Source organism: Micromonospora sp. DT15 (assembly GCF_049841475.1).
Taxonomy (GTDB): domain Bacteria; phylum Actinomycetota; class Actinomycetes; order Mycobacteriales; family Micromonosporaceae; genus Micromonospora.
In genome coordinates this window covers 85,915-129,109 of sequence record NZ_JBNCKJ010000018.1, presented here as the reverse complement: position 1 = coordinate 129,109, position 43,195 = coordinate 85,915, and the positions used below count along the sequence as shown (strand labels likewise).

Annotated in this window: 36 protein-coding genes, 1 pseudogene and 2 riboswitches (1 of these 39 cut by a window edge); of the genes and pseudogenes, 20 read left to right on the top strand and 17 right to left on the bottom strand. The window is 70.6% G+C overall.

Going from position 1 to position 43,195, the window contains the following annotated elements:
• Window positions 1-78 precede the first annotated feature (78 nt).
• Complete coding sequence (locus ACLQ3F_RS30595) at window positions 79-474, bottom strand: winged helix-turn-helix transcriptional regulator (RefSeq protein ID WP_238659412.1); 396 nt, start codon at window positions 472-474, stop codon at window positions 79-81.
• Between the two features lie 95 nt (window positions 475-569).
• Here ACLQ3F_RS30595 and ACLQ3F_RS30590 point away from each other — a divergent pair, with 95 nt between their 5' ends.
• Both ACLQ3F_RS30590 and ACLQ3F_RS30585 read left to right on the top strand, forming a co-directional pair.
• Window positions 570-1,427 (top strand): SDR family oxidoreductase, encoded by an 858-nt coding sequence (locus ACLQ3F_RS30590; protein WP_425853086.1) that lies wholly within the window; start codon window positions 570-572, stop codon window positions 1,425-1,427.
• 170 nt (window positions 1,428-1,597) lie between these two features.
• Window positions 1,598-2,059: a GNAT family N-acetyltransferase gene (locus tag ACLQ3F_RS30585; RefSeq protein ID WP_425853084.1), complete on the top strand. Its 462-nt coding sequence runs from the start codon at window positions 1,598-1,600 to the stop codon at window positions 2,057-2,059.
• A gap of 27 nt (window positions 2,060-2,086) precedes the next feature.
• On the opposite strand, the gene ACLQ3F_RS30580 is transcribed toward ACLQ3F_RS30585, so the two are convergent.
• Together ACLQ3F_RS30580 and ACLQ3F_RS30575 are read right to left on the bottom strand one after the other, a co-directional pair.
• Window positions 2,087-2,446 carry a hypothetical protein gene (locus ACLQ3F_RS30580; protein WP_357201381.1) on the bottom strand — a complete coding sequence of 120 codons (360 nt, stop codon included), beginning with the start codon at window positions 2,444-2,446 and terminating at the stop codon, window positions 2,087-2,089.
• Between the two features lie 102 nt (window positions 2,447-2,548).
• Window positions 2,549-3,247 carry a TetR/AcrR family transcriptional regulator gene (locus tag ACLQ3F_RS30575; RefSeq protein WP_425853082.1) on the bottom strand — a complete coding sequence of 233 codons (699 nt, stop codon included), beginning with the start codon at window positions 3,245-3,247 and terminating at the stop codon, window positions 2,549-2,551.
• 65 nt (window positions 3,248-3,312) lie between these two features.
• Here ACLQ3F_RS30575 and ACLQ3F_RS30570 point away from each other — a divergent pair, with 65 nt between their 5' ends.
• The 5 genes from ACLQ3F_RS30570 to ACLQ3F_RS30550 all read left to right on the top strand — a co-directional run bounded on the left by ACLQ3F_RS30570 (window position 3,313) and on the right by ACLQ3F_RS30550 (window position 8,491).
• A complete protein-coding gene (locus ACLQ3F_RS30570; protein WP_425853080.1) occupies window positions 3,313-4,149 on the top strand; it encodes an alpha/beta fold hydrolase in 837 nt (278 codons plus the stop codon).
• 94 nt (window positions 4,150-4,243) lie between these two features.
• Window positions 4,244-5,188, top strand: coding sequence for an ion transporter (locus tag ACLQ3F_RS30565; protein ID WP_425853079.1), 945 nt, complete (start codon window positions 4,244-4,246; stop codon window positions 5,186-5,188).
• A gap of 77 nt (window positions 5,189-5,265) precedes the next feature.
• Window positions 5,266-6,438, top strand: a complete 1,173-nt coding sequence (locus ACLQ3F_RS30560) for an acyl-CoA dehydrogenase family protein (RefSeq protein WP_425853077.1) — start codon at window positions 5,266-5,268, stop codon at window positions 6,436-6,438.
• Window positions 6,438-7,283 carry a phosphate/phosphite/phosphonate ABC transporter substrate-binding protein gene (locus tag ACLQ3F_RS30555; protein ID WP_425853076.1) on the top strand — a complete coding sequence of 282 codons (846 nt, stop codon included), beginning with the start codon at window positions 6,438-6,440 and terminating at the stop codon, window positions 7,281-7,283. The genes ACLQ3F_RS30560 and ACLQ3F_RS30555 overlap by 1 nt, the downstream gene beginning before the upstream one ends.
• On the top strand, window positions 7,280-8,491 hold the full coding sequence (locus tag ACLQ3F_RS30550) for a ferritin-like domain-containing protein (protein WP_425853074.1): 1,212 nt from the start codon (window positions 7,280-7,282) through the stop codon (window positions 8,489-8,491). The genes ACLQ3F_RS30555 and ACLQ3F_RS30550 overlap by 4 nt, the downstream gene beginning before the upstream one ends.
• A gap of 63 nt (window positions 8,492-8,554) precedes the next feature.
• Here the strand turns inward: ACLQ3F_RS30550 and ACLQ3F_RS30545 are convergent, their stop codons facing one another.
• Window positions 8,555-8,905, bottom strand: coding sequence for a DUF1330 domain-containing protein (locus ACLQ3F_RS30545; RefSeq protein ID WP_425853072.1), 351 nt, complete (start codon window positions 8,903-8,905; stop codon window positions 8,555-8,557).
• Window positions 8,906-9,025: 120 nt separating this feature from the next.
• Window positions 9,026-9,616 carry a TetR/AcrR family transcriptional regulator gene (locus ACLQ3F_RS30540; protein WP_357201405.1) on the bottom strand — a complete coding sequence of 197 codons (591 nt, stop codon included), beginning with the start codon at window positions 9,614-9,616 and terminating at the stop codon, window positions 9,026-9,028.
• Window positions 9,617-9,733: 117 nt separating this feature from the next.
• On the opposite strand from ACLQ3F_RS30540, the gene ACLQ3F_RS30535 reads away from it, so the two are divergent.
• A complete protein-coding gene (locus ACLQ3F_RS30535; protein ID WP_425853070.1) occupies window positions 9,734-10,087 on the top strand; it encodes a TraR/DksA family transcriptional regulator in 354 nt (117 codons plus the stop codon).
• A 25-nt stretch (window positions 10,088-10,112) separates the two neighbouring features.
• Here the strand turns inward: ACLQ3F_RS30535 and ACLQ3F_RS30530 are convergent, their stop codons facing one another.
• The 3 genes from ACLQ3F_RS30530 to ACLQ3F_RS30520 all read right to left on the bottom strand — a co-directional run bounded on the left by ACLQ3F_RS30530 (window position 10,113) and on the right by ACLQ3F_RS30520 (window position 14,182).
• Window positions 10,113-10,610, bottom strand: a complete 498-nt coding sequence (locus ACLQ3F_RS30530) for a GNAT family N-acetyltransferase (RefSeq protein ID WP_425853068.1) — start codon at window positions 10,608-10,610, stop codon at window positions 10,113-10,115.
• A gap of 177 nt (window positions 10,611-10,787) precedes the next feature.
• Window positions 10,788-11,783: a ribonucleotide-diphosphate reductase subunit beta gene (locus ACLQ3F_RS30525; protein ID WP_357201421.1), complete on the bottom strand. Its 996-nt coding sequence runs from the start codon at window positions 11,781-11,783 to the stop codon at window positions 10,788-10,790.
• A 56-nt stretch (window positions 11,784-11,839) separates the two neighbouring features.
• Window positions 11,840-14,182: a ribonucleoside-diphosphate reductase subunit alpha gene (locus ACLQ3F_RS30520; protein WP_425853092.1), complete on the bottom strand. Its 2,343-nt coding sequence runs from the start codon at window positions 14,180-14,182 to the stop codon at window positions 11,840-11,842.
• A 193-nt stretch (window positions 14,183-14,375) separates the two neighbouring features.
• Window positions 14,376-14,591, bottom strand: a riboswitch (cobalamin riboswitch).
• Window positions 14,592-15,023: 432 nt separating this feature from the next.
• Here ACLQ3F_RS30520 and ACLQ3F_RS30515 point away from each other — a divergent pair.
• Both ACLQ3F_RS30515 and ACLQ3F_RS30510 read left to right on the top strand, forming a co-directional pair.
• A complete protein-coding gene (locus ACLQ3F_RS30515) occupies window positions 15,024-16,421 on the top strand; it encodes an enolase C-terminal domain-like protein (RefSeq protein WP_355010111.1) in 1,398 nt (465 codons plus the stop codon).
• Between the two features lie 7 nt (window positions 16,422-16,428).
• The gene (locus ACLQ3F_RS30510) at window positions 16,429-17,151 is read left to right on the top strand and encodes a FadR/GntR family transcriptional regulator (RefSeq protein WP_357201415.1); all 723 of its coding nucleotides are present in this window, start codon (window positions 16,429-16,431) and stop codon (window positions 17,149-17,151) included.
• A gap of 7 nt (window positions 17,152-17,158) precedes the next feature.
• On the opposite strand, the gene ACLQ3F_RS30505 is transcribed toward ACLQ3F_RS30510, so the two are convergent.
• The 5 genes from ACLQ3F_RS30505 to ACLQ3F_RS30485 all read right to left on the bottom strand — a co-directional run bounded on the left by ACLQ3F_RS30505 (window position 17,159) and on the right by ACLQ3F_RS30485 (window position 22,292).
• Window positions 17,159-18,178 (bottom strand): aldo/keto reductase, encoded by a 1,020-nt coding sequence (locus tag ACLQ3F_RS30505; protein WP_425853066.1) that lies wholly within the window; start codon window positions 18,176-18,178, stop codon window positions 17,159-17,161.
• Window positions 18,175-18,993 (bottom strand): ATP-binding cassette domain-containing protein, encoded by an 819-nt coding sequence (locus ACLQ3F_RS30500; RefSeq protein WP_425853064.1) that lies wholly within the window; start codon window positions 18,991-18,993, stop codon window positions 18,175-18,177. Before ACLQ3F_RS30500 ends, ACLQ3F_RS30505 begins: the two co-directional genes overlap by 4 nt.
• Window positions 18,993-20,045 carry an ABC transporter substrate-binding protein gene (locus ACLQ3F_RS30495; protein WP_357208000.1) on the bottom strand — a complete coding sequence of 351 codons (1,053 nt, stop codon included), beginning with the start codon at window positions 20,043-20,045 and terminating at the stop codon, window positions 18,993-18,995. Before ACLQ3F_RS30495 ends, ACLQ3F_RS30500 begins: the two co-directional genes overlap by 1 nt.
• 40 nt (window positions 20,046-20,085) lie before the next feature.
• Entirely contained in the window at window positions 20,086-21,093 is a 1,008-nt protein-coding gene (locus ACLQ3F_RS30490; protein ID WP_357228841.1) for an ABC transporter permease, read from the bottom strand.
• A gap of 320 nt (window positions 21,094-21,413) precedes the next feature.
• On the bottom strand, window positions 21,414-22,292 hold the full coding sequence (locus ACLQ3F_RS30485) for an amidohydrolase family protein (protein ID WP_425853061.1): 879 nt from the start codon (window positions 22,290-22,292) through the stop codon (window positions 21,414-21,416).
• Window positions 22,293-22,554: 262 nt separating this feature from the next.
• Window positions 22,555-22,711, top strand: a riboswitch (cobalamin riboswitch).
• Window positions 22,712-22,746: 35 nt separating this feature from the next.
• Here ACLQ3F_RS30485 and ACLQ3F_RS30480 point away from each other — a divergent pair.
• From ACLQ3F_RS30480 to ACLQ3F_RS30470, 3 genes are read left to right on the top strand one after another with little or no spacing between them, the layout of a single operon-like run.
• The gene (locus ACLQ3F_RS30480; RefSeq protein ID WP_355010105.1) at window positions 22,747-22,950 is read left to right on the top strand and encodes a CbtB domain-containing protein; all 204 of its coding nucleotides are present in this window, start codon (window positions 22,747-22,749) and stop codon (window positions 22,948-22,950) included.
• Complete coding sequence (locus ACLQ3F_RS30475; protein ID WP_425853059.1) at window positions 22,941-23,711, top strand: CbtA family protein; 771 nt, start codon at window positions 22,941-22,943, stop codon at window positions 23,709-23,711. The genes ACLQ3F_RS30480 and ACLQ3F_RS30475 overlap by 10 nt, the downstream gene beginning before the upstream one ends.
• Complete coding sequence (locus ACLQ3F_RS30470) at window positions 23,708-24,292, top strand: histidine phosphatase family protein (protein WP_425853058.1); 585 nt, start codon at window positions 23,708-23,710, stop codon at window positions 24,290-24,292. Before ACLQ3F_RS30475 ends, ACLQ3F_RS30470 begins: the two co-directional genes overlap by 4 nt.
• A gap of 80 nt (window positions 24,293-24,372) precedes the next feature.
• Here ACLQ3F_RS30470 and ACLQ3F_RS30465 read toward each other — a convergent pair whose 3' ends face one another.
• On the bottom strand, window positions 24,373-25,875 hold the full coding sequence (locus ACLQ3F_RS30465; RefSeq protein ID WP_425853056.1) for an MFS transporter: 1,503 nt from the start codon (window positions 25,873-25,875) through the stop codon (window positions 24,373-24,375).
• A 211-nt stretch (window positions 25,876-26,086) separates the two neighbouring features.
• Here ACLQ3F_RS30465 and ACLQ3F_RS30460 point away from each other — a divergent pair, with 211 nt between their 5' ends.
• A complete protein-coding gene (locus tag ACLQ3F_RS30460) occupies window positions 26,087-26,719 on the top strand; it encodes a TetR family transcriptional regulator (RefSeq protein WP_425853054.1) in 633 nt (210 codons plus the stop codon).
• A gap of 287 nt (window positions 26,720-27,006) precedes the next feature.
• Here the strand turns inward: ACLQ3F_RS30460 and ACLQ3F_RS30455 are convergent.
• The 3 genes and pseudogenes from ACLQ3F_RS30455 to ACLQ3F_RS30445 all read right to left on the bottom strand — a co-directional run.
• Window positions 27,007-27,456, bottom strand: a pseudogene (locus tag ACLQ3F_RS30455) (phosphotransferase); the annotation flags it as partial.
• Window positions 27,457-27,548: 92 nt separating this feature from the next.
• Window positions 27,549-33,170 (bottom strand): GH92 family glycosyl hydrolase, encoded by a 5,622-nt coding sequence (locus ACLQ3F_RS30450; RefSeq protein WP_425853052.1) that lies wholly within the window; start codon window positions 33,168-33,170, stop codon window positions 27,549-27,551.
• Between the two features lie 273 nt (window positions 33,171-33,443).
• Window positions 33,444-34,523, bottom strand: a complete 1,080-nt coding sequence (locus tag ACLQ3F_RS30445; RefSeq protein ID WP_425853050.1) for a glycoside hydrolase family 19 protein — start codon at window positions 34,521-34,523, stop codon at window positions 33,444-33,446.
• Window positions 34,524-34,950: 427 nt separating this feature from the next.
• Here ACLQ3F_RS30445 and ACLQ3F_RS30440 point away from each other — a divergent pair, with 427 nt between their 5' ends.
• From ACLQ3F_RS30440 to ACLQ3F_RS30415, 6 genes are all read left to right on the top strand, one after another.
• Window positions 34,951-35,982: a polysaccharide deacetylase family protein gene (locus tag ACLQ3F_RS30440; protein ID WP_425853048.1), complete on the top strand. Its 1,032-nt coding sequence runs from the start codon at window positions 34,951-34,953 to the stop codon at window positions 35,980-35,982.
• A gap of 96 nt (window positions 35,983-36,078) precedes the next feature.
• Window positions 36,079-37,038, top strand: coding sequence for an acetamidase/formamidase family protein (locus ACLQ3F_RS30435; RefSeq protein ID WP_425853046.1), 960 nt, complete (start codon window positions 36,079-36,081; stop codon window positions 37,036-37,038).
• 62 nt (window positions 37,039-37,100) lie between these two features.
• Window positions 37,101-38,519 (top strand): PQQ-binding-like beta-propeller repeat protein, encoded by a 1,419-nt coding sequence (locus ACLQ3F_RS30430; RefSeq protein ID WP_357208433.1) that lies wholly within the window; start codon window positions 37,101-37,103, stop codon window positions 38,517-38,519.
• A 74-nt stretch (window positions 38,520-38,593) separates the two neighbouring features.
• A complete protein-coding gene (locus tag ACLQ3F_RS30425) occupies window positions 38,594-39,697 on the top strand; it encodes an endonuclease domain-containing protein (RefSeq protein ID WP_425853044.1) in 1,104 nt (367 codons plus the stop codon).
• Window positions 39,694-40,407: a hypothetical protein gene (locus tag ACLQ3F_RS30420; RefSeq protein WP_425853042.1), complete on the top strand. Its 714-nt coding sequence runs from the start codon at window positions 39,694-39,696 to the stop codon at window positions 40,405-40,407. Before ACLQ3F_RS30425 ends, ACLQ3F_RS30420 begins: the two co-directional genes overlap by 4 nt.
• Window positions 40,404-43,195, top strand: partial view of an ATP-binding protein gene (locus tag ACLQ3F_RS30415; protein WP_425853040.1) — the 5' portion only. Its footprint extends 454 nt past the window's final position; only the first 2,792 of its 3,246 coding nucleotides appear in the window; the start codon lies at window positions 40,404-40,406; its stop codon lies beyond the right edge, outside the window. Before ACLQ3F_RS30420 ends, ACLQ3F_RS30415 begins: the two co-directional genes overlap by 4 nt.

The following is a 43,195-nucleotide window of genomic DNA, read 5'->3' as shown; positions in this document are numbered from 1 at the left end:
CAACCATCACAGGCCCCACACCGCCACCGGCAAACGCCCACCCATCAGCCGCTTAACCAACCTCCCTGGGCAGTACACCTAGCCCCGGTCGCGCTCGTGGCTGTCGCGGGCGGTCTGCACCTCGGGCACCGAGGCCTCCAGCAGATCGGCGAGGCCACGCAGTTGCTCGGCGACCCGGGCGCCGAGGGGGGTCAGCGAGTATTCGACGCGCGGTGGGATCGCGGTGAGCACCTCGCGGGTGAGCATCCCGTCGCGTTCGAGGGTCTGCAGGGTCTGGGAGAGCATCCGCTCGCTGACCCCGTCGATGCGCCGACGCAGCGCGTTGAAGCGGTAGCGGCCCTCTCCGAGCGCCAAGAGGGCCAGCGAGGCCCACTTCGAGGTGACGTCCTCGAAGGCCGCGCGGGAGGTGCAACCCCGGGCGAAGACATCGCTGACGAATTCCTGGGTAGGCCCCGCCGGGTCCTGGGCCGGCATGTCGCTCACCTCACCAGCCTAACCCACGCCACCCGTCGGTTAGTGCTGTAGATTCGTAAGTGCCTGCTGATCTGTCACTACATCCGGAGGTTTCCATGCCCACCTATGCCGTCACCGGCGCCACCGGCCGGCTGGGCCGCCTGGTGATCGGGCAACTGCTCGACAACGGGGTGCCCGCCAGCGACATCGCCGCCATCGTCCGCAGCCCGGAGAAGGCCGCCGACCTGGCCACGCGCGGCGTCGAGATCCGCAAGGCCAACTACGACGACCCGTCGACGCTGCCCGGAGCCGTGGCCGGCGTACGCCGCCTGCTGCTCATCTCCGGCGACACTCCCGGTCAGCGCGTCGCGCAGCACACCGCGGTCATCGACGCCGCCAAGCTCGCCGGCGTCGAGCGTCTCGTCTACACGAGCATCCTGAAGGCCGACACCACCGGGAACCCGCTCGCCCCCGAGCACAAGGCCACCGAGGAGGTACTCGCAGCGTCCGGCCTGGCCTACACCGTGCTGCGCAACGGTTGGTACACCGAGAACTACACCGACCAGCTACCGCAGTACCTGGGGTCCGGCACGATCCTCGGCGCCACCGGCGGCAGCAAGATCTCCGCCGCGCCCCGGGCCGACTACGCGGGGGCGGCCGTGGCCGCGCTGACCCGGGATGAGGACGGCAACGCCGTCTACGAACTGGGCGGCACGGCGTTCACCTTCGACGAGCTTGCCGAAGCCGTCACCGAGGTGACCGGCACCACTGTCGTTCACCAGGACATGTCCGCCGCCGAGCTGGCCTCGGCCCTGGAGAACGTCGGCCTGGACGCGGGCACCGCCGGTTTCGTCGCCGCGCTCGACCAGTCCATCGCCGACGGCGAGCTGGCGACCGACAGCGACGACCTGAGCCGGCTGATCGGCCGACCGAGCACCCCACTGCGCGACGCCGTGCGGGCGGCGCGGGCCTGACCGGGGTCATCGCCGAAGCGGGCGGCGGTGGCAGGTCGCCGTCGCCCGCCACCGGGTGACCGTATTCTCGGCGTCATGGTGAGGCACATCGACAGCCGGCTCTCCCGGCACGCCGGGCAACGACGTCGGCATTCCGCGCCGTCCGATCTGGGCAGTCTGGCGTCGACCCGGTGAGCGGCGACGTCGTCATCCGCGCCGCCGTGGCGCAGGACGACCCCGAACTGGTCTTCGACGTGCTGTGGCAGCTAGCTCCGGACGACGCACGGCCGCACGCCGACCGGCTCGCCACCGCCTGGCGTGACCTGCACGCCCAAGCTGGCCGCCGCCTCCTGCTGGCAGTCGCCGGGGCCACCTTCGTGGGCACCCTGGACACCGTCGTCGTCCCCAACCTCACCCACGGGGCGCGACCGTACATGGTGGTGGAGAACGTGGTGGTCACGTCCGACTGGCGTCGTCGTGGAGTCGCCCGGGCCCTCATGCTGGCGGCGCTCGACGAGGCGACGGCGGCCGGCTGCTACAAGGTCCAACTGGTGTCGAACGCCGCGCGTACCGACGCCCACCGGTTCTACGCGTCCCTCGGGTTCGCGCAGTCCGCCCTCGGCTACCGCCGATACCTCACCACCACGACCTGACGCCGACCGCTGCCGCGTCCCGCCCGACTACTCCGCCTCGTCCTGCTCCTCGGTGAGCTCGGCCAGGACGTCGGCCGCGTCCCGGTTCCCGCCGTCGGCGAGCCGGCGAAGTTCACCGACGTCGGCCCGCTCCGCGGCCAACTCGACGAGCTGGTCAGCGGCGTCCTTGTCGCCCCGGTCGGCGAGACGCCGCAACTCGCCCATGTCCCCGAGTTCGGTGGCGAGTTCGACAAGCTGGGCCGCCGCGTCGGCGTTGCCGTCCTCGGCCAGCTGACGCAGTTCGGTGAGGTCACCCCGCTCCCCCGCGAGCTCGACGAGCTGGTCGACGGCGTCGCGGTCACCGTCAGTGGCCCGTCGGCGCAGGTCGGCAAGATCAGGGTCGGACATCGCGCACCTCTTCGCAGCTGGTCCCGCTCACCATCGAGAACCTAGACCAGCGGGCGTCGCGGTGGCGGACGAACGACGGACACCGCCCGTACGCCGATCCGCTCAGCCCGACTCGGTCGACTCCACGACCAGCAGGCCGGTGAGCAGACCGCGCAGGGTCCGCTCGACGAGGTCCGCCCGGGGCGGTGGTCCGACGGGCTGGCTGAACGCCGCGACGAGGTGCGGGTACGTCGTGAGGTCCACCCCGGCGAAGCTGAACGCCCCGGCCGCGGATTCGCGGTGGGCGAAGAGGCTCACCACGCCTGTCATCATCGCGATGGCCTCGAACTTGGCGGTGACCGGGCAGCGCACGGGCTCCAGGACCCTGATGCAGTTGTCGAACCAGGCCAGGCTCTCCGGGCCGGCGCCCGAGGGCCGATGGATCACGTCGGGCAACCACGGGTGGGCACCGAACAGCGCCAACTGCCGTCGCCCCAGCAGCACCATCGTTTCCAGCCAGTCGCCTTCCACCTGCGGGTACGGGCGCAGCTCCCCCACCGCCCGATCGGTCATCAGGTCCAACAGGTCGTCGCGGGACGACAGGTAGCGGTAGAGGGATCCGGCACCGGTGCCGAGCGAGGCGGCCACCGCGCGCATCGACACCGCAGCCAGCCCTTCGGCGTCGGCCAGGGCGAGGGCGGCCTCCACGATGACGTCCCGACTGTGTGCCGGGGCGGGGCCGCGACTGCCGCGTTCGGGTCTGCTCCAGATCGACTGCCGCTCGGGGCGGCCGTCGCCGGTACTCGCGGGTGCGTCGCTCACTGACCTACTGTAAACTGCGAACGTCGTTTGCAGTTGTTTGTCGGCGGGAGAAGGGTGGACCAGACATGGAGCAGGTCACAGCACGGGACGGCGCGACGATCGTGCTGCACTCAACCGGGACGGGGCCGGGGATCGTCGTGGTGCACGGCGGCGGCGTGACGATCGACGTCTACCGGCGGCTGGCCGCGGCACTCGCCGACCGGTTCAGCGTTCACCTCTACAACCGACGGGGACGGGCCGACGCGCCACCGAGGTCGATGCCCTACACCGCGGATCAGGAGGTCGACGACCTCGCCGCCGTGCTGGAGCACACCGGGTCCGGCAACGTCATCGGCCACAGCGGCGGCGGTTTCCTGGCGCTCGAAGCCGCGCTCCGACTGCCGATCGGCCGGCTCGCCCTCTACGACGCCGCCGTCTCGATCGACGGCAGCTTCCCGTCGGGCTGGCTCGCGCCGGCCCGGGCGGCGGCACAGGCCGGCGACACCGCCCGCAGCCTCGCCATCACGACCGCCGGGATCAACTCGCAGATGGCGGGGGCGAAACTCCCCCTCGGCATTCGGACCGCGATCATCCGTGCGTTCCTGCGTACGCCGATCGGCCGGACCATGGGCGAACTGCTGCCGACGACGCTGGACGAGGCGGCGCTGATCCTGGCGCACGACGGCCCGGCCACCCGGTGGGCCGGGGTGCGCGCCGAGGTGCTGCTGGCCTGCGGGGCCGACGGCCCGCCCTACTACGTGCACCAGAACGAGGCGCTGGCCCGCGCGCTGCCGCACGCCCGGACCCTGACCATCCCGCGCAGTGGTCACGACGCCATCAACCGGGCGCACCCGAGAACCGTCGAACCACTCGCCGCCTTCTTCGCCGCGCCCGTGACGACAGAGCGGATGCCCCGCTCCTGAGTGGTCGCGCGACCTCCACTGTCTTGATCTTGGCTAGGCTGGTGGGCATGCCCGCACACCATTCGCACCGTCACACGATCGAGCCGGCCGACTGGTGAGTGACGCACCCGTGCCCGCCCCCCGGGGTGGGCCGTCCACACCGGGCCCGCGCTCGGGATGGGCCGACCGGTGCGACCAGCTCGCCCGGTCCCGCCCCTTCGAGATCGCCATCGTCGTGGTCATCCTCGCCAACGGCATCGTTCTCGGCCTGGAAACGTACGACGACCTGAGCCCGGCGGGCACCGTGCTGCACGGGCTGGAGCTGTTCTTCCGAGCCGTCTTCGTCGTCGAGATCGCCATCCGGTTGGCGGCGTACGGCAGACGCCCGCAGGACTTCTTCCGGCACGGCTGGAACGTCTTCGACTTCGTGGTGATCGCGGCGATCTTCATTCCGGGCCTGCACGGCGACCCGGCGCTGCTACGGGTCGTCCGGGTCGTCCGCATGGTCCGCCTGGTGCGGTTCTCGCCAGGTCTGCGGACCATCGTCTCCGCGCTGTGGCGCAGCCTGCCGGGCGTGACCGGGTTCTTCGCCCTGGCCGTGGTGACGCTCTACGTCTACGGGATGGCTGGCTGGCTCATCTTCGGCAACAGGTATCCGGAGGAGTACGGCGACATCGGCCGGTCACTGCTGACGTTGTTCGTGCTGTTGTCTCTGGAGACGCTGCCTGACCTCATCGAGCAGGGCATGGCGATCTCACCGTGGACACTGCTCTACTACGTCAGCTACGTGGTCATCACCGTCAACCTGCTGCTCAACATCCTCATCGCGGTCATCGTGAACTCCATGGAGGAGGCCCGCCGGCTGGAGATGACCGAGCGACTGGCCCCCGGATACGACGAGGACGGCGACGGCGTACCGGACGAGGTGGACCGGATCGCGCTCACCCAACGACTGGACGATCTGCGGGCGGTCATCACCGAGTTGGAACGCGAGTTGCGCATCGACCGCGACGACGGGCACGGCCGATCCCACCGGGACAACGCCCGCGCCAGACGGTGATCCGACGCTCGCGCTGCGTTCTCGCGTTCGGATAGGGTCGGCGGACGTCCCATCGGCCCTCCTGAAGGAGTACCGGCATGACGGCCAGCGTCGACAATGCCCAGACCGCCACCGATTCCACGGACACGCTCGGCACGGTGATCGACGACGTGATCCGCCCGCAGGCGCCGATCGTCGACCGGGACGGGGCCTTCCCCCGTCCGGGTGTCGATGCTCTCGCCGCAGCCGGCCTCCTCGGCCTGGCCTCCTCGCCCGAGGTCGGCGGCGCCGGCCACGGCATGCGGGCGGTCGCCGAGGTGATCGAGCGGCTGGCCGCCGAGTGCGGATCCACCGCGATGGTGGTGCTCATGCACTACGCGGCGACCGCCGTCATCGAGGCGCACGGTCCACGAGACGTCCGCGCGGCCATCGCCGCCGGCGATCACCTCACCACGCTGGCGTTCTCCGAGTACGGCTCGCGCAGCCACTTCTGGTCGCCGACCGGCACCGCTACCGCGGCCGACGACGATGGCACGGTCCGCCTCGATGCCCGGAAGAGCTGGGTCACCGCGGCCGGCGAGGCCAACAGTTACGTCTGGTCGAGCCTTCCGCTGACCCCCGACGCCGGCCCGATGACGCTGTGGCTGGTGCCTTCCGACAGCGCCGGCCTCAGCGTGGCAGGCGACTTCGACGGGCTGGGCCTGCGGGGCAACGGCTCCCGCCCGATGACCGCCGACGGGTTGCGGGTTCCGTCAACGGCGAGGATGGCGGCCGACGGGGCCGGGCTCGACACCGCGCTCGGCGCGGTCCTGCCCTGGTTCCTGGTGCTCAACGCCGCCTTCTGTCTCGGTCTCGCCGACAGCGCGGTGGCCGAGGCCGGCCGACATCTCACCAGGACCACGCTCGCGCACACCGGGGCCGCCCTGCGCGACGCGCCCGTCACCCGACGCGACCTCGCCCGGCTGATGATCCGCACCGACGCGCTGCGGGCCTTCCTGGGTGACACGCTCACCGCCCTGGAGACCGGCCGCGACGACGCGATGCTGCGGGTGCTCCAGGTCAAGGCGCTCGCCGGCGAGACCGTCGCCGACGTGACCGACGGCGCGTTGCAGCTCTGCGGCGGCAGCGCATTCCGCAAGGAGTTGGGCCTCGAGCGCCGTTTCCGGGACGCCCGCGCGGCCCGGGTGATGGCACCGACCACCGACGCGCTGCACGATTTCGTCGGTCGGGTCGCCACCGGGCTGCCACTGCTCGACGAGGCCAACCGCTGATGCCCGCGCCAACCGTTCTGCTGGGCGCTGTCGCGTACGACCCGAAGGTGGTGACCATCTGGGAGGGCTTCCGCACCTGGCTGCGCGGGCGGGGCCTGGACTTCGACTTCGTCCTCTACTCGCACTATGAGCGACAGGTCGAGGATCTCATCGCCGGGCGGATCGACGCGGCCTGGAACTCTCCCCTGGCCTACCTGCGGGCCGAGCGGCTGGCGTCCGCCAACGGCACTGCCGTACGCGCGCTCACCATGCGCGACACCGACCAGGACCTCACCTCGGTCGTGGTGGTCCGCGCGGACTCGCCGGTGCGCCAACTCGCGGACCTCGCCGAACGCGTGGTCGCCGTCGGGGCGGTCGACAGTCCACAGGCGACGCTGATCCCGTTGCATCACCTCGCCGCGCGCGGGGTCACTGTCGACGTACGCCGCTTCGACGTGGGTGTCGGCCTGCACGGCGACCACATCGGCGGTGAGCGCGACGCGGCCCGCGCCCTGGTGGCCGGGGAGGTCGACGCCGCCTGCATGATCGACGCCAACCATCTGGCGTTCGTCCAGGAGGGCACGTTACCGCCCGAGGGCACCCGGATCGTGGCGCAGACGGCACGCTACGACCACTGCAACATGACGGTCCGCTCACCGGAGTCCGACGGGGTCCGGCTCTTCGGCACGCTCCTGCTCGGCATGTCGTACGCCGATCCGCAGGTGCGTCCGCTGCTGGACCTGGAGGGGTTGACGGCCTGGCGGGAGGGACGCATCACGGGGTACGACGTCCTCGCCGACGCCGTCGACACCAGCGGTTTCTACTCCCAAGACGGGCGGGTGACGGCCACGGACTACCGGCCGTGAGCGCGACACCTGTCGCCGCGCTCGACCTGGGTGCGCTGGGTTTCGGCCGGGGCGCACACGTGCTGGTGCAGCGCGCCCTGGCCGGGATGCCGCCGGGAGGCCGGTTGGCGGTCTCCGGTCGCGACCCGGCGCTGCGCGTACACCTGCCCGCCTGGTGTCGTGGCCGGGGCCACCGGGTCGAGTGGCCGGATCGGGGTGACCGGAGCGACCTGGTCGCCGTCGTCATCCGGGGGTCGGTGGACGACGACCGCTGGTTCGGCGCGGAGCGGGCCGGGCCGGCCCTGCCGTCGGCGCTCAGCAGCCGGCCACCCGCACGATGGGGGCTCGGTGCCCGTGGCGCGCTCCTTGAGGCCGGTGGTCCCGAAGCCCGGTTCGACCTGGATGACCGCGACCTGGTCTGGGCCGACATCGCCCCCCACCTGTACGCGCAGGCCGCCGCGCGACAGTGGGACCCGCAGACCGCGGTGCCGTGGGACGACCCGTTCGCGTTGCCGGCCGACGTCGAGGCCGCGGTGGTGCAGGTGATGACGTACCTGGTCGAGAACGAGCAGGCAGCGCTCGTCGTGCCGGCCCGGTTCCTGGGGCGCATCCACCCGCACTTCCGGGAGGTCGTGCAGCTTCTCGCCGTGCAGGTGGCCGACGAGGCCCGACACATGGAGGTCTTCAGCCGGCGGGCACTGCTACGGGGCACCGAGATGGGCACGTCGTCCGCCGGCGGTCGGCAGTCGCTGTTCACCCTCGTCGCGGAGTCGGACTTCGCGCTGGCGTCGTTCCTTCTCTCCGTGCTCGGCGAGGGCAGCTTCGTCGATCTGCTGTCCTTCCTGCACGAGTTCGCCCCGGACCCGGTGACACGCCGGATCTGTTGGCTCGCCATGCAGGACGAGCGCCGGCACGTGGTGTTCGGCATGGCCCACCTGGAGCATCAGGCGCAGTCGGATCCACTGCTGCGCGACCGGCTGCGGGCGGCCATCCACCGCCGTCACGACGCGCTCGTCGACACGGCGGGCCTCAACGCTGACGTCTTCGACGCGTTGGTGGTGCTCGCGGCGGGTGGGTGGCACCCGGACGACGTGTCCGCCGGCTTCGACCGGGTGCGGGCTCTGCAACACGCCATGGATCAGGGCCGTCAGCGCCGGCTGGTCCGCCTGGGTTTCCGGCCCGACGAGGCGGCCGCGCTGTCCGCCCTGCACACCCGCAACTTCATGTAGCCGATTCCCGCGCACGACGTGCGGTGCGCGGGGATCGGCGTACGGCAGGTCAGCGAGAACTGGTCACTGGCCGAGCAGGGTGCGGATCTGACGCGCGTAGCCGGCCACCGTGAAGTCCGGGCCGACGGAGTCCACAAGGACCAGGTCGTTGATGGTGTGATCGACGCGTAGCGCCAGGATCGCCTGGTACTCGGGCGAGTTGTACCAGGTCCTGGCGGTCTCCGCGTCGGGGAACTCGATCAGCACGACCGACCCGGGCCAACTGCCCTCAAGGACCTCCACCTGGGCATCGAGGACGAGCCACTGGGCGCCGTACGCCTCGGTGGTGGCCTGCACCTGCTCCAGGTACCGCAGGGACTCCTCGGTCGGCACTCCGCCCGGGATACGCAGGTGATTGATCAGGTACGTGCTCATGTCTCACTCCTCAATTCAGGTGCTGGCCCCGGCCGAAGGCGTACGACCGGTCGTCTTGGATTCGGTACACTCGCGCCGGATGGAAAGACCCGGACTGTTACCGACGGGAACGGACGCGGATCAGGTGAGGATCCGGGCCGTGGTGATCGTGAAGAACTCCCGGAGGGCGGCCGGATCACCGGATGCCTTCGCCCGGGCTGCCGCGCCCTCGTAGCTGGAGACGACGAAGCCGGCGAGATCGGTGGCAGGTTCGTCGCCGTGCAGTTCACCGGCAGACCGCGCCTGCTCGATCGCCATGGCGAGCGCGGCGACCCAGCGGCCGAAGCCGGCGTCGACGGCGTTGCGCAGGGCATCGCTGTGCGCCGGGATCTCGGTGGCGAAGTTGCCGAGCAGGCATCCGCGATCACCCATGGTGTCGCCGAGGCCGGTGACGTATCTCAGATGATCGGTGATCCGCTCAAGCGGTGTGCCGCCCTGCTTCTCGTCGAGCATCTCCAGCCCCATCGCCGCGGAGTATCTCGCCACCGAGTCCAGGGCGAGGTCCTCCTTGCTGGCGAAGTGGTTGTAGAAGGTGCCCTTGGGCGCGCCGGCCGCAGCGACGATGTCCTGGACGCTCGTCCCGTTGTAGCCGCGCAGGTGGAACAGGTCCAACGCGGCGTCGGACAACCGTTGCCGGGTTCCGGCGGAGGTCGGCGACTTCGGTCGTGGCATCTCGTGCGCTCCTTCCGCCCAGGGTTCCGACTGGCTGACAGACACCACGATATGACCGGTCGTCTCGGAATGCCAGTGATGTGACAGCTGTCATCCCGCAGGTACTGTGGAGAGGCCATGAACAGGGAATCCAGCGCCGTCCGCGAGGAGCTGCTGCGGCTGCGCGAGCAGACCGAGGCCCAGGCCACCGCCCTGGACGGCGACCTCCGGAGCCTCTTCGAGGCGTCCCGCTCATCCAACGCCGATGACGAGCACGACCCCGAGGGCAGCACGATCGCCTTCGAACGCGCGCAGCTCACGGCCGTCCTGGACGCCACCCGCCGACGCCTGGCCGAGCTGGACGTCGCGCTGCGACGGGTCGACGACGGCAGCTACGGGGTGTGCGAGGGCTGTGGCCGCCCGATTCCCGCCGCACGGCTGGCTGCCCGCCCGTCAGCACGTACGTGTGTGGCCTGCGCCGCCCGACGGTGACAGCCGCCGCCGACCGGCGGACTTCTCAGGCGATGGTGGGGCTGCGCCGTTCCAACAGAATGACGTCGCGCCAGCGTCCGTGGTGGCGACCAACCCGCTCCCGGACGCCGATGACCCGGAATCCGGCCCGCTGGTGCAGCGCCAGGCTGGCGGTGTTCTCCGGAAAGACCCCGGACTGGATCGTCCAGACGCCGTCGGCCTCGGTGGAGGTGATCAACGCGTCCAGCAGCAGTCGGGCGATGCCACGGCCCTGGGCTGCCGGGTCGACGTACACGGAGTGCTCCACCACACCGGCGTACACCGCGCGGGTCGAGGTCGGCGAGACGGCGACCCAGCCAAGCACCGTTCCACCCGGGTCGACGGCCACAAACCGGTGCCCGCCCAGCCGAGCGGCGCTGAACACCGCCCAGCCCGGCGCGGTGACCTCGAAACTGGCGTCACCGGTGTCCAGGCCGGCCTGGTAGATCGCCAGGACCCGGTCGGCGTCGGCGTCGGTCATGGGCCGCACGGTGATGTCGACCATCAGCACGTTCCTTTCCGGGCACGCGACCACCCCCGTCTCGGCTTGCTTGCCTGACTTACTCACAGGTTCACAGCTGAGCGGGCCACATCCATGATCAGGGGATGAGAAGTAGCTGTCGAGGTCGTCTCCAAGCTACTTTTCATCACCTGATCAACGGAAGCGCAGAGACCGAGGTCGTTAGAAGTCGTCGTCGAAGGCGACGGTGCCGGTCACCCCGACCTGGTACGCCGACACCCGCCGCTCGAAGAAGTTGGACAGCTCCTGCACGTCCTGCAACTCCATGAAGCCGAACGGGTTGTTCGACCCGTAGTGCGGCGCGATGCCGAGCTGGGCGAGGCGGCGGTCGGCGACGTGCTGGAGGTACTCCCGCATGTCGGCCAATGTCAGACCGGGCACGCCGTGGCCCACCAGGTCCTCGGCGAACTGCACCTCACACTCGACCGCCTCGGTGAGCATCCGGCGAACCTGGTCGGCGAGGTCGTCGTCGAACAGGTCCGGCTCCTCGGCGCGAACGGTGTCGACGACGTCGAACGCGAACGCCATGTGCATGGACTCGTCGCGGAACACCCAGTTGGTGCCCGAGGCGAGGCCGTGCAGCAAACCACGGGAACGCAGGAAGTAGACGTAGGCGAACGCGCCGTAGAAGAACAACCCCTCGATGCAGGCGGCGAAGCAGATGAGGTTGAGCAGGAACGTGCGCCGGTCCTCGCGGGACCGCAGCTCCCGCAGATCGCTCAGGGAGTCGATCCACCGGAAGCAGAACTCGGCCTTACGACGGATCGAGGGGATGTTCTCGATGGCTGCGAAGGCCTCGAAGCGCTCCGTCTCGTCGGGCACGTACGTGTCGAGCAGGTTGAGATAGAACTGGACGTGCACGGCCTCCTCGAACAGTTGGCGGGACAGGTAGAGGCGACCCTCCGGGCTGTTGACGTGCTGGTAGAGGTTGAGCACCAGGTTGTTGGCGACGATCGTGTCACCGGTGGCGAAGAACGCCACCAGGCGGCTGACCAGGTGCCGTTCGGCCGGCGACAACCTGTCCAGGTCGGCGAGGTCGGCGTGCAGGTCGACCTCCTCGACGGTCCAGGTGTTGCGGATCGCGTCGCGGAACCGGTCGAAGAAGTGCGGGTAGCGCATCGGGCGGAGAGTGAGGTCCATCCCGGGGTCGAGCAGCATGTGCGTGGTCCTCGTGTCGGTGGTGCTGGCGTCGGTCGTGGCGGCGTCGGCGAGGGTCACTGGCAGGCCTCGCACGACTCGGGGTTCTCCAGCGAGCAGGCCAGCGCGTCGGCGTCGAGGGCCACGGACGCGAGAGCGACTGGCGCGACGGGTGCGACGGCGCTGACGGTGGCCTGCTGGATCCGCGTCGCGGGCCGCGAGCGCAGGTAGTAGGTGGTCTTCAGCCCGGCCTTCCACGCGTAGAGGTACATCGAGGACAGCTTGCCGATGGTCGGCGCGGCCAGGAACAGGTTCAGCGACTGGGACTGGTCGATGAACGGGGCGCGGGCTGCGGCCAGGTCGATCAGCGCCCGCTGCGGCAGCTCCCACGCGGTGCGGAACAGTTCCCGTACGCCGACCGGCAACTCGGCGATGTCCTGCACCGACCCCTCCGCCCGCTTGATCGCCGAACGGATCCGCTCGGTCCACAGACCGCGGGCCTTCAGCTCGCGTACCAGAGCGGTGTTGACCTGGAGGAACTCCCCCGACAGGGTCTCGCGCTTGAACAGGTTGGACACCTGCGGCTCGATGCACTCGTAGCACCCGGCGATCGAGGCGATGGTGGCGGTCGGCGCGACCGCCACCAGCAGCGAGTTGCGCAGCCCGTACGCCTCGACCCGCTCGCGCAGCGCGTCCCACCGCGCGGTCTGCGTACCCTCGACACCCCACAGGTCGGGCTGGAGCTGGCCTCGCGCGGCCCGGGTCTGCGGGTACGCCGGATGGGCGCCGAAGTCGCGCGCCAGGTCGGCGGAGGTCTCCAGCGCGGTCAGGTACAGCTCCTCGCTGATCCGGGTGGACAGCTCGCGGGCGGCCGGCGAGTCGAACGGCAGCCGCAGCGCGAAGAAGGCGTCCTGAAGGCCCATCAGCCCGAGCCCGACGGGCCGCCAGCGGGGGTTGCTCGCCGCCGCCTGCGCGGTCGGGTAGTAGTTGATGTCGATGACTCGGTCGAGGAAGGTCACAGCGGTCCGCACCGTGGCGCGCAGCCGCTCCCAGTCGATGCCGTCGGCGGTGAGGTGGGCGGCGAGGTTCACCGAGCCGAGGTTGCACACGGCCGTCTCGGCGTCACTGGACACCTCGACGATCTCGGTGCAGAGGTTGGACAGGTGCACCACGTCGCCCGGCTCGGCGGTCTGGTTGCAGAGCCGGTTCGACGCGTCCTTGAAGGTCATCCAGCCGTTGCCGGTCTGGGCGAGGGTCCGCATCATCTTCCCGTACAGCTCCCGGGCCGGGACCTGCCGCACGTAGCGGCCCTGCGCCTCGGCCTGCCGGTACGCGGCGTCGAACCGCTCCCCCCACAGGTCGGGCAGCTCGGGCACCTCCTGCGGGTCGAACAGCGACCACAGCTCGTCGGCCTCGACCCGGCGCATGAACTCGTCCGGCACCCAGTTGGCCAGGTTCAGGTTGTGGGTGCGGCGGGCGTCCTCGCCGGTGTTGTCCCGCAGTTGCAGGAACTCCTCGATGTCCGGGTGCCACGGCTCCAGGTAGACGCAGGCAGCGCCCTTGCGTCGGCCACCCTGGTTGACCGCGGCGACGCTCGCGTCCAGCGTGCGCAGCCACGGCACGATCCCGTTGGACTGCCCGTTCGTGCCCCGGATCAGCGCGCCCCGGGAGCGGACCCGGGAGTACGCGATGCCGATGCCCCCGGCGAACTTGGACAGGTTGGCGACCTGGGCGTACCGGGCGTAGATCGAGTCCAGCTCGTCGAGCGGGGAGTCGACCAGGTAGCAGGAGGACATCTGAGTGTGCCGGGTGCCGGAGTTGAACAAGGTCGGTGAGCTGGGCAGGTAGGCCAGGCTGGACATCAGCCGGTAGAAGTCGACCGCCTCGTCCGCCGTCCGGGAGAGGCCGCAGGCCACCCGCAGCAGCCAGTACTGCGGCGTCTCCAGCACCAGTCGGCTGGTGGGGTGGCGCAACAGGTAGCGGTCGTACACAGTGCGCAGGCCGAAATACTCGAACCGGCGGTCGCCGTCCGGGTCGATGGCGTGGTCGAGTGTCGCGGCGTGTGTGGCGACGAACGCTGCGGTGTCGTCACCGATCAGGCCCTCGGCGTGGCCGACCCGGATCGCCGCGCTGAACGAGGTGATGCCCTGTCGCCGCACCTCCTTGTCGACGTAGCCGGCCAGCAGCCGCGCGGCCAGACGCGAGTACTGCGGCTCCTCACCGATCATCTCGGCCGCGGTCTGGATGGACAGCCGGTCGAGTTCGGCAGTGGTCGCGCCGTCGTAGAGGCCGCTGATGGTGCGGGTGGCCACCCGCAACGGGTCGACGTCGGTCAGGTCGTCGGCCCACCGCTCGACCGCCCGGACGATCTTGTTCACGTCCACGGGTTCGGTGCCGCCGTCGCGCTTGCGGACCTGCATCGGCGTCCGCCGCACTGTCGCGTCGCCGCTGGCCGGGACTACCTCGGTGACTGTCACCACTCGCTCCTCGGAGTTCGAGACCTGGTGGCCCGGACGCGAGGAGACAGACACCGACGGACGCCACGCCGGCACCGGCGTGGGTCAGGTGGCGTCAGCCGTCCCACGCGGCCTCGGACCGCCGCCCACCCGGGTGCGGGTACGCGGCGCGCTGGCAGGTCTTCGGACTCGCGGGCACGACCGGGCTCGCCGGTCTCCTACTGGCCGTCGCTTCCCAGGCCGATGGTGGCCCAGTGCTGATGACGGCTGTCGTTCCCACTCACCGCTGCGGGACAGTCCCGGATTTCCACCGGGTTCCCTGTTGCCTCGACCGCACCGGATGAGCGGCCGAACCAGCTGCGCTCGACACCATATATAGGGACGCAGCCGTTGTCACACCCCACATGTCGGTCTCGGGCGTGTCGAAGGCGATGCGGTGACCACCGTCACCGACCCCCGGGAGCACACTGCGGCCGACCGACGCCGGGCACCGGAGACGAGGCTCCGCGCACGGGTGTCGACATTCGACAAAGATTTGACGTATCGAGGCCACAGCACTGGAGACCAGGCCCATACGTCGTCGTCGATACCTCGCGACGAGCCGGAACATCCAACCACCAGGGTCCGCCGCGCGCGTCACCTTCGCCCGCCAACCGGCATGATCAGAGTCAAGGCGGCGCGACCCGAGAGGGCAAACATCATATGTCTGCACGCCCGAGGTGATCGACAACGTTGACGCGCCGGAGCGGCCCTCCGTATACTCCCAGTGATCATCTGATCTTTAGCCTAGCCGGGCGAGGAGCGCATGCCGCAGATCACTGCCGTCACCGTCGAAGACGTCCGCTTCCCCACCTCCCTGACCGCTGACGGGTCAGACGCCATGAACAAGGACGGCGACTACTCGGCGGCCTACGTCGTCCTGCACACCGACGGCGTCGACGGCGTGGGCGCGCCCCTCGCGGGGCACGGCCTGACCTTCACCATCGGCCGAGGCAACGACATCGTCGCGGCGGCGGCAGTCCACCAGGCACAGCTCCTCGTGGGCCAGGACGTGGCAACGATGGCAGCGGACATGGGCGCGGTCTACCGCCTGCTCACCTCCGACTCGCAACTGCGGTGGCTCGGCCCCGAGAAGGGCGTCGTCCACCTGTCCCTCGCCGCCGTGTTGAACGCGTCGTGGGACCTGGTCGCCCGGGTCGCCGACAAACCGCTGTGGCGGCTGCTCGTCGACATGACCCCCGAGCAACTCGTCGACATCGCGGACCTGCGCTACCTGTCCGACGCGCTGACCCGCGACGAGGCACTGGCCATCCTGCGGGCCAAGGAGAGCACGAAGGCCGCCCGCCTCGCCGAACTCGACCGGACCGGCTACCCCGCCTACACCACATCGGCGGGCTGGCTCGGCTACGGCGACGACAAGCTGCGCCGACTGTGCCAGGAGGCGGTCGACACCGGCTACGGCTACGTCAAGCTCAAGGTGGGCGCCAACCTCGACGACGACATCCGCCGATGCGCCATCGCACGGGAGATCCTCGGCCCGGATCGCAACCTGATGATCGACGCCAACCAGGTGTGGGACGTCGGTCAGGCCATCGAGTGGGTCACCGCCCTCGCCCGCTTCACGCCACTGTGGATCGAGGAGCCGACCAGCCCCGACGACATCCTGGGCCACGCGGCCGTCCGCCGTGCCGTCGCTCCGATCGGCGTCGCCACCGGCGAACACTGCCACAACCGGGTGATGTTCAAGCAGCTCTTCCAGGCCGAGGCCATCGACTTCTGCCAGCTCGACACCGGCAGGTTGGCCAGCATCAACGAGATCGTCGCCGTGCTGCTGCTCGCCGCGAAGTTCAACGTCCCGGTGTGCCCGCACGCCGGCGGTGTCGGGCTGTGCGAGATGGTCCAACACGTGTCCGTGCTCGACTACGTCGCGATCTCGGGGGACCTCACCAACCGGGTCACCGAGTTCGTCGACCACCTGCACGAGCACTTCACCGATCCCTGCATCATCCGCGACACCGGTTCCGGCAGCGGATACGTCCTGCCCAGCCAGCCCGGCTACTCCACCCGGATGCGTCAGGAGTCGGTGGCGCTCTACCGGTTCCCCGACGGCCACTACTGGGCGGCGACAGACCCGACTACCGTGTCATCTCCGGAGGCGGCGTACGTGATCGCGGGTGGGAAGGCCACCCCCGCCGGCCGTTAGGGGGGACATGTCACGCACCGACGAAGTGGTCAACGGCATCAAACGGATGATCCTCGAAGGGCAGTTCCGGCCCGGGGACCGGTTGCCCATCGAGAAGGACCTCGCCGAGCAGCTCGGTGTCTCGCGGGGTTCCCTGCGCGAGGGGATGTCGGCCCTGTCGATCCTGGGGATCGTCAACATCCGTCAGGGCGACGGCACCTACGTCACCAACCTCGACGCGCCACAGCTGCTGGCCCCGATGAATTTCGTGGTCGACTTTCAGGGCCAGGGCGACCCCCGGCACATCCACACCGTCCGCCGGCTGCTGGAGTGCGAGGCCGCCTGCCTGGCGGCGACCAGGATCACCGACGAGGCCCTGGCCCAGGCGGGTGACCTGCTCGACGAGGCAGCCCGGCTGGTCGGCCAGTCACCGCCGGACCACGAGCGGATCATGGAGATCGACATCGCCTTTCACCGGATCATCGCGGTGCACGCCGAGAATCCGGTGCTCGTCGGTCTGATCGAAGCCTTCGCCGGGCGCACCATCCGTGGCCGGCTCTGGCGGAGTCTGCACGAGGAGGGCGCGGACCTGCGCACCCATGACGAGCACGTGGCGATCCTGAAGGCCCTCGTGGCACGCGACCCGGAACGGGCGCGCACCCGGATGGCCAACCACCTGATCGGTGTGGAGGAGTCGTTGCAGGGGTTACCCGACGACGCTGACGCCAGCATCGAGACGGCCCGGTCGTGACCGACCCTCACGGTTGTACGTCGAGCAGCCCCACGTCGTACAACGCCGTCCAGAGCTGCTCCGGGACGTCGACACCGGACCGATGGAGGGTCTCGGTCACCTGGACGTCGTCGCGCATGCCGACAACGGTCGAGACCACGGCCGGGTGGCGACGGACGAACGCCAACGCCGCCTGGGGCAGCGTGACGCCGTACGTCTGACAGACCCGCGCTATCCGGCGGGCGTGGTCGATCACCTCCGCCTGCGCCTGCTGGTAGTCGTAGACGGCGTCGGTCGGCGGCATGTCCCGGGCCAGCAGCCCGGAGTTGTAGACACCGGCGACCACCACACCGACGTGGCGGGCCTGCGCGACGGGCAGCAGGTCGGTCAGCGCGCCCTGTTCCAACAGGGTGTACCGGCCGGCGCACATCACCACGTCCACGTCGGTCTCCGCCACGAAGCGGGCCAGCATCGCCGACTGGTTCATTCCCGCCCCGACGGCACCGATCACGCCCTGCTCCCGCAGCTCCACCAGGGCCGGGATCGCCTCGTTGGCGGCCTGCTGCCAGTGCTCGTCGGGGTCATGCAGATACACCACGTCGATCCGGTCCAGGCCGGTGCGCCGAAGGCTCGCCTCCAGCGAACGGCGGACGCCGTCGCGGCTGAAGTCCCAGACCCGGCGGTGATCGGCGGGAACGTCGAACCCCTCCGGGTCCCGCTGGTGCGCCGTCTCCGGTGACGGCACGAGCAGCCGGCCGACCTTCGTCGACACCACGTACTCGGCGCGGGGGCGGGAGCGCAGGGCCGCGCCCAGGCGTCGTTCGGACAGGCCCAGCCCGTAGTGCGGTGCGGTGTCGAAGTATCGGATGCCGCCTGCCCACGCGGTGTCCACGGCGGCGGCGAACTGCTCGTCGGACGTCGCCCGGTAGAGATTGCCGCCCTGGGAGGCGCCGAAGCCCAGTGGGCTCAGCCGCAGCGGCGGTGCAGCGCCGCCGCGGCTCGTCGGACCCGCGGGACCGCGGGCGCCTCCCTGGACGGCGGCCCTCACCGCTCGTCCCGACCCACGCTGGTGCTGCCGGTCATCGCGGCGACCAGATCGTCGATGGTGGCCTCGTCGGCGCGGAGCTGGGCCGCGCGCCGGCCGAGGCGCAGCACCTCGACCCGGTCGGCGATCTCGAGGACCTGCGGCATGTTGTGGCTCACCAGCACCACCGACATGCCGGCGTCGCGGGCCCGCCGGACGACGTCGAGCACCCGTCCGGTCTGGACCACCCCCAGGGCCGCGGTGGGTTCGTCGAGGATGACCACGTTTGTCGCCCAGATGATGGCCCGGGCCACCGCCACGCACTGCCGCTGCCCACCGGACAGCATCGCGATGGGGGTGGTGACCCGGGGGATCCGTACGCCCAGTTCGTCCAGGGCGGCGGCGGCGCCGTGGCGCATGGCGCGCTTGTCCAGCAGCCCGAGCCGGCCGAGTGGTCCGGAGCGAAGGATCTCCCGGCCGAGATACAGGTTGGCGGCCACGCTGAGGTCGTCGGCGACGGCGAGGTCCTGGTAGACGGTCTCCACCCCGGCCCGTCGGGCGTCGACGGGGGTGGAGAACTGGACCGGACGGCCGCCGACCCGGATCTCGCCCTCGTCCGGCGGGTGCACACCGGACAGGGTCTTGATCAGGGTGCTCTTGCCGGCGCCGTTGTCGCCGATCAGCGCGACGACCTCACCGCGGCGGACCGTGAAGTCGGCGCCGCGCAACGCCTCGACGTGCCCGAACCGCTTGACGATGCCGCGGGCTTCGAGGACCGGCGGCTCCGCGTCGGTGGGTTGCTGGTCGCTGGTCGGGGTGGCTGTGGGGTTCACGCCCATCACTGCACCGGCGGGTTGGCGCAGCTGGGCTCGAGCACCGCCTTGATCTCCGCCGAGTCGATGTTCTCCTTGGTGACGAAGGTGACGCCGGTGTCGGCCGACGCCAGCGGCGCCTTGTCCCGAAGGTGCTTGACCATCTTGTCGACGCCGAAGTAGCCCATCTTGAACGGGTTCTGCACGACCAGCGCCGAGATCTGGCCGCTGCGTACCCCGGCGATCTCGTCCGGGGCGGCGTCCCACCCGATGATGACCACCTTGCCGGACTTGCCGGCGGCCTGGATGGCCTGCGCGGCACCGAGCACGCTCGGCTCGTTGGCCGCGAAGACACCCTTCAGGTTGGGGTTGGCGGTGAGGATGTTCTCGGTGACCCGTCGGGCCTCGTTGACGTCGCTCTTGCTCGGCTGTTGGCCGACCAGCTTCAGGTTGGGGTACTGGGCGAGGCCGGCCTTGAAGCCGTCGACCCGCTCGGTGTTGGTCTGCGACCCGGGCTGGAACTCGACGAGCGCCACCTCGTGGTTGCCGGGGCCGAGTTCGGTGGCGAGCAGCTTCGCCGCCTCGGTCGCCGACGCACGGTTGTCGGTGGCGAAGAGGGGCACGTTCGACGGCTGCGGGCTGGTGCCAGAGTCGATCATGGCGACCGGGATGTTGGCGCTGAGCGCCTTGTCGGTCGCCGGTGCCAGGGCGCTGGAGTCGGTCGCCGCGTAGACGATGCCGTCGACCTTCTTGGTGACGAAGTTCTGGATCAGGTTGACCTGGCCCTCGACGTCGGTCTCGGCGGTCACCCCGTCCCACTGGACGGTGACGTCCCCCGCGCGCTGCGCGGCGCACTCGGCGCCCGCCTTGACAGTGTTCCAGTAGTCGGCGCCTACCGCCTTGGGTACGACGGCGAGCTTCAACGGGCCGCTCGCGTCCTTGGTCGCGCTGTCGCCGCCGTCACGGACCTCGACCCCGCCGCAGGCGCTGAGCAGGGCGGTCGCCGCGGCTGCGGCCAGGATCGCCTGCGCGCGCAGGAGTCGTCCTCGCGTCCGCCGGCTGGTGGTGGTGTGTGCCATGGTGTGTGTCCTTCCTCGTTCGGACTCTCGGAATGGCATGTCAACCCCGTGATTCCAGCCGCCGGCGGCGGTACTGGTCGAAGTAGACGGCGGCCCAGATGATCACGCCGACGATCACTTGCTGGTAGTGGATGCTGATGTCGAGCAGGACGGCGCCGTTGCGGACCAGGGCGATGAGGAACGCGCCGATGATGGTCCCGACGATTCGGCCCTGCCCGCCGAACAGGCTGGCTCCGCCGATGACGGCGGCGGCGATGACGTCGAGTTCCAGCGAGATCCCGTAGTTGGGCTGGCCGGAGTTGACCCGGGACGCGGCGATCATGCCGCCCAGCCCTACCAGCACGCCGGCCAGCACGTACACGCCGGTCAGGTGCCGCCCGACCCGGATGCCGGAGCGGCGGGCCGCCTCCAGATTGGAGCCCATGGCGTAGGTGTACTGACCGAAGCGGGTCTGGGAGAGCAGGAAGGCGACCCCGACGGCGACCAGGACGGTGATCACCACGGCGAACGGAATGCCGAGGATCTGCCCGTTGCCGAGCAGTTGGAAGGACCGGGGCAGGCCGTAGACGCCGACCGCGCCGGTGATGATGAAGACCAGGCCTCGGCCCACGGACATGGTCCCCAACGTCGCGATGAACGGCGGAATCCGGGCCACCGTCACCAGCAGCCCGTTCAACAGCCCGGCCAGCGCGCCGACGCCGATCGCGACCGCGGTCGCCGCCCAGAGCGAGAAGCCGAGGTCGCGCACGACCATCGCGCCCAACACGCCGGCGAGCGCGGCGACCGACCCCACGGACAGGTCGATGCCCTTCGTGATGATGACCATCGTCTGGGCGGTAGCGATGATGGCGATCACCGCCGTCTGGGCCCCGATGTTGAAGAGGTTGTCCGCTGTCAGGAAGTAGGGACTCGCGAAGGTCAAGGCGATGAACAGGACGACCAACGCGGTCGCGGCGGTGAACTCGGAGACGGCGTGCGAGATCCGTTCCCGGAACCAGTCGCTGAGTTCGCCGCGCTGTGTGCCGGCGGTTGCCTCGACGCTACTCATCGTCGGACCTGACCTCCCCAAGCGTGGCGCCGGCGTCCGACGGGGACCCGCCGACGAGCCGAACGTCTGTGAGCGACCGACCCCGCTCGGCCGGCGGTGCGTCGAGGTGCCCGCACAACCCTGGAGATAGGTCAGATGTTTCCCGCGATCAGGCGTTACCTTGCCACGCATTCACGTATGTTGCCAAGGTCTTGCGAGCATGTTTTGCCATCGTTACCTGCGCTACCGAAGCCATACGTCTGACCAAATCGACACCGACTACCACTGCCAGCATGTTATCGATAACATCCTATGTCCCCAGGCGGAAAGGCGCTGCCGTCTCAGGACGGGGACAGCCGGTAGACACGGCCGGCGGTCCGGCGCCAGATCGCGGCCCGCTCGGCGTCGGACAGCGGGTCCAGCAGGTCACCGAGGACGGCGACCCAGCGGGTGTACGAGGTGGCGAGCAGGCACACCGGCCAGTCCGAGCCGAACATCAGCCGATCCGGCCCGAACACGTCAAGGGCGTGCTCGACCGCGGGCCGCAGGTCGGCCGCGGTCCAGGACCCACCGTCCACTTCGGTCACCAGGCCGGAGAGCTTCGCAGTGGTGTTGGACTCGGCCGCGAACGCCCGCAGGTCGCGCTGCCAGTCACCGAGATCGGCGCGCCCGAGCGGGGGCTTGCCGAGGTGGTCCAGAACGAACCGCACCTCGGGCAGGTCGCGGACGAGCCGGACGGCCGCCGGCAGCTGACGGTGGCGCACCAGGAGGTCGAAGGCGAGACCCGCGGCACCGACCGCGGCGATGCCGCGCCGCACCTCGGGGCGATCGAGATAGGTCGGGTCGGGTTCGGACTGGACCAGGTGCCGGATCCCGACCAGCCGTTCGCCGCCGCGCGCCCCGCGTAGTCGGGCGAGGCGACGGCCGATATCAGCGGCGGTGAGGTCGACCCAGCCGACGACCCCGGCGATGAGCGGGTCGTCGGCCGCGATGCCGAGCAACTCGGGCGTCTCCGACCGAACGGCGACCGACTGGACGACCACGGTCTGGGTGACCCCGGCGGCCCGGGTCGCCGGGGCGAGCTCGACCGGTGTGAAGTCGTCGTCGATCGCGGCCATGGTGTGCGGATCGATCCAGGGCTGTGGGTGCCGTGCCCGGACCCAGAGGTGATGGTGCGCGTCGACGATGCCCGCTCGTCGCGCGACCTCGCCGGTCGTCACCGGACCCGTCCCTGACGCGTTCCCGTCCACCGCACACCCCGCCCCGCCGCTGATCGAACCCTCCGGGTCAACCCGGAGCCACGGAGCCGATCTGGCAGATTGACCATGTTAGCGGTAACAGCCTGTTGTCGAGTCCCGAACGCGCACCACGACCGGCCTCCGGCAGTGTCGCCTTTTGGTCTGACGAATCCACCGGCACCTGCGGGTAATCCGCCTCGTCGACGTGTCGGTGCACGGACGCGTCCGGGGCGCGGGTCCGGGTTGACCGCCTGCGGCGGCACCGATACCGTCGACGCACTATCTGCGGCGACGCGAGGGAAGCCGGTGTGAATCCGGCGCGGTCGCGCCACTGTGAGCGGTTCCCCAATCACCATCGGGGTCCGCGAGCCAGGACGCTCGGTCGTCCGCAGCCTTGCGATGGGGACGCGTCATCCCTGGGGAGGTTCGTGTATTCATGTCTAGCTCCGCTACCAGCCAGCCGGTGGTGCACCCCGCCGGCAGTGCCCGTCTCTTGTGGACTGCTCTGGCGACCGTTGCCGCGCTCGCCCTGCTGACGTATCTCGTCGCCTTCGACCAGGGGGCGGTGTCGCGCAGTGGGATGTACCTGCACGAGCTGATGCACGACGGCCGGCACCTGCTGGGCGTCCCGTGCCACTGACCACCACCAGCACTCCCCCGTTCCTCGCCGTCCTCGTCCGCGGGCTGCTGGCCGGCCTGATCGCCGGCCTGCTCGCCGGGGCGTTCGCGTACGTCGCCGGCGAACCGCACGTCGAGGCGGCCATCGCCATCGAGGAGGCGGCGACGCACGCCGAGCCTGCTGCTGGTGCGCACGATCACGAGGACGCGCTGGTCAGCCGGACGGGTCAGCGCGCCGGCCTGTTCCTGGCCACCGCCCTGTTCGGGGCCGCGATGGGTGGTCTGCTGGCCACGGCGTACGTCCTGCTGGCCCGTCGGCGGCGCGGCGACGACGACGGGCGGTGGGGTCTGCTGCTGGCCGGCGCGGCGTTGCTCGGTGCGGTGATCGTGCCGTTCCTCAAGTACCCGGCGAACCCACCGGCGGTCGGCGACCCGGCCACCATCAACCAACGGACCGTCACCTACCTGTTGATGGTGGTGCTCGGGCTGGTGGCCGTGTGGGCCGGCTCGCTGGGCTACCGGTCGGTCGGTGCCCATGCACCGACGTGGCTTCGCGCCGCGGCGGCCGTGGGCGGCTTTCTCCTGGTCACGGCAGTGTCGTACGTGGTGATGCCGTCCTTCCAGGAGGTTCCGGCGGACTTCCCGGCGACAGTGCTGTGGAGTTTCCGGCTTGCCTCGCTCGGCACCCAGGTCGTGCTCTGGACCGGCATCGGCCTGCTGTTCGCGGCCCTGATGCACCACGAGCGGCGTCGCCGGGCCGGTTCCGCGCTGCCGAGCACGTGACCGGCACCAGCCTTCGGCTGGTCGCCCACGGTCACACCGCCGCGCTGCGCCGGGCCCGCTTCGGCGGCGCCGACGACGGCCTGGACGAGGGTGGCCTGCGTGCCGCGCTCGCCCAGGCCCGCGCGGGTGCAGACCGGCGTTGGCCCCTCGGGGAGAACGCCACCTGCCTGTCCAGCCCCGCGGTGGCCGCCCGACAGACCGCCGACGCCTTCGGCCTGCTGCCGACGGTCGAGACCGCGTTGGCCGACTGTGACTACGGGGACTGGTCCGGGCAGTCGCTTGAGGAGGTCGCTGAATCGCAGCCGCAGGCGCTGCACGACTGGTTGTCCGCCCCGGACTGCGCGCCGCACGGCGGTGAGTCCGTCACGGCAGTGCGGGATCGGGTCGGCAGTTGGCTGGACGCGCAGCACCGGGCCGGTGGACGAGTCATCGCGGTCACCCACCCACTGGTGATCCGGGTCGCGGTGGTGCACGCCCTCGGCCTTCCGATGGCGACGTACCGGCAGGTGGACGTCGAGCCGTTGGCTGTCGTCCGGCTCACCAGCCAGGGTGCGCGCTGGCACCTTCGACTGGGCGGATAGCGAGCAGGTCGAGGTCACACCGAACGGCGCAGGCCGTGCCCACTCCTGGTGGGCACGGCCTGCGCCTGTCAGCCGCTTGCTCAGTGCTGCCGAGTGGGCAGGTGCAGCTCGACCGGCTCGGGCGGGAGGTCGTCGACACCGGCGGCGACGGCCTGCTCGTGGCGGCGGCGCGCCGAGGGCAGGGCGAGTGCCGCGAAGACGGCCAGGACCGCGACGCCCGCGCACACCCAGAAGCCGGCGGTGAACGCCGTGTCGGTGGGTAGCCCCTGTGGAGTGCTGTTCGAGGTGATGACGGCCGCCACGACCGCCGCGCCGATGCTGCTGCCGATTGTGCGGGCGATGGTGTTGACGCCGCTCGCCTCGCCGGTCTGCCCGGCCGGGACGCTCTCGATGATGGCGTTGGACATCGCCGCGAACGCCAGGCCGATGCCGGCGCCGGTGAGCACCCCGGAGAGCAGCACCTGCCAGGTCGCGCCGTGCGCGAGCGCCGGCAGCGCGAACGCGACGACGACCGCGACCGTGCCGAGGAACATCGGCACCTTGGGGCCGAAGCGGCGGTCCAGCAGACCCGCGAGGGGGCCGAAGACCACCATCATCAGGACGGTTGGCAGCAGGAACAGGCCCGCCTGGGACACCGTCTTGCCGAACCCGTACCCGGTGCCCGCGGGAAGTTGCAGCAGGGTCGGTACCAGCACGAACGTCCCGAACATCGCGAAACCGAGGATCAGGGCGACGAGGTCGGTGGCCCAGACACCGCGGATCCGCATCAGGCGCATGTCGATAAGGGGCTCGCGTACCCGCAGCTCGACCCGGACGAACACCACCATCGCGACCACCCCGAGCAGGAACAGGCCGATGGTCTTCGGCTCGGTCCAGCCCCAGCCCTGCCCCTTGCTCACGGCCAGCAGCAACGAGACCAGCGACACCGACAGGATGGCCGCGCCGAGCATGTCGAGCCGTCCGGGCGTGCGGACCCGCGACTCGGGCATCCCGAAGATGGTTCCGAGCAGCGCGACGACGACGAGGACCAGTGGCAGCCAGAACAGCCAGTGCCACGACAGGTGCTCCACGATCGGGCCCGCGGCCACGATGCCGACACCGGCGCCGACCCCGAAGATCGCCGACAGCAGGCCGACGGTGACGCCGACCTTCTCCCGGGGCAGTTGGTCGCGGACGATGCCGATCGACAGCGGCAGGATCGCTCCGGCGGCTCCCTGTAGCGCCCGCGCGACGATCAGCACGGTCAGGTTGGGGGCCAGAGCGGCGAGCAGTGTGCCCGCGGCGAGGGCCGCGAGGACGCCGATGAGGACCCGGCGCTTGCCGACCATGTCACCGAGACGTCCGAGGATGGGCGTCAACACCGAGGCGGCCAACAGGTACGCCGTGAGCACCCAGCTGATGTCTCCGGTCGAGACGCCCAGGTCCCTTCCGATGGTCGACAGCGCGGGCGCGACCAGCGACTGGAGCACCGCGAACGCCAGGCCGCCCAGCGACAGGTACAGCACCAGGAGGCTGCTGTTGGCGCGCGGGGCGGCGCCGGACGCGGAGTCGAGGTTCGTCGACTCCTCGATGGTGTGGGTCATGAGATCCCCGAACTAGATGTAAACGTTTGCTGACTTAGCCAGTATCCGCAGCCCCGGACTCATGTCAACAGTCGTTTACGTCACCCTCGGGTCGTACCGGACCTTGCGGTCGACGGAAAGTCAACATATGTTTACTTGCTGCCCCGCACCGAGCGGCGGATGGACGGCAACACACCGACTCCGCGCCAGAGCGACAGGAAGGACGCGCGTCGTGACAGCAGAACCGCCCGTCCCCGCGACCGGCAACACCGCCGGCGAACCAGCCCAGCGTCGCCGTCGGGACGCGGCCGAGACCCGGCAGTTGCTGCTCGACGCCGCCCGCCAACGCTTCGCCCGGGACGGCTACGCGGCCACCACCGTCCGGGACATCGCCGACGACGCGGGCGTCAACGTGGCGCTCATCAGCCGCTACTTCACGTCCAAGGAAGGCCTGTTCGAGGCGTGCCTGCGTGCCGCTGGCGACGAACTGGGCCGAACCACCGGTCAGACGCCCGCCGACCGGGTGCCCGAAGCCATCGCCCGGCACATCGCCGGCCTCGGCGCGGCGGGCCTGTCGAGCCAGCTCGCACTGCTGTTGCGGTCGTCCGGGGACGCGGAGGCCGACGAGATCCGGCGTGGCGTGCTGGTCCGTTCCAGCGAACAACTGGCAGCGGCCCGCGGGTGGCGTCCCGGCGATCCGGACAGCCAACAGCTCCTGCTCCACGCCCAGATTGCCCTCGCCGCCGGCATCGGAGTCGCGGTGCTGCGGTCGTCGATCCGGCTGGAACCGCTGAGTTCAGCCACCGAGCATGACCTGGTCGGGCCGCTGCGCGACCTGGTCGACGCGCTGCTGCCACCGCACTGAGCGCGGGCCGAGAGGCCGATCCCGGGACCCGGCGCGCGCCGTTCGGCACTGCCAGCGCACCTGCCAGCGCACGGCCGGTCAGCCGACGCGGGTATGGACCAGGGCGGCGGCGCGGCCCAGGGCGGACTTCTCGACCGCGGAGAGCGCGGGGTCGACCGGCGTAGACCCACGGCATGTCGTAGTTGGCTGGCCCGGGGTGCTTCGGCGCGTTGCTGAAAGGCGTCGAGGCCGTCCCGGGCAAGATCGGCGAGCTGCGGGTCCGGGCTGACCGCAACCTCGGCGAGGATGAGAGCGGTCATGGCCACGTCCAGGTCGGCTGGGCCCTCGGTCGCGTTACGCCAATCGATGACCACTGGCCCGCGCGAGGTCACCATGACGTTCTGTGGATGAAGGTCGAGGTGCAGGACGCGGTCCGCCGGATCGACGCTGAACCGGGCCGGCAGGCTGTGGAGGCGGTCGTGCAGGCCCACCAGTAGGTCGGCGGCCGCGCCGACGCCGGTGCGCCCGGCGAGCATCGACGCCAGGAGAGTCTCGCCGTCGAGTCGTTCGAGCACCAGGTCGGGCCCCTGGGCGTCGTACACCACGGGCACCGGGTAGCCGGCGGCAGCGACGTACGCCATCAACGCCGCCTCAGGCTCGCTGTCCCCGCCCTGGCGGTAGCGGCGCAGCACCCGCGCTTCGTCGAGCACGTAGACGTCGGCGTCGCGCCCCGAGGCGAGCAGCGCGTGATCGGCCATGGCAGACGACGCTAACAGTGGGTTGCGCGACAGGCGCGTGGGGCGGGCCGTGATCACGGCCCGCCCCACGCTGCGTTGTCCCCGGCTCGGTGCTAGCCGGTGACGGTGACGGTGAACGGTCGGGACACCTCGGTGGCCGACGTGGCGCCGTTCAGCGTGACGCTGGTCGCGCCCGCCTTCGCCGCGCCCGGAACGCTGACCGTCGCGCCGGAGATGACGCCGTCACCGTTCGCACGCACGGTGCTGACCGCCAGTCCGGTCCCGAAGGCGATCGTGACCACCTCGTTCGGCGCGAACCCGGAACCGTCGACCATGATCGACGTGCCGCGCGGGCCCGAGGTGGTCAACAGCGAAACCCGCGGCTGGTAGGTCCGCGCCTGCGGCTCCCCGGTCACCTGGACGGTGGCCGTGGCCGGCGTACGCGAGGACGCGCCCGTCGCGGTGACGGCGTACCGGCCGGGTTGCGCGTCACCGGAGGTCGGCACCGAAGCGCGGACCGTTCCCGTCGCGGAGGCCGCGACCTTCATGGTCCGGCCCGGGTCGGTGCCGACGTTGACGGTCACCTGCTCGCCAGCGGCGAAACCGCTGCCGGTGACGGTGATCGCGCCGCCGGTGGTGACGGCGCCGGACGCGGACAGCGTGATCGCCGGCTGCGATCCGCCCCGAGCCACGGTCACGGTGAAGGATTCGGTGCTGCTCGACAGCGTGTCCCACGCGGTGACGCGCACCGTGTAGGTGCCCTCCCGTGCGTAGGTGTGCTGGCCGCTCATCGCACCCGACGCGCCGATCGTCACGTCGTCCGGAACCGTGCCGTCACCCCACTGGACGCGGGCGCGGTAGCCCGTCGTACCGGGAACGCCGCCGGTCACCGCACCGAGGTTCGCCGCGAGGGCCTGGCCGGCGGTGGCCGTCTGGCTCTTCGGGGCGGCGGTCGTCAGCGCCGGGGCGGGCGTGCCGTCGTTGGCCACGGCGAACACGTGGATCCGACCCGCCGAGCGAGGGTCACCGGTCTGCGTCGGCAGGGTCACCGACACCAGCGTCTTCCCCGCCGGAATCTGGTACGGCGCGGTGGCGAAGAGGAACGGCTGGGCGCCGTCGCGGCTCGTGCCCTGCAACCGGTACGCCGTCCGGGTGACGATGATGTTGCCGTAGGACGGGGTGCCGTTGGCGTTGCCGCCCAGCGTCCAGTCGCTCAACTGGATCGGAATGCTGGCCGTGCTGCCGTCGCTGAACGTCGCCGTGCCGGTGGTGCTCTGGTTGCCCTGCGTTCCGGCGCCGATGAACGAGATGCTCTTCGCGTCCTCCGGAAGGTCGAGGACGACGTTCGCCCCGTTGCCGGTGGCGTTGTCCGGCTGCCCGGCCGGGATCACCGGCAGGGTGAACCGCAGCGCGGTTCCGGGAACCTGCTGGGCCTGGCCCTGGGTGGCACCACCGGCGGCCAGGGCGGCCCGGGAGTAGGCCCAGGACTTGGCGTCACAGTCCGCGGCAAGGGCCCCTTCGTCGCCGACGCAGACGCTGTCGAAGGCGGCGGTGAGACCGGAGGCCGGGGCGTACGCCACCTCGACGCCGACCGTCGTGGAGCTCTGGGTCTCGCCGTCGGTCACCGTGACGTTCGCCTGGTGGTAGCCGGGCGTGGTGTAGGTGTGCGACCCACCGATGCGGTAGACGGCCCGCGAGCTCAACGTCACGGTGCCCCCGGTGGCCGGCGTGCCGTCACCCCAGTCGATGGTGGCCTGGTAGCCACCGGCGTCGCCGCCGGTGACGGTGGCCAGCGGCACCGAGACGGGTACGCCGGTGGTCGCGTGCACGCCGTCCGCCGCGGTGACGGTGATGTCGCCGCCCCCGAGGTCGAGGTCACCGCCGGCGAGCAGCTCAACCTCGGCGAGGGTGGTCTGCGCGGCGCCGACGGTCTTCGTGACGGCGAGGCGGAACTGCGCGAACCGCCCCGGCTTGTCGATCGAGTACGGGCGGGTCTGGTTGCGCCACGGGAACACCTGACCGGCACGGGCGTCCACTGTGGTCCAGGTGAGACCGTCGTTGGAGCCCTGCAGACGCCAGTCCGCCGGATCGCCGGCAGCGGCCCCGGACGTGACCGTGTAGTACTTCGGCTTCTGCTTGCCACCACGGAAGGCCCAGGTGATCTGCGGGGTCGCCGAGGCGAAGGTCAGCTGCGTTGTCGACGAGTCGTCGAACAGCTTCGACGCGTCCTGACCGCCGGTGGCGGTCGCGGTGCCGAGACCGGGGCCGGTGACGTCCTGCAACGGCTTGGGCGCCTCGTCGCCCTTGGTGAGCGACGGCGGGGCGTCGTTCTTGCCACTGCCCCACGACGACGGCTTGGATCCCATCTGGAAGTCGATGGTGCCGCCCTTGGCGAGCGTCGCGACATCCAGTGACAGGCCGCGCTGCTTTTTGCCGTTGACCGAGACGCCCTGCACGTAGACGTTCGCCGCGCTGTTGTTCGGCGCGTTGACGACGATGTCGCCGCTGCTGCGGCGCACTGTCATCCTGGTGAACTGCGGCGAGCCGATCGCCCACTCGGACGACCCGGCCTGCAACGGGTAGATGCCCAGCGAGCTGAGGATGTACCACGACGACATCTCGCCGTTGTCCTCGTCGCCCAGGTAGCCCTGGCCGATCTCACTGCCGACGTAGAGACGCCGCAGGATCTCCCGCACCGTCTCCTGGGTCCTGGCGGGTGCGCCGGCGACGTTGTACATGTATGGGATGTGGTGCGACGGCTGGTTGCTCATGCCGAGCTGACCCATTCGCACCGCGCGCGCTTCGAGCATCTCGTGGATGACGCCGCCGTACCCACCGGGGCGGTCGGCGTTCTCCGGAGTCGTGAAGAACGCGTCGAGCTTGTCCCGCAGCGCCTTCTGCCCGCCGTACAGGTTGATCAGGCCCTGGCCGTCCTGCTGGGCGGTGAACGCGAAGTTCCACCCGTTGGTCTCGGTGTAGACGCCACCCCAGTCCAGTGGGTCACCGGCGAGGAAGTTGCCGGCGGCGTCGCGGCCCTGGAAGAGCTTCGTCTTCGGGTCGAAGAGGTGGACGTAGTTGCGGGCCCGCTCCAGGAAGTACCGCGACTCCTCCGTGAGCCGGGCACGTTCCGACTTCGGCGTGGCCGGGTCCTTGGCGAGCGCCGCGCCCATGTTGCCGATGCCGAAGTCGTTGATGTAGCCCTCCAGCGCCCAGGAGACCGACTCCCCTGTGGACGTCGGCGTGTAGCCGAGGAACAGGGAGCTCTCGATGCCCTTACGCCCGACCGCGCTGCGCCCGGACGCGACGGTCGCGTCCTTGACGGCCGCGTCGTACGCCGCGAGCGGGTCGGGCAGCTTGACCCCGGTGAGGTACGCCTGGGCCAGTGCCACGTTCGCGCTGGTGCCGGTCATCAGGTCGGCGTAGCCGGGGGACGACCAGCGGGCGATCCAGCCGCCGTCGCGGTAGTGCTGGACGAACCCGTCGGAGATCCTGGCGGCGACGTCCGGGTACAGCAGCGCGTAGGCGGGCCACACGGTGCGGTAGGTGTCCCAGAAGCCGTTGTTGACGTAGATCTGCCCGTCGACGATCTTCGCGCCGGTCCGGGTGGGGGTCGACGCGCCGGTCGGCGCCGAGACCGGGCTCGCGTACTGCCAGCGCGGCGCGGCGGCGGTGCCGGTGTTCTCCGACTGCGAGTTCGGGTAGAGGTTCAGCCGGTACAGGTTCGAGTACATGGTGACGAGCTGCGCCTCGGTGGCGCCCCGCACCTCGACCCGGCCGAGCCGGTCCTTCCAGGCGGCCGTCGCGGCGGCGTGGATCTGGTCGAAGCTCTTGCCGGTGACCTCAAGGTCGAGGTTACGGCGGGCCTGGTCGACGGAGAGGAACGACGTGGCGAGGCGCATCGTCACCTCCCGCGACCCGGAGATGTCGAAGGTGGCCGAGGTCGCGGCGGACGCCGTCGGCGCCCGGTCGAAGGTGCCGGAGACGAACATCCGGCTCCGACCGGCCGACAGGCCGCTGCCGTTGTCGACCCAACCGGTGAACGTGCCGTCCGTGCCGATGGTGAACGTGCCGTTGTGGAAGACGAGGCTTCCGGTCGGCTGCCCGGTGGGGAAGGTGAACCGCATGATCCCGGCGTGGTCGGTGGGCGACATCTCCGCGACCAGGCCGTTCTGGAGCGTGACCCGGTAGAGGTCCGGCTGTGCCGTCTCGTCGTCGTGGGTGAAGGCGAGCGCACGACTGGCCGGCTGACCGGTGAGCGACCCGCCACCGACGACCGGCATGACCGACATCTGGTTGCGGTCACCCATCCAGGGGCTGGGCTCGTGGGAGATCGCGAGGCCCTGAAGCATGGGCAGGTTGGCCTCGTTGTTCTTCCGGTGGTACTCGTACTCCCACGAGTCGGAGGTCGCGTCGGTCACCGGGGTGAAGAAGTTGAACCCGTTCGGTACGGCGGTGATCGGCAGGTTGTTGCCGCGCGAGAAGCCGCCCGTCGAGTTGGTGCCGCGTCGGGTGTCGACGTAGTTGGTGAGCTTCGAGCCGTCGATCGACGCCGGCGCGGCGGTCAGCTCGATGTCGTCGAGCCAACCCTGGAACCGGGTCTCCCCGGTGGCCTGCGGATTGTCGTACGCGAGCAGGATGCGGTCGATCGTCTTGCCGCGTGCGACGGTGCCCAGGTCGGCCTGCACCAGGTTCCACTGGTCGGCGAAGAGCACCTTCGAGGCGCCCTGGCCGGCGCCCGTGAGCGGGTAGCCGTGTTGGTCGGCGGCCGAGCGGCCACTCAGGTAACTGCCGTCGGTGAAGTGCAGGTCGACGGCGGTGTACGTGGACGGGTACCGACCGTCCCCGCCGGTGAACTCGGGGAAGATCTTGTACGACAGTCGGGTCTTCGGCCCGACCGGGATGCTGACGTCGAAGAGCTTGTTCGTCGCGTACGACCGGCCGTTGCCCTCGGCGCCGCCGGAGTAGCGCAGCGCGGCCAGTCCGGTGAACCCGACGTCCGGCTTCGTGGTGTAGCCGCCGTTCGGGCCGGCGGTCGCCTCGCTGACCATGGGGGTGGCCGGCGGGCGGACGTCCGAGCCGTCGCTGATGTTCCAGTCGGCGAGTTGCACGAGCGAGTCACCGGAGTTCGCGGTGACGTTGAGCCGGTAGAAGCCGTAGGCGTCCGGGTTGGTGAAGCTGTACGTGTTGGTGGCGAAGCGTCCGCTGAACTTCTCGCCGGCGCGCTTGTCCAGGTCGGTCCAGGTGCTGCCGTCGTTCGACCCCTGGACGACGAAGTCCTTCGGGTCGCGGGTCGGCGCGTCGTTGGCAGCGGTCAGCGAGTAGCGCCGCACTGTTGCCGGCTTGGCGAGCTGGTAGGTCACCCAGCCGCTGGACGCGAACACGAGCCACTTGGTCGACGGGTCGTCGTCGGCGAGGTTCGCGGCGACCTCGCGCGGCTTGTTCTCGTCGCTCGCGGTCACGGCGCTGACCTGGCCGAGCAGGCTGCCCGGCAGGGTGGCGACCTTGCCGCTGAGGTTGGCCTGCACGGGCTTTCCGTTGGGGCCGACCTCGACGGTGCTGGTGGCGGGCTGCGGGTCGGCGGACTCGAACGAGGAGGTGAAGTTGCCGGGGGTGGCGGGGGTGGGGGCGGCGTTCGCCGGGGGCGTGGCGACGAGCAGGCCCAGGGGTAGCAGGGCTGTTGTCGTCGCCGCGATCAGGCGGCGCGAGAGTGGACGCGCAAGGGGGGTGTGCGACATGAGGGACGGAGCCTTTCGACTCGAACCGGGTCGAGTTCGTCGAACGTCTGGGCAGTGTGGAGCGGGTGGTGGGCCGAGCCCTGACATCGTTGTCATGTGAGTTCGTGAGCAACGGGAGTCGGGCCTGTGGACTGCCGCTGATAGTTCCGGGCGCGACACGGCCGTGTCAACGGGTTGGCCGCGCCGAAACGGCAGCCGCCCGCACCGGGCCCGGGCGCCGACGCGCCGGGCCTCGACGCCGTCGGATGACGTACGCCGAGGCCCGGGCACCGATCAGCAGTAGAGGTTGGCTCCTGCGGACACGCCGAGGATGCCGACGAACTGCTGGTACCTGGTGACGCGGCTCTGCACCTGGGCGGGGTTCCCGCCGTTGCACTCGATCGAGCCGTTGATGCTGCGGATGGTCTGACCGAACCCGGCGCCGTTGACCATCGCATTGTGGGCGGTCATGGTGCCCGGCCCGTTCTGGGTCATCCAGTACCAGATACCGGTCTTCCAGGCCACCGCGGCGTCGGTCTGCACCAGCCACGGGTTGGTCAGCAGCGGCAGGTTGAGCGCGTTGCCAGCGGCGTTGTAGTTGAAGTTCCAACTGAGCTGGATCGGCCCCCGCCCGTAGTAGGCGGCCTGCCCGGCGGGACACCCGTAGGACTGGCCGGGGTCGCAGTAGTGCGGGTAGTTGGCGGTGTTCTGCTCGACGATGTGCACGAGCCCGCCGGTTTCGTGGTAGACGTTCGCCAGGAAGGCCGCGGCCTCCTGCCGCTGGACGGTGGCACTGCCGCTCTTCGCGAACGCCGGGTAGGCGCTGAGCGCGGCGACGAGACCGGAGTACGTGTAGAAGGAGTTGCGACCCGGGAACATCTGGTTGAACTGGGCCTCGGTGACCACGAAGCCCCCCGGGTCGGTGGGCGGCGGGGTGGTCGGTGGTTGGCCACCACAGGTGTACGGCTCCCAGTACCAGGTGCTGACAACGGGGTCGTACCCGGGATTGTCGTGCTCGGCGATGTAGTAGAGGCCGTTGGTGTACCGCACGATCGCCCCGGTGGCGTACCACGTCCCGGCGGCCCAGTTGGGGTAGGCGCAGGTCCCCCCGGTGGGTGGCGTGGTGCCGCCTCCGCACGCGCCGAGGTCCTCCCAGACGCCGGTCGTACCCGGCGGGGCCTCGTTCTGGGTCCACCACTTCGCCCGGTAGTTGCGGCCGTTGTGGGAGACCTGCGCGTCTCCCCAGTAGACGGCCGAGGCCTGCCACGACGCCGAGCAGGCCGCCGCTGACGCGGCGGTGGCCGGGATGATCGCGACCAGTCCGCCGGCGACGATCAACGCGGCCAGCGCGACCAGCGCGCGGAGTCTTGTCATGTGGTTGCTCCTTCCTTGGGCCCCAGTGGCCCGAGATCCGAGCCGGATATCGATGCAAGTGACTCTAACATCATCTGTTCACAGTCTTTACTAATCCGTCGCCCTCGGACTACGGCAACTCCGTGGCCGGCCGCCGATACTTCCGATGAATTTCCGGATCATGCTTCTCTCCAATGCTGCGCTTTGCGTCGATCGACTCCCCGGCAAATCAACGTCAGCGCAGTCACAACTGGCCACGGCACGTGCATGCCCCACGAGCCGCCCCGCCCTGTTCCGGAGTGATTCCGGAACTTGTTGACGTGTTCGAATTCTCGCTGTAATACTCCGATCCACTGAGGTCGATGCGACAGCAGGCCGCGATCCACCCACCACCACACCTGTCCGGACTGCGCCGTCCGCCGTCCGGGTCTGCGAGAAGGGGCACCAGATGAGCAGACTTCTCCCCCGCACGGCCCTGTGGTCGAGGCGGTTGCGCGCGGCGCTCGCCGTCCTCGCCAGCGCGGTCGCCATGTGCGGCGTCGTCCTCGCCGCCACCTCGACCCCGTCGAGCGCCGCCACCTGCAACGGTTACGTCGGCCTCACCTTCGACGACGGCCCGACCGGCAGCACCAGCGCGCTGCTCAACGTGCTGCGCAACAACGGCGCACGGGCCACGATGTTCAACGTCGGGCAGAACGTCCAGAACAACGGGTCGGCCGCACAGGCACAGGTGGCCGCCGGCATGTGGGTCGCCAACCACAGCTGGAACCACGCCCACATGACCTCGATGAGCCAGTCCCAGATGCAGTCGGACCTGTCCCAGACCAGCTCGGCGATCCAGTCGGCGACCGGCAGCCGGCCGGTGCTGTTCCGGCCCCCGTACGGCGAGACCAACTCCACCCTGCAGTCGGTGGCGTCGTCACTGGGCATGCGCCAGGTGATCTGGGACGTGGACTCGCAGGACTGGAACGGCGCCAGCGTCAGCCAGATCGTGTCCAACGCGAGTCGACTCCAGGCCGGTCAGGTCATCCTGATGCACGACGGGATCCAGAACACCCGCGACGCCATCCCCCAGATCATGGCCAACCTGACCAGCCGCAACCTGTGCCCCGGCATGATCTCGCCGTCCACCGGCCGCGCGGTCGCGCCCGACGGCACGACCCCGCCGACCACTCCACCGCCGACCACCCCGCCGCCCTCCGGCGGCACCTGCACAGCGACCGCCACGACCCCCAACGTCTGGGGCGACAGGTACAACACGTCGGTGACGGTCAGCGGCGCCAGCACGTGGACCGTGGTCGTGGCCATCACCTCGCCGCAGCGGATCTCCACCGTCTGGAACGGCACGGCCACCTGGGACAGCAGCGGGACAGTCATGACCATGCGGTCCAACGGCAGTGGCAACACCTTCGGCTTCACCACGATGACCAACGGCAACAGCAGCGCCCGCCCACAGATCCGCTCCTGCACCTCGGGTTGACATCGCCCAGGTTGAGTCGTGCGCGGTGGGTGCGCCCGGCACCCACCGCGCACCTGGCGATCCGGCGCGCGGACCAGCTGCCACTAGCCTGCACAGATGCGACACACCCTCACCCCGGGGAATGAGAGCCTGCACGGCCACTTCTCCCCCGATCTCCCGCCCGTGCTCACCATCGATCCCGGCGACACCGTCACCTGTAGCACCCTGGACTGCTGGTGGTCCGCCGGCCCGTACCCCGGCGGGCCGAACCGGGACCGGCCCCGAGTGCCGCAGCACCGCCCCGATTACGGACACGCGTTGATCGGTCCGGTCGCGGTCCGCGGTGCGCGCGCTGGTCAGACCCTCGCGGTACGCATCGACGCGGTCGTCCCGGGCAGCTGGGGAACCACAGTGGCCGGCGGTTGGCCGAGCGAGTTCAACAAGCACTACGGCGTGCAGGATCACCAGGTGGTGCACGCCTGGACGCTGGACCCGGCGACGATGACCGGCCGCAACCAGCACGGGCACACTGTTCCGCTGCGACCCTTCATGGGAGTGCTCGGCATGCCGCCCGCTGAGCCGGGGCTGCACTCGACGACCCCACCGCGCCCGTGGGGCGGCAATCTGGACTGCCGGGACCTCACCGCCGGCACCACCCTGCTGCTGCCGATCCCGGTGGACGACGCGCTCTTCTCCGTCGGGGACGGACACGCCGTACAGGGTGACGGCGAGGTCGGCGGCACCGCGATCGAGTGTCCGATGGACGAGGTGACGGTGACCATCGACGTCCGCGACGACTTTCCGGTCACCGGTCCGGTGGCCCGTACCCCCGACGCGTGGCTGACCATGGGCGTCGGCGCCACCCTCGACGACGCCACGTTCACCGCCCTGGACTCGATGCTGACCCTGATGCAGCGACTGCACGGCCTCAGCCGCTCGGACGCGGTGGCGCTGGCCAGCATCGCCGTCGACGTGCGGGTGACGCAGATCGTCAACCAGAGCGTCGGCGCGCACGCGGTGCTCCGCGACGACGCGCTGCGCTGGCCGGACGCCGGTTCTGTCGGGGGGCGTCGTTAACGTGTGGTCACTGTCGCCGCGCCGGCCGGATCGCGCCGCTCGCTGACCCTCGGAGGCCCCCCATGTCCCAGGAGACGACCTACCTCGAACTGTCCGAAGTGGACGGTGCGCACAAGTTCTACGAGGTCATCGTCGACAACGCCACGCTGACGGTGCGCTACGGCCGGATCGGCGACCAGGGGCAGGTCAAGGCGAGCGCCTATCCGGACAATGCCCGGGCCCGGGCCGCCGCGGCGAAGAAGATCGGGGAGAAGGTCCGCAAGGGCTACGCGCCGGCGGTCCCCGGCGTGCGTCAGAAGCGCACCGTGTCGCGGCGGCAGATCGTCAGCACCCGCTCCACCGCCCACACCGCCCCGGTGCTCTGGCGCTACGACTCCGGCGCCCCCGCCTTCGGCATCTTCGTCGACGGGCAGCACTGCATGGTCGGCAACGAGCACGGCGTCATCACCACGCTCGACCACAACGCCCAGGTGCGCAGCCAGGTCCGCCTTCCCGACGGGGTCAAGTGCATCGTCGCCGACGACGCCTGGATCTACGCCGGCTGCGACGACGGCAACGTCTACGACCTGTCCGGCAAGGTTCCCCGCGTGGCGTACGCGATCGCCCCGGAGATCGACATCTACTGGTTGGACATCCACGACGGCGTCCTCGGCGTCTCCGACGCCGACGGCGGGATCACCGCCGTCGACCATGAGGACGAGTTCCTGTGGCGTCGCCCCGGTCGTGGGCGTTCGGCCTGGATGGTGCGGTGCGACGACGACGCGATCTACCACGGCCACTCGCGGGGCGTGACCGGCTACGAATGGCGTACCGGCAGCGAACTGTGGCACACCACCACCGGTTCGGTGCTCTTCGGCTGGCAGGAGCACGGCAGTGTGTTCGCCGGGACGGGCACCCGCGAGGTGGTGCGGCTGTCCAAGTCGGGACGGCTCGAACGCACCTACCGCTGCGACGCCCCGGTCTTCTCCTGCGCCACCGCCGAGGGCGGCGAGTACGTCTTCGCCGGTGACAGCCAGTCCTCCATCTACTGCTTCGACGCGGCGGGCACCCGACTGTGGAAGCTCGGCACCGGCTGCGGCTCGGCGTACTCCATGCAGTACCACGACGACCGGCTCTACGTCGTCACCACCGGCGGCCATCTGGCCTGCATCGATGCGAGCGAGCCGGCGATCCGCGCCGCGCAGGCCGGGAACGTGCCCGAGGTACGCGACATCAAGGCCCCCCGCCAGGCGCCCCAGCCGGTGCAACCGACGATCGTCGAGGTGACCAGCGACTCGGGCGCGGGCGTGGTCGTGCAGTGTCGTGACGATCGGGGGCGGCTGCGGGTTCAGGTGCTCTCCGACGGCTACCGGCGCGACTGGTCGGTGCAGTTCCCCAAGGGGATCCGCGAGCCGGGCGCCCGCTATCTGGTGACCGAGGTGCGCGAGTCCAGCCGCGGTGGTTACTACCGCGCGTACGGCGACATCCGCCGGCTGCGCTGAGCGGCGGGCGGGGCCGGGGCCCCTCGCCACCGAGGGGTCCCCGGCCGCACCCGTCGCTGTCGTAGGGTGCCGCCATGGCACACCCCGTCCGCCCCGACGGCGACGCCAGCAGGGCCTGGTGGGCTGCCCCGCCGACGGGGCGAGTCAGTCACCTGCCGGGCATCGACCCGGAACTGCTACGGGTGGCACTCGACCCGTTACCCCCGGCAGCCCCCGCGATGGTGCACTACCGGCCCGCTGTGACGGGTTCTCTCGGTGACCTCGTGGACACTCTGCTCGACCAACTGGACACCGCCGCCCTCGCGATGTTCCCCCGCTGGCTGACGGGGGCCGACCATCTCGACAGCGAGGGCGCGCTCAGTGTGGCGGCGGTGCGGGCACTCGCGGCCCGTACCGCCGCCCGCTCCCGGCACTTCGGCCCGTTCCTGGCCGACCTCGCCGAGCGAGGGCTGCGCGGCCCGCGCCGCCCCGCCGGCCGGTCCCGCTTCGCCCCGGGGGTACGCGCCGCCGGGCTCGCCCGGGTGATCTCCGGCGCGTACGACCGGGAGAGCTGCGTGCTGGTCGTGGCCCTGCCCGACCTGGACGCCGACGCCGAGCGGACGCTGGTGGCCGCCGCCGAGTGGCTCGTGCGGCACGGTGGCTTCACAGTGTGGTTGGCCGGCGGGCCACTGCGCCACGCCGACCGGGTGCGCGCGGTGCCGATGCCGGTGCCGGCGCGGTTCACCGGTCTGGCCGGCACTACCGAACGGCTCCCGGCCACCGCCGCCGAGCCGGAGTCGACGGTGCTGGCCTGGCCGCCGATCGCCGGCGTACCCCGCGGTGACAGCCCCGCCGAACAAGCGTTGGAACGCGCGCTCGCGCCGCACGACTGGGCGCGGGGCCGGCTGTGGAACCAGACCTACGAGTGGCACGTCCTGGCCGCGGCGTACCGTCTGGATCTGTTTTGGCCCACAGAGGGTCTTGCGGTCGAGGTGGACGGCCCGGAGCATCGTGGGCGAATCGCTTTCGCCAACGACCGGCGGAGAGACGTGCAGCTGCAACTCCTCGGGCTGGACGTGCTCCGCTTCACCAACGAGCAGGTGCTCACCGACGCGCCGGCGGTGGTCGACGGGATCCGTCGGCTGCTGGTCCGGCGACGTGCGGGCGGCACGCACCCCCACGGAGATGAGACATCATGACGAGCCCGGCGGACGTCCCGCACCTGACGCCGAACCAGATCAACGCCCTCGTGGTGCTGATGGTCGAGGCACGCCGACTCACCAACGTCGAGCTGAAAGAGCTGGCCGGTTTCACACTGACCGGCAAGGACAACACGAAGCTCGTCGACCTGGGCCTGGTCGACACCGATCGGACGCACCGGCCGTTCGCCCACGAGCTGACCGAGCAGGGCTGGCGGGTGGCACGTCAGCTGCACACCGCCGCGCCGCCGAAGGCGGGTGGCTCGACGACCCGGTCCCTGTTCGTCGTCCTGTCCAACCTGCACCGTTCGCTGGACCGGCTCCGGGTCAGCCACGGCGACTTCTTCAAGCAGACCGGGGCAACGGCCACCGTCAACGAGCCGCGACCCGAAGCACCGGCACCCACTGTGAGGGCGACCGTCGCACCGGCGGCACCGGTGTCCGCTGCGGAGGTGGAGGCACTGGTCCGCTCGGCGTACCGGGATCTGGCCACCGCGCCGGGCGCGTGGGTCGGCCTCGCCGACGTCCGCGACCGACTCGCCGACACCGATCGGGCGGCTCTCGACGCGGCGTTGCGGGCGATGGTCGGCCGAGAGGACGTCCGCATCATCCCGGTGGCGAACACCAAGTCACTGACCGCACGGGACCGGGCTGCGGCCGTGCGCATCGGGAACGAGGACAACCACGCCCTGGCGATCGGCCCGGCATGATCTCGGAGGACCATCGGGCCGCGCTGGACGCGGTCAGTCTCAACCCGGCGGTCACCCCGGACGACGTCTGGCGACCCAGCCCACACAACGTGCCGGAGCTGCACGAGAAGGTGGCCGCGGAGATCCTGCGCGGGGTGGCGCGGGCCCGCACCGACGACACGAGCATGCCGCTCGGCGTGGCCATGCAGGGCCGCGCGGGTGCCGGCAAGACGCACCTGCTCGGGGCGGTCCGCGAACGGATCCAGGGCGACGGCGGCTACTTCTTCCTGGTCGACATGGTCAGTGGCAAGACGTTCTGGGAGAGCGTGGCCCTGGCCCTGGTGGAGGGGATGGGCCGCCCCCACGTCGGCTGGGGCACCCAGTTGAAGACCTTCCTGCGTCGACTCACCCCCCATCTCGGCCTGCCGGTGGAGGTGCGCGACGCGGTCGCCGGCACCCGACCGGTGACCCGTGCGCACCTCGACACCTTCATCTGGGCGCTGCGCGAGCGCGATCGGGAGGTCGGGCGGGACGCGCAGGACACCGCTCGGGCGCTCGTCCTGCACGGCGCCATCGACTTCGAGGCACAGGACGTCGGTTACGCCCACCTGATCTCCGAACCGGGTGACCCGGCCGCACGAGCGGCGTGGGGACTGAGCGCCGCGATCCGCACCCCCCAGCAGGTCGTGCAGGACATCTCCCGGCTGATGGCCCTGACCCTGGACCCCACTGTCATCGCCGTGGACCAGCTCGACACGCTGTTCGCCCAGACCAGCACCTCACTGCTCAACCAGCATCAGGGTCTGGAGGACGGCCAGGCCAAGGTGCTCGGCCCGATCGCCGACGGCCTGCTCAAGCTCCGCGACATCACCCGCCGCACGCTGGTCGTCGTCTCGTGCCTGCCGGACACCTGGGTGCTGATGACCCGCACCGCGCCCACCCCGGTCGCCGACCGCTTCCGTACGGCGCACCTGCCGGACCGGATCCCCACCCCGGAGATCGGGCAGGCCATCGTGGCGAAGCGCCTCGCCGCCGCCTACGCGGGAATGTACTTCGGGCCACCGCACCCCACCTGGCCGATCGCCCCCGCCGCCTTCGCCGACGCACCCGCCCTGACGCCACGCGCCCTGCTCCGACGGGTGGACCGCCACATCGCCTGGTGCCGTGATCGCGACGACGTGATCGAGCTGGATCGGCTCATCGACGGCGCCGACTCGACGCCGACCGTCAGCACCGCCCGTGGCGCCTCCGCCGATCCGACGAGGGATGAGCGCCGCCTGCACGAGTTGGACGCGCGGTTCGCCGAACTGGTCGAGGCCGCGGACGTGTCGGCCGCAGTCGACCCGACGGGCGAGGACGAGCACATGCCGCCGCTGCTCGCCGCCGGCCTCGCCGCCTGGATCGCCGAGCAGGCGCCGACCGGCGCCACCTACAAGTACGATCCGCCGCCCGGCCGTAAACCCGCGCTGCACGGGCGGCTCATCGAGGTGCTCGACGAGGCTACCGAGAACGAGGCGCACTGGTGCTTCCGGGCCATCGCGCACCCCAATGCCATCGCCGTCACCGCCCGGGTCAAGGCCGCCTGCACCCTCGCCGGGTTGGACCGGGACCTGCCACAACGGCGGCTGATCCTGCTGCGCAACGGTCCGTGGCCGACCGGGAAGCGTACGACCGAGGTGTTGACCGGCTTCGACGCGGCCGGCGGCCTGCGGTGTGCCGTGTCGGAGGCGGACCTGCGGGTCTTCGCGGCCCTGCGGGTGATGGCGGCCGAACCGTCCACGGCCCTGCAGGAGTGGTTGGTGGCCCGCCGTCCGGCCAGCGGCACCGAACTGTTCCGCGCGGTCCTGCCCGGGCCCGACGGGACGCGCGGCGGCGCCCAGCCGCCGACGCCCGACGACGAGCCACCGTCCGGTGGTCCTGAATCCGACCCGTCGCAGGTGTCGGAGGCCGACGCTCCCGCCGATGTGTCGACCGGTGCGGTGGCCGAGCCCATACCCGCTGACCAGGCCGACCTCGTGGTCGGCGAGGGCGGTCGGGCGGTCGGGCTGGGCCGGACCGTCGACGGCGCTCACCCCTTCACGGTTCCCCTGGAGTCGCTGCGTCGCCACGCCGTCGTGTTCGCCGGGTCCGGCTCGGGCAAGACGGTGCTGATCCGCCGGCTGGTCGAGGAGTGCGCCCGCGAGGGGGTCTCCGCGATCGTGCTCGATCCCAACAACGACCTGGCCCGGCTCGGCGACCCGTGGCCCGACCCGCCGGCCGGCTGGGGCCCCGGCGACGCCGAACGCGCCGCCGACTACCTCGCACACACCGAGGTGGTGGTGTGGACGCCCCGGGTCACCGCCGGTCGGCCGCTGAGCTTCCAGCCACTGCCCGACTTCACCTCCCTGCGGGACTGGCCCGACGAGTTCGACCAGGCCGTCCGCTCCGCCGTGGAGGCGCTCGCGCCACGGGCGGGCGTGGACCGCTCCGGCCGGCTCGCCCAGCAGGGCAAGGCCGTGCTCACCGAGGCACTCCAGGCGTACGCGCGGAGCGGGATGGTCGGCCTGCCCGGCTTCACTGAGTTCCTCACCGATCTGCCCGAGGGGGTCAGTCGGCTGGCCCGTGCCGGGAAGCTCGCCGAGGAGTTGGCCGAGGCGCTCAAGGCGGCGATGGTCACCGATCCGCTCTTCGGCGGGGTCGGCGCGCCGGCCGACCCGGGGTTGCTGCTGACGCCGTCGGCGGGGCGGCGGGCCCGGGTTTCGGTGATCAGCTTCGTCGGCCTGACCTCCGACCAGGAGCGGCAGAGCTTCGTCAACCAGTTGCAGATGGC

Excerpts from the sequence above, each read along its gene's own strand:
- ACLQ3F_RS30420 (WP_425853042.1), top strand. The coding sequence starts at position 39,694 with ATGACGAGCCCGGCGGACGTCCCGCACCTGACGCCGAACCAGATCAAC.
- ACLQ3F_RS30480 (WP_355010105.1), top strand. The coding sequence starts at position 22,747 with ATGTCTAGCTCCGCTACCAGCCAGCCGGTGGTGCACCCCGCCGGCAGT.
- ACLQ3F_RS30545 (WP_425853072.1), bottom strand. The coding sequence starts at position 8,905 with ATGAGCACGTACCTGATCAATCACCTGCGTATCCCGGGCGGAGTGCCG.
- ACLQ3F_RS30425 (WP_425853044.1), top strand. The coding sequence starts at position 38,594 with ATGGCACACCCCGTCCGCCCCGACGGCGACGCCAGCAGGGCCTGGTGG.
- ACLQ3F_RS30580 (WP_357201381.1), bottom strand. The coding sequence starts at position 2,446 with ATGTCCGACCCTGATCTTGCCGACCTGCGCCGACGGGCCACTGACGGT.
- ACLQ3F_RS30595 (WP_238659412.1), bottom strand. The coding sequence starts at position 474 with ATGCCGGCCCAGGACCCGGCGGGGCCTACCCAGGAATTCGTCAGCGAT.
- ACLQ3F_RS30440 (WP_425853048.1), top strand. The coding sequence starts at position 34,951 with ATGAGCAGACTTCTCCCCCGCACGGCCCTGTGGTCGAGGCGGTTGCGC.
- ACLQ3F_RS30520 (WP_425853092.1), bottom strand. The coding sequence starts at position 14,182 with ATGCAGGTCCGCAAGCGCGACGGCGGCACCGAACCCGTGGACGTGAAC.
- ACLQ3F_RS30435 (WP_425853046.1), top strand. The coding sequence starts at position 36,079 with ATGCGACACACCCTCACCCCGGGGAATGAGAGCCTGCACGGCCACTTC.
- ACLQ3F_RS30500 (WP_425853064.1), bottom strand. The coding sequence starts at position 18,993 with ATGGGCGTGAACCCCACAGCCACCCCGACCAGCGACCAGCAACCCACC.
- ACLQ3F_RS30535 (WP_425853070.1), top strand. The coding sequence starts at position 9,734 with ATGAACAGGGAATCCAGCGCCGTCCGCGAGGAGCTGCTGCGGCTGCGC.
- ACLQ3F_RS30590 (WP_425853086.1), top strand. The coding sequence starts at position 570 with ATGCCCACCTATGCCGTCACCGGCGCCACCGGCCGGCTGGGCCGCCTG.
- ACLQ3F_RS30540 (WP_357201405.1), bottom strand. The coding sequence starts at position 9,616 with ATGCCACGACCGAAGTCGCCGACCTCCGCCGGAACCCGGCAACGGTTG.
- ACLQ3F_RS30445 (WP_425853050.1), bottom strand. The coding sequence starts at position 34,523 with ATGACAAGACTCCGCGCGCTGGTCGCGCTGGCCGCGTTGATCGTCGCC.
- ACLQ3F_RS30490 (WP_357228841.1), bottom strand. The coding sequence starts at position 21,093 with ATGAGTAGCGTCGAGGCAACCGCCGGCACACAGCGCGGCGAACTCAGC.
- ACLQ3F_RS30465 (WP_425853056.1), bottom strand. The coding sequence starts at position 25,875 with ATGACCCACACCATCGAGGAGTCGACGAACCTCGACTCCGCGTCCGGC.
- ACLQ3F_RS30560 (WP_425853077.1), top strand. The coding sequence starts at position 5,266 with ATGACGGCCAGCGTCGACAATGCCCAGACCGCCACCGATTCCACGGAC.
- ACLQ3F_RS30555 (WP_425853076.1), top strand. The coding sequence starts at position 6,438 with ATGCCCGCGCCAACCGTTCTGCTGGGCGCTGTCGCGTACGACCCGAAG.
- ACLQ3F_RS30525 (WP_357201421.1), bottom strand. The coding sequence starts at position 11,783 with ATGCTGCTCGACCCCGGGATGGACCTCACTCTCCGCCCGATGCGCTAC.
- ACLQ3F_RS30450 (WP_425853052.1), bottom strand. The coding sequence starts at position 33,170 with ATGTCGCACACCCCCCTTGCGCGTCCACTCTCGCGCCGCCTGATCGCG.
- ACLQ3F_RS30430 (WP_357208433.1), top strand. The coding sequence starts at position 37,101 with ATGTCCCAGGAGACGACCTACCTCGAACTGTCCGAAGTGGACGGTGCG.
- ACLQ3F_RS30510 (WP_357201415.1), top strand. The coding sequence starts at position 16,429 with ATGTCACGCACCGACGAAGTGGTCAACGGCATCAAACGGATGATCCTC.
- ACLQ3F_RS30495 (WP_357208000.1), bottom strand. The coding sequence starts at position 20,045 with ATGGCACACACCACCACCAGCCGGCGGACGCGAGGACGACTCCTGCGC.
- ACLQ3F_RS30515 (WP_355010111.1), top strand. The coding sequence starts at position 15,024 with ATGCCGCAGATCACTGCCGTCACCGTCGAAGACGTCCGCTTCCCCACC.
- ACLQ3F_RS30530 (WP_425853068.1), bottom strand. The coding sequence starts at position 10,610 with ATGGTCGACATCACCGTGCGGCCCATGACCGACGCCGACGCCGACCGG.
- ACLQ3F_RS30570 (WP_425853080.1), top strand. The coding sequence starts at position 3,313 with ATGGAGCAGGTCACAGCACGGGACGGCGCGACGATCGTGCTGCACTCA.